54 protein-coding genes (1 of these 54 only partly in view) are annotated in these 55923 nt (G+C 70.2%); 23 read left to right on the top strand and 31 right to left on the bottom strand.

Features of this window, described 5'->3' with window-relative positions:
* The 3 genes in view from ABZU72_RS15920 to ABZU72_RS15910 are tightly spaced (at most 24 nt apart) and all read left to right on the top strand, a layout consistent with a single transcriptional unit that may run on beyond the window.
* Positions 1-300: the end of a thiolase gene (locus ABZU72_RS15920; protein WP_355019807.1), read on the top strand. Its footprint begins 843 nt before the window's first position; 300 of the gene's 1143 nt are visible here — the last part of the coding sequence; its start codon lies beyond the left edge, outside the window; the stop codon is at positions 298-300.
* 24 nt (positions 301-324) lie between these two features.
* Positions 325-1239: an SDR family oxidoreductase gene (locus tag ABZU72_RS15915; RefSeq protein ID WP_355019806.1), complete on the top strand. Its 915-nt coding sequence runs from the start codon at positions 325-327 to the stop codon at positions 1237-1239.
* Positions 1236-2096 carry a MaoC/PaaZ C-terminal domain-containing protein gene (locus tag ABZU72_RS15910; protein WP_355019805.1) on the top strand — a complete coding sequence of 287 codons (861 nt, stop codon included), beginning with the start codon at positions 1236-1238 and terminating at the stop codon, positions 2094-2096. Before ABZU72_RS15915 ends, ABZU72_RS15910 begins: the two co-directional genes overlap by 4 nt.
* Positions 2097-2117: 21 nt before the next feature.
* On the opposite strand, the gene ABZU72_RS15905 is transcribed toward ABZU72_RS15910, so the two are convergent.
* Positions 2118-2762, bottom strand: a complete 645-nt coding sequence (locus ABZU72_RS15905; RefSeq protein WP_355019804.1) for a helix-turn-helix domain-containing protein — start codon at positions 2760-2762, stop codon at positions 2118-2120.
* 141 nt (positions 2763-2903) lie between these two features.
* Between ABZU72_RS15905 and ABZU72_RS15900 the strand changes: the two genes are divergently transcribed.
* From ABZU72_RS15900 to ABZU72_RS15890, 3 genes are all read left to right on the top strand, one after another.
* Positions 2904-4076, top strand: coding sequence for an acyl-CoA dehydrogenase family protein (locus tag ABZU72_RS15900; protein ID WP_355019803.1), 1173 nt, complete (start codon positions 2904-2906; stop codon positions 4074-4076).
* On the top strand, positions 4073-6202 hold the full coding sequence (locus ABZU72_RS15895; protein ID WP_355019802.1) for an acetate--CoA ligase family protein: 2130 nt from the start codon (positions 4073-4075) through the stop codon (positions 6200-6202). The genes ABZU72_RS15900 and ABZU72_RS15895 overlap by 4 nt, the downstream gene beginning before the upstream one ends.
* A 113-nt stretch (positions 6203-6315) precedes the next feature.
* A complete protein-coding gene (locus tag ABZU72_RS15890) occupies positions 6316-6837 on the top strand; it encodes a hypothetical protein (protein ID WP_355019801.1) in 522 nt (173 codons plus the stop codon).
* Here the strand turns inward: ABZU72_RS15890 and ABZU72_RS15885 are convergent.
* The 3 genes from ABZU72_RS15885 to gabT form a co-directional block, all read right to left on the bottom strand.
* The gene (locus tag ABZU72_RS15885; protein ID WP_355019800.1) at positions 6834-10286 is read right to left on the bottom strand and encodes an indolepyruvate ferredoxin oxidoreductase family protein; all 3453 of its coding nucleotides are present in this window, start codon (positions 10284-10286) and stop codon (positions 6834-6836) included. The genes ABZU72_RS15890 and ABZU72_RS15885 overlap by 4 nt on opposite strands.
* A 151-nt stretch (positions 10287-10437) precedes the next feature.
* Positions 10438-11913 carry an NAD-dependent succinate-semialdehyde dehydrogenase gene (locus tag ABZU72_RS15880; protein WP_355019799.1) on the bottom strand — a complete coding sequence of 492 codons (1476 nt, stop codon included), beginning with the start codon at positions 11911-11913 and terminating at the stop codon, positions 10438-10440.
* Entirely contained in the window at positions 11910-13247 is a 1338-nt protein-coding gene (gene gabT / locus ABZU72_RS15875; protein WP_355019798.1) for a 4-aminobutyrate--2-oxoglutarate transaminase, read from the bottom strand. The genes ABZU72_RS15880 and gabT overlap by 4 nt, the downstream gene beginning before the upstream one ends.
* 71 nt (positions 13248-13318) lie before the next feature.
* Here gabT and ABZU72_RS15870 point away from each other — a divergent pair, with 71 nt between their 5' ends.
* Positions 13319-14209 carry a LysR family transcriptional regulator gene (locus ABZU72_RS15870; protein ID WP_355019861.1) on the top strand — a complete coding sequence of 297 codons (891 nt, stop codon included), beginning with the start codon at positions 13319-13321 and terminating at the stop codon, positions 14207-14209.
* Between the two features lie 122 nt (positions 14210-14331).
* On the opposite strand, the gene ABZU72_RS15865 is transcribed toward ABZU72_RS15870, so the two are convergent.
* The 3 genes from ABZU72_RS15865 to ABZU72_RS15855 are packed head-to-tail and all read right to left on the bottom strand — an operon-like array spanning position 14332 to position 18177.
* Positions 14332-15690, bottom strand: coding sequence for an NAD(P)/FAD-dependent oxidoreductase (locus ABZU72_RS15865; RefSeq protein WP_355019797.1), 1359 nt, complete (start codon positions 15688-15690; stop codon positions 14332-14334).
* Position 15691: 1 nt separating this feature from the next.
* Positions 15692-16744: an agmatinase gene (speB, locus tag ABZU72_RS15860; RefSeq protein WP_355019796.1), complete on the bottom strand. Its 1053-nt coding sequence runs from the start codon at positions 16742-16744 to the stop codon at positions 15692-15694.
* Positions 16745-16788: 44 nt separating this feature from the next.
* A complete protein-coding gene (locus ABZU72_RS15855) occupies positions 16789-18177 on the bottom strand; it encodes an APC family permease (RefSeq protein WP_355019795.1) in 1389 nt (462 codons plus the stop codon).
* A gap of 145 nt (positions 18178-18322) precedes the next feature.
* Here ABZU72_RS15855 and ABZU72_RS15850 point away from each other — a divergent pair, with 145 nt between their 5' ends.
* Positions 18323-18919, top strand: a complete 597-nt coding sequence (locus ABZU72_RS15850) for a TetR/AcrR family transcriptional regulator (protein WP_355019794.1) — start codon at positions 18323-18325, stop codon at positions 18917-18919.
* A 5-nt stretch (positions 18920-18924) separates the two neighbouring features.
* Positions 18925-20190, top strand: coding sequence for an alpha-L-fucosidase (locus tag ABZU72_RS15845; RefSeq protein WP_355019793.1), 1266 nt, complete (start codon positions 18925-18927; stop codon positions 20188-20190).
* A gap of 2 nt (positions 20191-20192) precedes the next feature.
* Here ABZU72_RS15845 and ABZU72_RS15840 read toward each other — a convergent pair whose 3' ends face one another.
* Positions 20193-20945, bottom strand: a complete 753-nt coding sequence (locus tag ABZU72_RS15840) for an AAA family ATPase (RefSeq protein WP_355019792.1) — start codon at positions 20943-20945, stop codon at positions 20193-20195.
* A gap of 3 nt (positions 20946-20948) precedes the next feature.
* On the bottom strand, positions 20949-21476 hold the full coding sequence (locus tag ABZU72_RS15835; protein ID WP_355019791.1) for a MarR family winged helix-turn-helix transcriptional regulator: 528 nt from the start codon (positions 21474-21476) through the stop codon (positions 20949-20951).
* 61 nt (positions 21477-21537) lie between these two features.
* Here ABZU72_RS15835 and ABZU72_RS15830 point away from each other — a divergent pair, with 61 nt between their 5' ends.
* Entirely contained in the window at positions 21538-22449 is a 912-nt protein-coding gene (locus ABZU72_RS15830) for a class III extradiol ring-cleavage dioxygenase (RefSeq protein WP_355019790.1), read from the top strand.
* Here the strand turns inward: ABZU72_RS15830 and ABZU72_RS15825 are convergent.
* From ABZU72_RS15825 to ABZU72_RS15810, 4 genes are all read right to left on the bottom strand, one after another.
* The gene (locus ABZU72_RS15825) at positions 22407-23645 is read right to left on the bottom strand and encodes an AGE family epimerase/isomerase (RefSeq protein WP_355019789.1); all 1239 of its coding nucleotides are present in this window, start codon (positions 23643-23645) and stop codon (positions 22407-22409) included. The genes ABZU72_RS15830 and ABZU72_RS15825 overlap by 43 nt on opposite strands.
* Complete coding sequence (locus ABZU72_RS15820) at positions 23642-24511, bottom strand: carbohydrate ABC transporter permease (protein WP_355019788.1); 870 nt, start codon at positions 24509-24511, stop codon at positions 23642-23644. Before ABZU72_RS15820 ends, ABZU72_RS15825 begins: the two co-directional genes overlap by 4 nt.
* The gene (locus ABZU72_RS15815) at positions 24508-25446 is read right to left on the bottom strand and encodes a sugar ABC transporter permease (protein WP_355019787.1); all 939 of its coding nucleotides are present in this window, start codon (positions 25444-25446) and stop codon (positions 24508-24510) included. The genes ABZU72_RS15820 and ABZU72_RS15815 overlap by 4 nt, the downstream gene beginning before the upstream one ends.
* Positions 25447-25545: 99 nt before the next feature.
* Positions 25546-26817 carry an ABC transporter substrate-binding protein gene (locus tag ABZU72_RS15810; protein WP_355019786.1) on the bottom strand — a complete coding sequence of 424 codons (1272 nt, stop codon included), beginning with the start codon at positions 26815-26817 and terminating at the stop codon, positions 25546-25548.
* Positions 26818-26986: 169 nt separating this feature from the next.
* Here ABZU72_RS15810 and ABZU72_RS15805 point away from each other — a divergent pair, with 169 nt between their 5' ends.
* The 3 genes from ABZU72_RS15805 (at position 26987) to ABZU72_RS15795 (ending at position 31764) form a co-directional block, all read left to right on the top strand.
* Positions 26987-28159, top strand: a complete 1173-nt coding sequence (locus ABZU72_RS15805) for an ROK family transcriptional regulator (protein ID WP_355019785.1) — start codon at positions 26987-26989, stop codon at positions 28157-28159.
* Between the two features lie 23 nt (positions 28160-28182).
* On the top strand, positions 28183-29274 hold the full coding sequence (gene nemA / locus ABZU72_RS15800; protein ID WP_355019784.1) for an N-ethylmaleimide reductase: 1092 nt from the start codon (positions 28183-28185) through the stop codon (positions 29272-29274).
* Positions 29275-29337: 63 nt separating this feature from the next.
* Positions 29338-31764 carry a GH92 family glycosyl hydrolase gene (locus ABZU72_RS15795; protein ID WP_355019783.1) on the top strand — a complete coding sequence of 809 codons (2427 nt, stop codon included), beginning with the start codon at positions 29338-29340 and terminating at the stop codon, positions 31762-31764.
* A 36-nt stretch (positions 31765-31800) separates the two neighbouring features.
* Here the strand turns inward: ABZU72_RS15795 and ABZU72_RS15790 are convergent, their stop codons facing one another.
* The 3 genes from ABZU72_RS15790 to ABZU72_RS15780 are packed head-to-tail and all read right to left on the bottom strand — an operon-like array spanning position 31801 to position 34062.
* Positions 31801-32982 carry a damage-control phosphatase ARMT1 family protein gene (locus ABZU72_RS15790; RefSeq protein ID WP_355019782.1) on the bottom strand — a complete coding sequence of 394 codons (1182 nt, stop codon included), beginning with the start codon at positions 32980-32982 and terminating at the stop codon, positions 31801-31803.
* 44 nt (positions 32983-33026) lie between these two features.
* On the bottom strand, positions 33027-33671 hold the full coding sequence (locus ABZU72_RS15785; RefSeq protein ID WP_355019781.1) for an NAD(P)H-binding protein: 645 nt from the start codon (positions 33669-33671) through the stop codon (positions 33027-33029).
* A gap of 19 nt (positions 33672-33690) precedes the next feature.
* On the bottom strand, positions 33691-34062 hold the full coding sequence (locus ABZU72_RS15780; RefSeq protein WP_355019780.1) for a DoxX family protein: 372 nt from the start codon (positions 34060-34062) through the stop codon (positions 33691-33693).
* A gap of 106 nt (positions 34063-34168) precedes the next feature.
* On the opposite strand from ABZU72_RS15780, the gene ABZU72_RS15775 reads away from it, so the two are divergent.
* The 8 genes from ABZU72_RS15775 to ABZU72_RS15740 all read left to right on the top strand — a co-directional run bounded on the left by ABZU72_RS15775 (position 34169) and on the right by ABZU72_RS15740 (position 42242).
* Positions 34169-34786 (top strand): helix-turn-helix domain-containing protein, encoded by a 618-nt coding sequence (locus ABZU72_RS15775; RefSeq protein ID WP_355019779.1) that lies wholly within the window; start codon positions 34169-34171, stop codon positions 34784-34786.
* 26 nt (positions 34787-34812) lie between these two features.
* Positions 34813-36273: an NCS2 family permease gene (locus ABZU72_RS15770; RefSeq protein WP_355019778.1), complete on the top strand. Its 1461-nt coding sequence runs from the start codon at positions 34813-34815 to the stop codon at positions 36271-36273.
* Positions 36273-36953 carry a GntR family transcriptional regulator gene (locus tag ABZU72_RS15765; protein WP_355019777.1) on the top strand — a complete coding sequence of 227 codons (681 nt, stop codon included), beginning with the start codon at positions 36273-36275 and terminating at the stop codon, positions 36951-36953. The genes ABZU72_RS15770 and ABZU72_RS15765 overlap by 1 nt, the downstream gene beginning before the upstream one ends.
* A 78-nt stretch (positions 36954-37031) precedes the next feature.
* Positions 37032-37805: an ABC transporter ATP-binding protein gene (locus ABZU72_RS15760; RefSeq protein WP_355019776.1), complete on the top strand. Its 774-nt coding sequence runs from the start codon at positions 37032-37034 to the stop codon at positions 37803-37805.
* Entirely contained in the window at positions 37802-38656 is an 855-nt protein-coding gene (locus tag ABZU72_RS15755) for an ABC transporter permease (protein ID WP_355019775.1), read from the top strand. Before ABZU72_RS15760 ends, ABZU72_RS15755 begins: the two co-directional genes overlap by 4 nt.
* A gap of 24 nt (positions 38657-38680) precedes the next feature.
* Positions 38681-39814 (top strand): hypothetical protein, encoded by a 1134-nt coding sequence (locus tag ABZU72_RS15750; protein ID WP_355019774.1) that lies wholly within the window; start codon positions 38681-38683, stop codon positions 39812-39814.
* Positions 39811-41043, top strand: coding sequence for an amidohydrolase family protein (locus ABZU72_RS15745; protein ID WP_355019773.1), 1233 nt, complete (start codon positions 39811-39813; stop codon positions 41041-41043). The genes ABZU72_RS15750 and ABZU72_RS15745 overlap by 4 nt, the downstream gene beginning before the upstream one ends.
* A complete protein-coding gene (locus ABZU72_RS15740) occupies positions 41040-42242 on the top strand; it encodes an amidohydrolase (protein WP_355019772.1) in 1203 nt (400 codons plus the stop codon). The genes ABZU72_RS15745 and ABZU72_RS15740 overlap by 4 nt, the downstream gene beginning before the upstream one ends.
* Here the strand turns inward: ABZU72_RS15740 and ABZU72_RS15735 are convergent.
* From ABZU72_RS15735 to ABZU72_RS15670, 14 genes are all read right to left on the bottom strand, one after another.
* Positions 42223-42348, bottom strand: coding sequence for a hypothetical protein (locus tag ABZU72_RS15735; RefSeq protein ID WP_355019771.1), 126 nt, complete (start codon positions 42346-42348; stop codon positions 42223-42225). The two genes, ABZU72_RS15740 and ABZU72_RS15735, sit on opposite strands and share 20 nt — an antisense overlap.
* Entirely contained in the window at positions 42321-43247 is a 927-nt protein-coding gene (locus ABZU72_RS15730) for an LLM class flavin-dependent oxidoreductase (RefSeq protein ID WP_355019770.1), read from the bottom strand. Before ABZU72_RS15730 ends, ABZU72_RS15735 begins: the two co-directional genes overlap by 28 nt.
* 13 nt (positions 43248-43260) lie before the next feature.
* On the bottom strand, positions 43261-44007 hold the full coding sequence (locus ABZU72_RS15725) for an urease accessory protein UreD (RefSeq protein ID WP_355019769.1): 747 nt from the start codon (positions 44005-44007) through the stop codon (positions 43261-43263).
* A complete protein-coding gene (gene ureG / locus ABZU72_RS15720; RefSeq protein ID WP_355019768.1) occupies positions 43988-44707 on the bottom strand; it encodes an urease accessory protein UreG in 720 nt (239 codons plus the stop codon). Before ureG ends, ABZU72_RS15725 begins: the two co-directional genes overlap by 20 nt.
* Positions 44700-45362 carry an urease accessory UreF family protein gene (locus tag ABZU72_RS15715; protein WP_355019767.1) on the bottom strand — a complete coding sequence of 221 codons (663 nt, stop codon included), beginning with the start codon at positions 45360-45362 and terminating at the stop codon, positions 44700-44702. The genes ureG and ABZU72_RS15715 overlap by 8 nt, the downstream gene beginning before the upstream one ends.
* A gap of 5 nt (positions 45363-45367) precedes the next feature.
* On the bottom strand, positions 45368-47062 hold the full coding sequence (locus ABZU72_RS15710; protein ID WP_355019766.1) for an urease subunit alpha: 1695 nt from the start codon (positions 47060-47062) through the stop codon (positions 45368-45370).
* A 2-nt stretch (positions 47063-47064) separates the two neighbouring features.
* On the bottom strand, positions 47065-47397 hold the full coding sequence (gene ureB / locus ABZU72_RS15705; protein ID WP_355019860.1) for an urease subunit beta: 333 nt from the start codon (positions 47395-47397) through the stop codon (positions 47065-47067).
* Between the two features lie 13 nt (positions 47398-47410).
* Positions 47411-47713, bottom strand: a complete 303-nt coding sequence (locus ABZU72_RS15700; RefSeq protein WP_350659205.1) for an urease subunit gamma — start codon at positions 47711-47713, stop codon at positions 47411-47413.
* Between the two features lie 25 nt (positions 47714-47738).
* A complete protein-coding gene (locus tag ABZU72_RS15695) occupies positions 47739-48416 on the bottom strand; it encodes an ATP-binding cassette domain-containing protein (protein WP_355019765.1) in 678 nt (225 codons plus the stop codon).
* A complete protein-coding gene (gene urtD / locus ABZU72_RS15690; protein ID WP_355019764.1) occupies positions 48416-49192 on the bottom strand; it encodes an urea ABC transporter ATP-binding protein UrtD in 777 nt (258 codons plus the stop codon). The genes ABZU72_RS15695 and urtD overlap by 1 nt, the downstream gene beginning before the upstream one ends.
* Positions 49189-50277 carry an urea ABC transporter permease subunit UrtC gene (gene urtC, locus ABZU72_RS15685; RefSeq protein ID WP_355019763.1) on the bottom strand — a complete coding sequence of 363 codons (1089 nt, stop codon included), beginning with the start codon at positions 50275-50277 and terminating at the stop codon, positions 49189-49191. The genes urtD and urtC overlap by 4 nt, the downstream gene beginning before the upstream one ends.
* Positions 50274-51158, bottom strand: a complete 885-nt coding sequence (gene urtB, locus ABZU72_RS15680) for an urea ABC transporter permease subunit UrtB (RefSeq protein ID WP_160022194.1) — start codon at positions 51156-51158, stop codon at positions 50274-50276. Before urtB ends, urtC begins: the two co-directional genes overlap by 4 nt.
* A 4-nt stretch (positions 51159-51162) precedes the next feature.
* Positions 51163-52404, bottom strand: coding sequence for an urea ABC transporter substrate-binding protein (urtA, locus tag ABZU72_RS15675; RefSeq protein ID WP_355019762.1), 1242 nt, complete (start codon positions 52402-52404; stop codon positions 51163-51165).
* A 127-nt stretch (positions 52405-52531) separates the two neighbouring features.
* Positions 52532-52921 carry a MarR family transcriptional regulator gene (locus tag ABZU72_RS15670; RefSeq protein WP_355019761.1) on the bottom strand — a complete coding sequence of 130 codons (390 nt, stop codon included), beginning with the start codon at positions 52919-52921 and terminating at the stop codon, positions 52532-52534.
* Positions 52922-53055: 134 nt separating this feature from the next.
* On the opposite strand from ABZU72_RS15670, the gene ABZU72_RS15665 reads away from it, so the two are divergent.
* Positions 53056-54174 carry a substrate-binding domain-containing protein gene (locus tag ABZU72_RS15665; RefSeq protein WP_355019760.1) on the top strand — a complete coding sequence of 373 codons (1119 nt, stop codon included), beginning with the start codon at positions 53056-53058 and terminating at the stop codon, positions 54172-54174.
* Positions 54175-54228: 54 nt separating this feature from the next.
* Positions 54229-54651, top strand: coding sequence for a carboxymuconolactone decarboxylase family protein (locus tag ABZU72_RS15660; RefSeq protein WP_355019759.1), 423 nt, complete (start codon positions 54229-54231; stop codon positions 54649-54651).
* 12 nt (positions 54652-54663) lie between these two features.
* Here the strand turns inward: ABZU72_RS15660 and ABZU72_RS15655 are convergent.
* On the bottom strand, positions 54664-55923 hold a 1260-nt coding region (locus tag ABZU72_RS15655; RefSeq protein WP_355019758.1), incomplete at its 5' end, for a DUF222 domain-containing protein.

Raw genomic sequence — 55923 nt, 5'->3', positions numbered from 1 at the left:
TTCGCGCACGTCCCGCTCTACGGCTTGGAGGACATGGGCTTCGTCGGCCGTGGGGAGTCGGGTGCGTTCGTCGCCGACGGGCACACCTCCCCCGGCGGACGCCTGCCGATGAACACCAACGGCGGCGGCCTGTCCTACACCCACACCGGCATGTACGGGATGTTCGCGATCCAGGAGTCCGTACGCCAACTGCGCGGCGAGGCCGCCGCGCAGGTCGACGGGGTCGGCACCAGCCTGGTGCTCGGCAACGGCGGCATGTTCATGAGCGCGGCGACCCTGATCCTCGCCAACCAGCGCTGACCCCACCACCGAAGGAGCAGACCCATGGCAAGCACCGACCGACAGGTCGTCATCATCACCGGCGCCGGCCGCGGCCTCGGCCGCGCGCACGCCCTTGAGTTCGCCCGCCGCGGAGCGGCGGTCGTGGTCAACGACCTCGGCGCCGGCCTCGACGGCACCGGCAAGGCCGACGACCCCGCGCAGCAGGTCGTCGAGGAGGTACGCGCCCTCGGCGGCGAGGCGATCGCCAACGGCAGCGACATCAGCGACCCCGAGGGCGCCCAGAAGCTGTTCCAGGACGCCCTCAACGAGTGGGGCAGGGTCGACGTACTGGTCAACAACGCCGGAATCCTGCGCGACCGGATGCTGGTCAACATGTCCATCGACGAGTGGGACGCGGTCATCAAGGTCCACCTGCGCGGCACCTTCGCGCCGATGAGCGTGGCCGCCCAGCACTGGCGCGAGCTCTCCAAGCAGGGCGAGGACGTGGATGCCCGGATCATCAACACCACCTCCTCCTCCGGGATCTACGGCAACCCGGGGCAGATCAACTACGGCGCCGCCAAGGCCGGCATCGCGGCGATGACCGTCATCGCCGCCCAGGAGCTGCGCCGCTACGGCATCACCGTCAACGCGATCGCCCCCGCGGCGCTGACCCGGATGACCGAGAACCTCAACCCCAACCGGCCCCAGGTGGCCGACGGCGAGTGGAACCCCGGCGCACCGGAGAACGTCTCCCCCGTGGTCGCCTGGCTGGCCTCGAAGTCCGCGCGCGAGGTGACCGGTCGCGTCTTCAACGTACGCGGCGGGCACGTGAGCGTGGCCGAGGGCTGGGTCGCCGGCCCCACCGAGGAGAAGGACGGCCCGTGGACCGTCGAGGAGCTCGACGTGGTGCTGCCCAGCATGATCGCGGAGGCACGGGCGAACTCGCTCACCAGCGGAAGGACCCCGGAAGCATGAGCTTGGACCAATCCGTCATCGGCGTACGCTCCGAGCCCGAGGAGCGGTCCTGGACCAGCGCCGACACCCTGCTGTACGCCGTCGGCGTCGGCGCCGGGCACGACGACCCGCTGACCGACCTGCGCTACACCAGCGAGCACGGCGACGATGCCTGCCCGGAGCAGAGGGTGCTGCCCACGTTCGGCGTGATGGTCACCTGGGGCGCCAGGCGCGGCGGGAGAAGGATGGGCGACTTCAACCCGGCCATGCTCGTCCATGCCGAACAGGAGGTCGTCCTGCACCGGCCCCTGACCGCGGAAGGGACCGTCTCGCTGACATCCCAGGTGACCGGCATGTACGACAAGGGCTCGGGAGCACTGGTCGCGAGCGAGGCCGAAGCGGTCGACCCGGCGACGGGCGAAGCCGTCGTGACCACGCGCAGCTCCGTGTTCATCCGGGGCGAGGGCGGGTTCGGCGGCGACCCCGGGCCCAGGATCGCCTCGCCGATCCCCGAGCGCGATCCCGACGAGCTGGTGACGATGCCGACCTGGCCCGGCCAGGCCCTGCTCTACAGGCTCAGCGGCGACCGCAACCCGCTGCACTCGGACCCGCGCTTCGCCGCGCGCGGCGGCTTCGAGCGCCCGATCCTGCACGGGCTGTGCACCTACGGGGTCACCGGCCGGGCCCTGATCGGCGCCGTCGCCGGAGGCGACGGGAACGCGATGGCCTCGATGGCCGGCCGGTTCTCCTCGCCGGTCCTCCCCGGCGAGACCCTGCAGGTCGCGATCTGGCGGGTAGACGAGGTGACGACCGCCTTCCAGACCAGGAAGGAGGACGGCACCGTGGTCATCGACCGCGGGCTGGCCACATGGCGCTGACCGTCGAACGCACCCTGGGAGCTACTCGGCCGCCTGAGCCGCGGGCTCGGCGACCTCCCCGACGAAGAGCCGCTGGGCCAACGCGATCGCGTGCCGAGACACCCGCCGCGCCTGGCGCTTGGTCTCGCACGCGGCCGTCATTCGGGCCGCCTCACCGATGAGCGCGGTCAGGATCGCGCCGAGCAGCTGGTTCTCGTCGCTGACCCCGAGGCCGAGCACCTGCAGGTTGCGGCGGATCCACTCGATGTTGCGGCGTCGGCGCATCATCTCGAACCCCGGCGGGCCGTCGCCGGCGTAGAAGACGGGCAGCAGCTCGCGGTCCTCCCAGACCGCGTCGAGGTAGGCCAGGGCACCTGCCTCGAACTGGTCGAGCGGCGCCTCGACGCCGCTCTTGCGCGCCTTCGCGACGCTGGCGGCCGCAGCCGCGGCCAGCCGGTCGACGTACTCCTCCCACAGGGCGAGGTAGAGCTGCTCCTTGCCACCGAAGTGGTGGTAGACGCTCCCGACGCTGGAGCCGGCACGAGCGACGACGTCGGAGACGCTGGCCACTGCGTAGCCCTTCTCCGCGAAGACCTCGCGCGAGGCGTCCAGGAGCTGACGGCGCGTCTCCTCGGTCTTCGCCCAGCGACGCCCTCCCGGGCGCTGCGATTCGACCTCTAGGGCCATCGTTCACTCCTCGTCGTGGTGCCGGGATCTTCTCACAATATGCGCAATTCCTCTTGACGACGAACCGCTACTGCGTGACGCTTCTCATAGTTCATTCTAGAAAACCATTCTAGAAACTCACTCTAACCGAAGGAGCGGGCAATGATCGACTTCGCGCTGGGAGAAGAGCATCGAGCAGTCAAGGAGGCCGTGCGCCAGTTCGTCACCAAGGAGGTGATGCCACTGGAGGACCAGGTCCTCCTCAACGAGCGCAACGGCCGTCCTGCGCTCGAGCCGGGACAGCTCAAGGACCTGCAGGCCAAGGCCCGCAAGTACGGCTACTGGGGCATCAACACCCCGGAGGAGTACGGCGGCATGGCCGCGGGAGCCGTGATGTCGGCGATCATCGCGGGCGAGGCCGGCCGCACCTTCGTGCCGTTCCGTTTCGGCGGTAGCGCGGACAACATCCTCTACGCCGGCACCGAGGCGCAGAAGCAGGAGTACCTCATCCCGACCATCGAGGGCGATCGCCGCAGCTGCTTCGCGATCACCGAGCCCGGGGCCGGCTCCGACGCCCGCAGCATCCGGTCCAGGGCGGTCCGTGACGGCGACGACTGGGTGATCAACGGTGAGAAGGTCTTCATCACCAACGGCAACGAGGCCGACTTCGTGATGGTCTTCGCCGTCACCGACCCGGAGAGGGGCGCCGACGGCGGCGTCACCTGCTTCCTGGTCGACCGGGCGATGGGCTGGGAGTCCACGCCCATCCCGACCATGGGCGAGTGGGGTCCGGCGGCGTTGAGCTTCCAGGACGTACGCGTGCCGAACGACCACATCCTCGGCGAGGAGGGCAAGGGCTTCGAGCTGGCGATGCAGTGGATCGGCAACGGTCGCTTCATGATCCCGGCCGGGGCCATCGGTGCCGCGGAGCGGATGCTCGAGATGGCGATCGAGCACGCCAACAACCGTCACTCGATGGGCCAGGCGATCGCCAACTACCAGTTCATCCAGGGCCACATCGCCGACAGCGCCGTCGAGCTGGAGGCCGCCCGCTGGCTGACCCTGCATGCCGCCTGGCAGGTCGAGAACAAGATGGACGCCCGGCACACCTCCTCCATCGCGAAGCTGTACGGCACCAACATGGCCAACCGCGTCGTCGACCGCGTCCTCCAGATCCACGGTGGGATGGGCTACACCAAGGAGCTCCCTCTGGAGCGTTGGTACCGCGAGCTGCGCCTGCTCCGCATCTTCGAGGGAACCGACGAGATCCAGCGCCGTACGATCGCCCGAAATCTCCTCAAGGGCAACGTCAAGGTGGGAGCGTCGTTGGCATGAGCACCGTCGACGCCGACCGGCTGCAGGAGTTCTTCCGCCCGAAGTCGGTCGCCCTGGTGGGGGCGACCGACAAGTCGGGCTGGTCACTGAGCACCTACAACAACCTTCTTCAGCACGGCTTCTCCGGTGACGTGCACCTGGTGAACCCCAAGACGCCTGTCGTCCACGGTGTCGAGACCCACCGCAGCCTCTCCGCCATCCCGGGGCCGGTCGACCTCGTCTATGTCATGACGCCGATCGAGGTCGTGCCGCTGGTCCTGGAGGAGGGTGCGGCCCGCGGCATCCGGAACTACGTCATCCTCACCGCCGGCTACGGCGAGGTCGGGGAGGAGGGCGCGGTCCGCGAGCAGGAGGTCGCCGACATCGCCCGCAGGCACGACCTGACCGTTCTCGGCCCCAACGGGAACGGGTTCATCAACGCGGCGGACTCGATCACGCCGTACGGCCTGCCGATCCCCCCGCCGCTCCTGGGTGGTTCCGTCGGGGTCGTGCTGCAGAGCGGTGCGCTGGCCAGCAACGTGCTGGCCTTCGCCCAGGCCCGCAACATCGGGATCTCGCTCCTGGTCTCGATGGGCAACGAGACCGTGATGTCGGTGACCGACGTGATGAACGCGCTGGTCGAGGCGCCGAACACCAAGGTGATCGCGCTCTTCCTGGAGAGCATCCGGCACCCGGAGGAGTTCGCCGAGATCGCCCGGCGGGCGCTGGCGGCGGGCAAGCCGATCGTGGCTCTCAAGATCGGCCGCAGTGTCAAGGCATCACGGACCGCACAGGCCCACACGGGTGCGTTGGTGGGCGACGACAAGACCGTCGACGCCGCTTTCCGTCAGCTCGGCGTGATCCGCGTGGGCTCGTTGGAGGACCTGATGGTCACCGCCGGCATGCTCGCCGAGACCGGCCCGCTCCCGGGCAACCGGATCGGCGTCGTCACCCCCTCGGGCGGCGCCTCCGAGATCATCTCCGACCGTGCCGAGGACGAGGGGCTCGAGCTCCCGGAGTTCGCCGAGGCGACCACGGCAGCGCTCCGGGAGGTGCTGCCGCCCTTCGCCACGCCGAACAACCCGCTCGACGTCACCGGCTACGTGCTGCTCGACCGCCAGCTCATGTCGAAGGCGCTCGACGTCGTCGCCGCCGATCCTGGTGTCGACGTCATCATGCTGCTGCAGGACATGCCCCGGACGACACCCGACTTCGACCTCGCGGTGGAGACCTACCGGCACACGGCCGGGGTGATCCGCTCCTCGCCGAAGCCGGTCGTGATCGTGGGCAACGTCCTGATCGACGTGAGCGAGACCGGGCGGGCACTTCGGGAGGCGGCCGGCTACCCGCAGATCGCGGGTGGCATCGAGCACGGGATGACGGCGCTGGGCCACGCGGTCCGCTGGTCGCAGACCTACCGGCGCCATCAGTCCGGCGCGGATGCGCCGGTCGCGGTCGAGGTCGAGGTGACGGTCGCGGAAGGGCTGCCATCGCGCACCGGGACGTGGACCGAGCGTCATGCGTCGGCGTTCCTGGCGGCCAATGGCATCCCGATGGTGCCGTCCAGGGTGGCCACCTCTCCCGACGAGGCCGCGCGCCACGCGGAGGAGGTCGGCTTCCCCGTGGTGCTGAAGGCGGCCGCCGACGATCTGGAGCACAAGAGCGACCTCGGTGGCGTGGAGCTCGGCCTGCACGACGCGGAGTCGGTACGCACCGCGGCCGCACGGATCGCCGCCTCCCTCGCGAAGGCGGGCCACGACGGCACCACGACCGTCGTCCAGCCGATGCGCTCGGGTGGCACAGAGTTGCTCGTGGGAGTCGTCCGCGACCCGTCGTGGGGGCTCACGCTGGCGGTGGCGATGGGCGGCGTCTGGGTCGAGATCCTCGGCGACTCCCAGCTCCGCCTGCTACCGGTCTCGGAGGCCGAGGCCCGGCAGGCGGTCGAGTCCCTGCGCAGCGCCGCCGTCCTCCGGGGCGCCCGCGGCCAGGCTCCGGTCGACCTGGACACGCTCGCCGGCGTGGTGGCCAGGATCGGCGCGATCGCCGTGGCTCTCGGCGACGAGCTCGAGTCGCTCGAGGTCAACCCGCTGCTGGTCTCCGGGGACCGGATCGAGGCGCTCGACGCGCTCATCACCTGGCGGAGCTGAGCCACACACGAGGCCCGGGGCGCGAACAGCGCCTCGGGCCGGGGTGGCCTCGCGACGACCGGTCCCGGCGTCGGCTAGATTGCCGGTCACCGCAAGCCCGAGAAGGAGCTCAGATGACCGCACCACTGGCACGTACGGCACAGATGATGGCGCTCGCGTTCATGACCATGGTCGTGGGGCTGGGAGTCATCGTCGCGCTCAGCATCCCCGATGCCGACCTGCAGCTGCCCTCGGCGTACGTCATCGGCGGGCAGGTAGCGGCCGGGGTGGTCATGGCCGTGCTGTGCTCGGCGATCGGCTTCCGCGCCGTGCCGGTCACGCCTGGGACCCCGCCGGAGAAGGCGACCAGCGAGGGCCTCCAGAAGCACCAGACGTCGATGATCCTGCGGCTCGTCCTCAGCGAGGTCGTCGCGCTCGTCTCTCTCGCCCTGGCCTTCGTCCTCACCGAGGGACAGCTGATGACGTACCTCATCGGTGGCGGCATCTCGCTGGCGCTGATGGCCTACTTCGCCTACCCGTCGGCTCGCAACATCCGCAAGGTGGAGGCCAGCCTCGACAGCGCTGGTGCGCCGTCGAGGCTGGCAGAGGCGTTCGGCGTGGGTGACGGTCCGTCCAGCACCCACAAGGTGCTCTAGATCGTCAGGTCGATCCCCTCGGCGGCGAGCGCCTCGCGGTAGGCCTCGACGTTGCGCATCTTCACGTTCTCGTAGCCCCGCACCATGTCCGGGAGCTCGGCGAGCCGGACGGCCTTGGCGTAGGACTCCTCGGTGAGGTCGGCGGCGAGGCCGGTGACCAGCGCGGTGTAGTGCGCGAGGAGGGCCCGCTCGGCGCGGCGTACGTGGGCCTGACCGAACGGGTCGAGGAACGTGCCGCGGAGGAACTTCATGGTCGCCAGCAGGCGGAGCATGAAGTGGGTGCGCGGCCCGAAGGTCATCTTGCGACCCTTCAGGAACGCCCCGAACACCGGCGGAGAGAGCTTGAAGCTGATCTTGCCCTGCACCTCGGCACGGACACCGTCCAGGGCGGCCGGTGCGGTGAGCAGCCGGGCGACCTCGTACTCGTCCTTGTAGGCGGTGAGCTTGAACAGGTAGCGGGCGACCGCCTCGGAGAAGCGGGTGTCCGCGGTCACCGAGCGCTCGGCGTTCCAGATCCGGTCGACGGTCTCGACGTAGTCACGGGCGATCGCCTGGTTCTGGAAGGCGACGAGCTTCGGGGCGCGGACCTCGGCGAGGCGGCGCACCTCGCCGTCGAACGTCGCGGCGTCCAGAGCCGGCACGGCGATCTCCTCGACCGAAGCGGTCGCGGTGCCGGTGACCTTGGCGAACTCCTCCGGCGCGGCGACCGAGGCGCGGCCCCAGCGGAAGGCGGCGACGTTGGCGCTGACCGCGACGCCGTTGATGCCGATGGCCTCCTCGATCGCCTCGGCGGGGATCGGCAGGGCACCGGTCTGATAGGCGGCGCCGACCAGCAGGAAGTTGGCCGCGGCGGTGTTGCCGAAGAGCGTCTCCGCCGCCGCCAGTGCGTCGAAGGCACGCAGCGAGGACGTCGCGCTGTTCACGCGGGTGAGCAGCTCGTCGTCGGCCGGGTAGGCGATGTCCTTGTCGTAGACCATCGGCCCGGTCGGCGTCTTGCTGGTCGACACGACCGCGCGGGTGCGCGCCGGGTCGCCGTAGGCGAGGTTCTTGCCCTCGGCCAGAGTGAGCAGGTCGAAGCCGAGCAGCGCGTCGGCCGACCCGGGGGTGACCCGGTTGGAGGGGTCGATCGAGCCCGGGCCGAACCGCAGGTGCGCCGTCACCGGACCCGCCTTCTGGCTCATCCCGACCTGGTCGAGCGACTCCACGCCGAAGCCGGCGCGCAGCGCGGCGGTCGCGAGCACCTGGTTGACCGTGACGATGCCGGTGCCGCCGATGCCGGCCATGAAGACGCCGTACGTCCGCTCCAGCTCGCCGTAGCCCGGGTCGGCCACCGTCGGCGGCTCGGGGGTCGACTTCTTCGCCTTCTTGACCGTCGGGTCGGTCTCGACGGCCATGAAGGAGGGGCACTCCCCCTCGACGCAGGTGTAGTCGGTGTTGCACGAGGTCTGGTCGATGCGGGTCTTGCGGCCCAGCTCGGTCTCGACCGGCTGCACGGAGAGGCAGTTGGACTTCACGCCGCAGTCGCCGCAGCCTTCGCACACGGCCTCGTTGATCACGATCTTGGTGTTGCGGGCCTCGATCGTGCCGCGCTTGCGCTGGCGGCGCGCGTCGGCGGCGCAGTGCTGGTCGTAGATCAGGACGGTCACGCCCTCGACCTCACGCAGCTCCCGCTGGGCGTCGTCGAGGCGGTCGCGGTGCCACAGACGTACGCCTGCGGGGAACTTGTTGCGGCGGTAGCGCTGCGGCTCGTCGGCGACGACGATGATCGCCTTGACACCCTCGTTCATCAGCTTGTGGGTCAGCTGCGCCATCTCGACCGCGCCCTGCCGCTTCTGGGCACCGGTCATCGCGACGACGTCGTTGTGGAGCAGCTTGTAGGTGATGTTGACCCCGGCCGCGACGCACGCCTGGATGGCCAGCTGCGCGGAGTGGAAGAAGGTCCCGTCGCCGACGTTCTGGAACGTGTGGCCGGCGTGGCTGTAGGGGGCCTGCCCGATCCACTGCGAGCCCTCGCCGCCCATCTGGGTGATGCCGACGACCGCGCTGTCCTCACGCTGGGATGCGGTCACCAGGGTGTGGCAGCCGATGCCGCCGCCGCCCAGCGAGCCGTCGGGCAGCGCGGTGGAGCGGTTGTGCGGGCAGCCGCTGCAGAAGTACGGGGTGCGCGAGGTCGAGAGCAGCGGCAGGTCGATCCGGGTGGGCCCGGCGGCCTTCAGCTGGGCGTGGCCCTTCAGCGCACGACGCAGCGGCGCGAGCAGGCGGCCGGCGGTCAGCTCGCCGTCGAGCGGGACCAGCGGGACACCGTTGCGGTCCTTCTTACCGATGATGACGGGAGCGGAGGGCGCGCCGTAGAGGATCTCGCGGATGCCCTGCTCGATGAAGGAGGTCTTGTCCTCGACGACGACGATCTCCTCGAGCCCCTCGGCGAACTCCGAGACGATGGTCGGCTCGACCGGCCACATCATCCCCAGACGCAGCACCCGGATCCCGGCGGCCATCAGGTCGTCGTGGCCGAGCCCGAGGTCCTTCAGGCCCTGGCGCATCGAGTCGTAGCACGAGCCGGAGGCGACGATGCCGACCTTGGCGTTCGGCGCCTTGACCTCGATCCGGTTGAGCCGGTTCTCGGCGGCGTACGCCTTCACGACGCCCATTCGGGGACCGTAGAGCTTCGCCTCGGCGCCGACGATCCGGTCGGGGAAGAGCTCGATCTTGGTCGGCTCGTAGGTGTAGGGGACGCCCTCCCACTGGGTCTTGGGTGTGACCGGGTCGAGGACGCCGATCTCCGGGTTGACCACCCAGGCGCCGTCGGCGACGTCGGCGACGATCTTGAGGGCTACGACGCAGCCGGAGGCGCGGGAGAGGGCGATGCCCTCCATCCCGTACTCGACGATCTCGGAGGCGTTGCGCGGGAACAGCACCGGAATGCCGAGCGAGGCCAGGGTGCGCTCGCTGACCGCGGGCACGGTGGACGACTTGGCGGCCGGGTCGTCGCCGACCAGCATCAGCATGCCGCCGGTGGGGTGGGCGCCGTACATGTTGGCGTGACGCATCGCGTCGAGCGCGCGGTCGACGCCGGGGCCCTTGCCGTACCAGACGCCGGTGACGCCGTCGTAGCGCTCGGTGTCGAGGGTGACGGCAGACTGCGAGCCCCACACAGCGGTCGCGGCGAGCTCCTCGTTGAGGCCGGGGACCACGGTGATGTCGGCGTCGGCCATCTCCTTCGGCAGACCCAGCAGCAGCTGGTCCAGACCGCCGAGCGGGCTGCCCGGGTAGCCGGAGATGAAGGTGCCGGTCCGCAGGCCGCGGCGCTGGTCAAGGGCCCGCTGCTCCACGAGCATCCGCGCGATCGCCTGGATCCCGGTGAGCAACACCGGGCCGGCTCCGACTCGATAGCGGTCTGCCAGGTCATAGGCCTCGAACGAGGTCCCGGGCTCGAACACTGCGGTCATAGGGGTGACTCCTCAATCTGCCGGGCGGCGCTGGTGGTCCGTCTGGAGCGTTGTGCCGGGACTGCCGGGTGAGGCTGTCCCGAGGAACCACCCGCAGGGTGTGCGGGTGGCCTGAGTCACATCATCGTTGATGGAACGCGCGTGATGCCAATCACCAGGCGACGCTGAGGTACTGCGTCTCCAGGTACTCCTCCAGCCCGGCCCGCGCACCCTCGCGCCCTATGCCGCTCTGCTTGACCCCGCCGAACGGCGCCGACGGGTCCGAGACGAGGCCGCGGTTGACCCCGACCATCCCGGCGTCGATCCGCTCGGCCACGTGCAGCGCCTCGCCCATCTCGCCGAAGACGTACGCCGCCAGGCCGAACTCGGTGTCGTTGACGGCGGCCAGCAGCTCCTCGGTGTCGTTCCAGACCACGATCGGGGCCACCGGCCCGAAGATCTCCTCGCGCAGCAGCGGCGAGTCTGCCGGTACGCCGGTCAGGACCGTGGGCGCGTAGAAGTAGCCCTCCGAGGCGGGGACCTCGGCGCGGTGCGCGATCACGGCGCCCGCGGCCACGGCTGCGTCGACGAGGCCGGTGACTCCTGCGTACGCCTTCGCCGAGATGAGCGGGCCGATGTCGCTGCCCTGCTCGGCGGGGCCGACGCGGAGCGCCTCCACGGCCGCACCGAGGCGGGCGGTGAACTCCTCGGCGACGTCGGCGTGGACGTAGAGCCGGTTGGCCGCGGTGCAGGCCTGTCCCCCGTTGCGGAACTTGGCGACCATCGCGCCCTCGACCGCTGCTTCGACGTCCGCCGAGGCGGTCACCACGAACGGCGCGTTGCCGCCGAGCTCCATCGAGGTGTTCACGACCCGGTCGGCGGCCTGGCGGAGCAGGATGCGGCCGACGCCGGTCGAGCCGGTGAAGGAGATCTTGCGGACCCGTACGTCGGCGAGCCAGGTGCTGACGATGGCGGGAGCGTCCAGGCCGGGCACCACGTTGACGACACCGTCCGGCACGCCGGCCTCGGCGATCAGCCGGGCGACCGCGAGGGCAGTCAGCGGCGTCTCGGCCGCGGGCTTGAGCACGACCGTGCAGCCGGCCGCGAGGGCCGGGGCGATCTTGCGGGTGGCCATCGCGGCCGGGAAGTTCCACGGGGTCACGAGGGCGGCCACGCCCACCGGCTTGTGGGTGACGATGGTGCGGGTGCCGCCGGCCGGCGAGGCACCGAAGTCGCCGTGCGGACGCACGGCCTCCTCGGCGTACCAGCGGAAGAACTCGGCGGCGTAGACGACCTCGCCGCGGGCGTCGGCGAGGGACTTGCCGTTCTCGAGCGCGATCAGGGCGGCGAGCTCGTCGGCGTCGCGCAGCATCAGGTCGCGTACGCGGCTGAGCAGGTCGCTGCGCGTCCGCGGCGGGAGCGCCGACCACGCCGGCAGCGCCTCGGCGGCCGCGTCGACGGCCGCGGTCGCGTCCTCGCTGGTGCCGTCGGCGACATCGGCGACGAGCTCACGGGTCGCGGGATTCTCCACGGCGAAGACGCCTGCGGCGCCCGGACGCCACCGGCCGCCGACGAGGACGCCGCTGCCGGGCCCGAGGGCGTCGAGGTAGCTGGGCTGGGTGTTCATAGGCTGGGTGCTCGCGGTCACTTGGTCTCCTCCAGTGCGGTCGTGAGTACGTCCAGGGCCTCGTCGAGCAGCTCGTCGGAGATGCTCAGCGGGGGCAGGAAGCGGATGACGTTGCCCCAGGTGCCACAGGTCAGGGTGATGACACCCTGGCTGTGAGCGTAGGCGGCGACGGCCTTGGCCACCGCGCCGTCCGGGTTTCCGGTGGCCGGGTCGACGAACTCGGCGGCGATCATCGCGCCCCGGCCGCGTACGTCACCGATGCGCGGGTCGCTCGCCTGGTGGTCACGGAGCCGGCCGAGGAGGCGCTCCTCGATCGCGCGGGCCCGGCTGAGCAGGTCGTCGGCCTCGATGGTCTCGATCACGGCCAGCGCCGCGGCGCAGGCGAGCGGGTTGCCGCCGTAGGTGCCGCCCAGACCACCGGGGTGGACGGCGTCCATGACGTCGGCGCGGCCGGTCACCGCGGAGAGCGGCAGGCCACCGGCGATGCCCTTGGCGCTGACCACCAGGTCCGGGACGACGTCGTCGTGCTCGACCGCGAACCAGGTGCCGGTGCGGCCGAAGCCGGACTGCACCTCGTCGGCCACGAAGATCACGTCGTTGGCGCGACACCACTCCGCCAGCACGGAGAGGAAGCCCGGCGCCGGGACGATGAAGCCGCCCTCGCCCTGCACCGGCTCGATAACGACGGCGGCGAGGTTCTCGGCACCGACCTGCGTCTCGATCAGCGAGGTCGCCCGGGCCGCCGCCAGCTTGCCGTCGATCTCGGAAGCGTCGCGGAACGGGTACGACATCGGCGCCCGGTAGACCTCGCCCGCGAACGGCCCGAAGCCGTGCTTGTAGGGCATGTTCTTCGCGGTCATCGCCATGGTGAGGTTGGTGCGCCCGTGGTAGGCGTGGTCGAAGACCACGACCGCGTCCTTGCCGGTGAACGAGCGGGCGATCTTGACCGCGTTCTCGACGGCCTCGGAGCCGGAGTTGAACAGTGCGGTGCGCTTCTCGAAGTCGCCGGGGGTGAGCCGGGCGAGCTGCTCGGCGACGGCCACGTAGCCCTCGTAGGGCGTGACCATGAAGCAGGTGTGGGTGAAGGCCGCCACCTGGTCGGCGACCGCCTCGACCACCTTGGCGGCGCTGGAGCCGACGGTGGTCACCGCGATGCCGGAGCCGAGGTCGATGAAGCGGTTGCCGTCGACGTCCTCGACGATCCCGCCGGCCGCGCGGGCGGCGAAGACGGGCATGGTCGTGGCCACGCCCTGGCTCACGGCCGCGACCTTGCGGGCCATGAGCTCCTGGGAGCGCGGGCCGGGAAGCGGCGTACGCAGGAGACGGGACTGTTCGAGGGTCGAGGGCTCGGTCATGGGTCCAGCATGGTCCTCCGCGACACATGTCGTCCAAGACCTTTTGACTACTACAATCATGTCTCGTGAGCATGGATCTGCGGCTATTGCGCTACTTCGTCGCCACCGCCGACGCGGGCTCCGCGACCCGAGCGGCCGAGGTGCTGCACGTGACCCAGCCGGTGCTGTCGCGGCAGCTGCGCCAGCTCGAGGCGAGCCTGGGTGTTCCGCTGTTCGCGCGGGAGGGACGGCGGCTGCGCCTCACCCGGACGGCTGAGGATCTCCTCCCCCGCGCCCGCGACTTGCTCGCGCACGCCGACGACCTCGAGCGCGCCGTCGGCGTCCTCGCCTCCGGCCGGCTCGACGAGCTCCACCTCGCCGTGCCCTCGACGACGCTCACCGACGTGCTCGCGCCGTTCCTGGCGACGCTCGGGCCCGACGACCCGGTCGCGATGGTCCGCGAGCTCGATCCGCGCGGCGCGGCCGCGGCCGTTCGCGCCGGCGCCGACCTGGCGATCGTCACCCGGCCGCCGGCCCGGTCCCTCACCTCACATGCCCTCGCCGTGCTGCCGGTGTGGGCCTATGTCCGGCCGGACGACCCGTGGGCGGAGCGGGGGTCCGTGGACGTACGGGATCTGGTGGCGCGGCCACTCGTGCTCCTCACCGAGGACCTGCGCCCGCGGCCGCTCTTGGACGCCGCGGTCGAGGACGCCGCCGTGGGCTACGGCGACGTCCTCGAGGTGTCCAACGCCCAGGTCGCCCAGGCGCTCGCGGCCTCGGGCCGCGGGATCGCGGTCGTCTCCGACGACCCGCGCTTCGGCCTGGTGCCCCTGCACATCGAGGCACCAGCGGGAAGGGTCCGGATCAGGCTGTACGCCGCCTGGGACCCGCAGCACCACGCCGCCGAGACCCTCGCGGCGCTGGCCGAGCGGCTCTCGGCGTTCTGCGTCGAGCGCTACGGCGCCGAGGTCGCCGTCCGCTGAGCCGACATCGCCGTCAGGGCGGCCAGGATCCGCTCGGTGACCTCGCCGGCTACCTTGAGGGTGGCGCGCTCACCCCCACGATGAGCGCGCCAGGTCGGAGGCTAGGCGTCGCTTCGCTGCAATCACGTTGCATCCGTGACGATCCGGCGAGCGATCTCTTCGCCCACTCGTACGGCGCCGTCGACGTGCTGGAAGCCGTGGCCGGCGACGTCGCTGCTGCCGAACTCGATCGGCCCGAGCGGTTCGCGCAGCACCGCACCCCAGCGGGTCAGCCCGCCCAGGTCGAAGCTCGTCCCGTACGCACCGCCGGTGAGCTCCTGGTGCTGCCAGTCGCTCTCGACGAAGGTGAGCGGCTCGAGCGCCGCCTCGCCGAAGTACGCCGCCAGCGACTCGAGCACCTGACGGCGGCGCTCGGCGTCGGAGAGCCTGCCGGCCGCGTCCGCGCGCTCGTCGGAGACGAAGCCGACCAGCGTCCCGCGCGGCTCGCCCTCGGGGGTGTTGTCGTAGACCTCGTGGACGAGCTGCCAGGGCGCGAAGCCGGTGCCGCTGAGCCCGTCGGCGCGCCAGAACGGCGTCTCGTACTGCGCCTGCACCTTGATGACCAGCCCGAACGACTGGTGCTCACGGGCGATCCTGTGCTCGGCCGGGAGCTCGGGGCTGAAGCGGATCCGCTTGACCAGGGTCGGCGGCACGGCGAGGACCAGCCGGTGCGCGGCATGGATCTCGGCGCCGACGTGGACGACGGCGCCGTCCTCGTCCCACTCCACCAGCGTGACGTCCTGCTCGAGGCGGACCCGGTCCCCCAGCCGCTCGGCCAGCGTCAACGGCACCCGCTGCAGGCCTCCGACGACCCGGCGGTCGAGGATCACATCGGCGTCGACGAGGTTGCTGAACGACCCCGCGCTGGCGGCCATCTGAACGGCCTGGAGCGCGGAGAACGAGTGGGCGGGCTTCGTCAGCATCGCCGGCCCGATGTAGAGGGCGACGTTGTCGACGGCGACCGGGTCGTCGCACTGCTGCTCGAGCCAGGCACGGAAGGAGACGCTGTCGAGGTGGTCGGCGTCGTCGAGCTCCCACGGCCGGGCCGGGTCCATGGCCGCGGCGAGGCCGTCGAGCGTCTTGGTCAGCTGCGCGATGGCGGCCGAGGTGGCCTCGCCGACCGGCAGGTCGTCACCGAAGCGGTGCGCCACCTCGGCCTTGTCGACGTAGAGCGACTCGCCCTCGCGGAAGCGCGGGTAGGTCGGCAGGCCGAGCTCGTCGAGGATCCCGATCAATGCGTCCTGGTCCGGCGAGACCCACTGGCCGCCGATCTCGAAGTCGGCCTCTTCCCCGGGCGCGCCGTGGGCCTCGGTGCGCAGCCGGCCGCCGACGCGGTCGCGCGCCTCCAGGACGAGTACGTCCTGGCCCGCCTGGGCCAGTCGCCAGGCCGCGGTCAGGCCGGTCACGCCGGCGCCGACCACGATCACGTCATGGGTGGTCATGTCAGTTCTCCTGTTTGTCGGTGTCGGTGGGCCGCTGGTCAGGGCGCTGGGCGAGCAGCGGGAGGCTCGGGTCCCAGCGGGTGCCGTCGGCCTCGTCGCGCTTGCGGCGGGCGATGCCGGAGAGCGCCTCGAGGACGACCCGGTTGGCGAGGAACGAGGTGATGTCGGCGTGGTCGTAGGGCGGGGAGACCTCGACGATGTCGATGCCGACGACCGGCAGCTCGTAGGCGATCCGGCGGACCGAGTCGAGCAACTGGCGGGCGGTCAGGCCGCCCGGCTCCGGGGTGCCGGTGCCGGGGGCGTGGCCGGGGTCGCAGACGTCGATGTCGACCGAGAGGAAGACCCCGTCGCACTCGTCGGTGGCGATGGTGAAGGCCTCGGTGAGGCACTCCTCCAGGCCGCGGTGCACGATCTCGGTCATCTCGTACGAGCGCATGCCCTGTTCGGCCATCCAGTCCAGCGTCTCGGGCTCGGGCCAGTAGCCGCGCAGCCCCATCTGCAGGAACCGGTCGCCGCGCAGCGCGCCGGACTCGATGAGCCGGCGCATCGGCTGGCCGTGCCCGATCAGCGAGCCGAACTCGATGTCGCCGGTGTCGGCATGGGCGTCGAAGTGGATCATCGAGACGCGTCCCTGGCCGAGGTGCTGGGCGACGCCGGCGGCATCGGGCCAGGCGATCGTGTGGTCTCCGCCCAGCACCAGCGGGATGGCGCCGTTGCTCGTCACGGCGTGCACGGCCTCCTGCAGGTCACGCACCGACCGCTCGGCGTCGCCGGAGTACATCTCCACATCACCCGCGTCCAGCACACGTAGGTCCCGCAGCGCGTCGACGCGCATCGCGAGCGAGGGACGCGACCCGTCGTGGGGCAGGTAGCAGGTCTGCCGGATGAACTGCGGACCGAACCGGGTGCCCGACCGGTGCGACGTACCTCCGTCGAAGGGGGCACCGAGGATGACCACATCGGCACCCTCGTACGTCGCGGGGTCGGCCCAGTCACACCGGTCGACACCCAGGAAGGTGATGTCGGGGCCGAACTGGGTTCCGTAGCGAGCCATGGCGTTCTTCTCTCTCGTTCGATTCTCGTGATGGGTGGATGTCTCTAATCCTCGGTCGGATCGACGACCAGGAACCGCTCGCCGGGACGACGGGCGAGGTAGACGTAGTAGTAGGCGAGGGCGGCGACCACGACACCGGCCGTGATCAGGATGTCCGTCCGCGCGGAGCCGGCCAGCGCGTAGCCGATCGCGCCGATGACGACCAGCGGCGGCAGCGGCCACAGCGGCATCCGCCAGCCCTGGGCAGCGGGCCCCTGGCGACGGGCGCGGAGCGCGGCGATCGCCACGACGACATACATCGTGGAGATGACGACCGAGGTCACGCCGAGCAGCGCCTCGATCTCGACGGCGCCGGCGAGGATCGCGCCGGGGATGCCAATGACGAGGGTGGCCAGCCACGGGGTGGCGTAGCGCGGGTGCAGCTTGGTGAGGACGCCGTTGACCGGTGCCGGCCAGGAGCGGTCGCGGGCGGAGGCGTACACGACTCGGGCGTTCTGCAGCACCATCACGATGACGGCGTTGAGGATCGCGATGGCGATCGCGACGTTCACGGCGACCGCGACGCGCTCGCCGCCCCAGGCGGCGACCCACTGGGAGAAGTTGCCGGAGGCGAGGTCGCTGAGGTCGTCGACCGCGAGGACCGTGGTGACGGTCGGGACGAGGATGACCAGGCCACCCAGGCCGAGGGTCCAGAAGATGACGCGGGCGACGTTGCGTCGCGGGTCGACGATCTCCTCGGAGAGGTAGACGGTGGTGCCGAAGCCGCTGACCAGGAACGTGCTCACGGCGAGACCGGAGATGAGGATCGCCAGGGTGAAGGGCTCCAGGCCGTTCTCACCGATGACGTGCGGCGAGACCAGCTCGCCGGGGCCGCGCTGGACGTGGCCGAGCCCGAGAACGACCACGACGGCCGCGGCGATCATCTCGAGGGCGAGGAAGGTGCCGGTGACGACGGCATTGGCCTTGATGTTGAGGATCGCCGTGGCGGTCGAGAGGAGCATCACGATCGCACCGGTCGCGGCCCGCGGCAGCTCCACGAGGTCGGCCAGGTAGTCGGCGGTGCCAAGGGCGAAGATCGGCGGGATCAGCCAGAGCAGGACACCCGCCAGGGAGAACGTCAGCCAGCCCATCGACTTGCCGAGGGTCTGGGTGACCATCGCGTACTCACCGCCGGAGCTGGCGGTGCGGGTGCCGAGCTCGGCGTAGCACGCGGCGATCGCGATCGAGACGGCGAAGCCGGCGATGACGGCCAGCACCGCGCCGCTCCCCTGCGTGGCGAACAGCTCCGGGACGATGATGAACAGGCTCGAGGCGGGCGTGATGCACGACAGCACCAGCAGGACCGCGGCGCCGGGTCCGAGCACCCGGGCGAGCCGCCGCCGTTCCTGCGCCGGCTTCACCCCGTCCGGGCTCACCTGCATGGATTCGATCATCGCGGGTCTCCTTGTGATGAGGGTACAGCGTGTTTTGAACGCTGTACAAAACTTTGAACGGCATTCAAAGTGACCCAGATCACCGCTAGAGTCAAGGGGTGGGACCGAAGATTTCACCCCGCGAGCACAAGGAGACACTGTCGAGGTGACGCGCACACGCTCCAACAGACGCCTGGAACGACCGCGCGAGCAGGTGCTCGCGACCACCCTGGAGATGGTGGCCGAGCAGGGGCTCGCCAAGGTGACGATGGCCTCCCTCGCCGCCCGGCTCGGCACCAGCGGCGGCCACCTCCTCTACTACTTCGGCACCCGCAACGGCCTGCTCCTCGAGACCCTGCGATGGAGCGAGAACGAGTACGCAGCCCAGCGCGCGCCCATCTTGGAGAAGGCCGAGAAGGACGGCTCCGGAGGAGTCGACGCGCTGGTGTCCTTCACCGACGTCTACCTCGCCCTCGACGAGCGTGACCCGCGCTGGCTCCTCTGGCTCGAGCTGTGGGCACGGGCGCCGTACGACTCCGAGCTAGCCGCCGCGCAGCGCGCGATGGACGACGAGTGGCACGCCGACCTGGTCCGCCTGTTCGCCGCGGCGCTCCCCGAGGTGTCGGACCGTGAAGCCGTCTCCGAGCGGCTGCGGGCGATGTGGGACGGCTTCAGCATCGGCATCGTCACCGGCGGTGGCACCACCCTGCGCGAGCACGCCCTCGCGCACACCCGCGCCGCCATCACCGGACACGAGGGGTAGCGGGCATGCCGATCGCGTCCTGGTTCCCCGAGGCCCAGCTGGGCATCTTCGTCCACTGGGGCATCTACAGCGTCGACGGCGTCGCCGAGTCCTGGTCGTTCTACGACGGCCGGATCGCCTACGCCGACTACATGGCCCAGCTCGACGGCTTCACCGCCTCGAAGTTCGATGCCGACGCCTGGGCCGAGCTCTTCGAGCGGGCGGGGGCGACGTACGCCGTGCTCACGGCCAAGCACCACGACGGGGTCGCGCTCTACGACACCGCCGCCAACGACCTCTCGGTGGTGAGCAGGACGCCGGCGGGCCGCGACCTCGTCGCCGAGTTCGTCGAGGCCGTACGCCGCCGGGGGCTGAAGGTCGGCCTCTACTTCTCCCACCTCGACTGGTCCCACCCGGACTACGCGACGGTGCGGCCGGACGTCCAGCACCCCGTGGTCCAGGACAACCCGTACGCCGTGCCGCGGCCGGGCGACGAGGAGCCCGAGCGCTGGGAGCGCTACCTGGAGTTCCACCGCGCCCAGATCCGGGAGGTGGTGACCCGCTACCGGCCGGATCTGCTCTGGTTCGACGGCGAGTGGGAGCGGGACGAGCGGCAGTGGCGGATGCGCGAGCTGCGTGCGGAGCTGCGCGAGCTCGCACCCGAGATGGTCGTCAACGGCCGGATGCTCGGCCACGGCGACTACGTGACCCCGGAACAGGGCGTTCCGATCGTGCCGCCGGACGGTCCGTGGGAGCTCTGCCTGACCATCAACGACTCCTGGGGCTGGCAGCCGCAGGACCACAACCACAAGTCACCGCGCCAGCTCGTGCGCACGTTCGTGGAGACCATCGGCGGAGGCGGCAACCTGCTGCTCGACGTCGGGCCGCGCGAGGACGGCACCATCACGCCCGAGCAGACCGAGCGGCTCGAGGCGCTCGGCGACTGGGTCGCGCGCCACTCCCCCGCCGTCCGCGACATCCGCCGCGGTCTTCCCCACGGCCACTTCTACGGCCCGACCGCCCTCTCCGCCGACGGCCGAACCCTGTTCCTCTACGTCCTCGACCGGCCCAACGACTACGTCGTGGTCCGCGGCCTGCGCAACCAGGTCCTCAAGGCGTACGTCCTCGGGAGCGGCACCGAGCTCGACCATCAGCGCATCGGCGGGCTCCACGAGGTCCCCGGCTGGGAGTACGTCTTCACCACCGACGACGACCTCGACCCGCTGTGCACCGTGATAGCCCTCGAGCTCGACGGCGAGGTCTCTGTTCACCGGGAGCACGAGGCCCACTAGGCCTAGTCCTCCAGGACGTACCGCAGATACCGAGCCGGGTCCGCCAGGAACCGCCTGGTCAGGTTGACCGGTTCGGCGTCGTCATAGGAGACCTGCCCGATCCGCCCGTCCTCGTCGAACTGAAGGATCCTGGCTCCAGGCACCGACAGCAGGACCGGGGAATGGGTGGCGATGATGAACTGGGATCTCTCGTCGGCGAGCTCGATGATGCGCGCGACCAGCGCCAAGCAGCCCTTGACCGAGAGCGCGGCCTCGGGTTCGTCGAGGATGTAGAGCCCGCCCGGCCTGAACCGGTGCATCACCAGGTCGAGGAAAGACTCACCGTGGGAGCGCTCGTGCAGCGAGGTTCCGCCGTACGCGGGCAGAAGGGGTTCCGGCTCGGCCAGATCGAGGCGCTCGATCTCGGTGGCGACGTTGTAGAACGACTCCGCGCGCAGGAAGTAGCCGGTGCGCGGCCGCTTGAGCCCGCGCTGGATCATGATGTAGTCGGCGAGGGACGACTCGCTCGCGCGCGTGGCGAACCGGAATGAGGTGGAGCCGCCCTCGGCGTTGAACCCGGACGCGACCGCGATCGCCTCGATGATCGTGGACTTTCCGGTGCCGTTGTCGCCGACGAGGAACGTGACCCGTTCGTCGAAGTCGATCCCGTCCCCGCCGGCCAGCTCGCGGACCACTGGCAGGGTGAACGGGTATCGACCGGTGTCATGGCGGGGATCGAGGGTGACCCGGGCGATATAGCGTTCGTCGAAGCGCACGCCTCAACCCGCCTCGGGGTCGATGGGCGGTCTCCTCGCGCCGGTCGGATCCAGCCGATCGAGGATGGTCCCGGCGATCTCGGCCAGCTGGCCCACCTGCTCAGGACTCAGCGAGTCGAAGACGTACTCGCGCACCGCATCCACGTGACCGGGAGCGGAGGCGACCATCTTCTCGTGGCCGGCCTCGGTGAGACGTACGTTGGTCGCGCGGCGGTCGCCCGGGCAGGTGTGGCGCTCGATGAGGCCGCGGTCGACCAGGCGCTTGACGACGTTGGAGAGCCGCGGCAGGGTCGAGTTGGTGTAGCCGGCCAGCTCGGTCATCCGCAGCGTCCGGTCGGGCACTTCGGAGAGCATGGCCAGCACGCCGTAGTCGAAATGGGTCAGGCCGGCATCGCGGCGCAGCTGGGAGTCGAGAGCCCCCGGGAGCAGCTCGAGCACGGCGATGAGGCGTACCCATGCCACCCGCTCCGCCGGCGACAGCCAGTTGCCCTCCACGCCAGGGAGTGTGCCGTAGAAAGTTGCGCGGAACAAACAACGCTCCTCTAGAGTTAGTTCAAGCAACAACTATTGGGCCGAACCGCAGGAGACCGCCATGACCACCGCACCCGAGAGCACGACCGCCGCCGCGGACGCCCGCCTTCCGCAGGCGCATCCGTTCGCCCAGCACCTGCGGGCGGTCCAGGCACGCGACGCGTCCGACCCGCATCGCGTCTGGACGCCGGCGGACGGTCCGCTGCCGAGCCTCTACCTGTCCCACGGCGGTGGCCCGCTGCCGCTGCAGAGCCCGGAGTGGCTGGACCCGCTGCACGCCTGGGCGCGGTCGCTGCCCCGGCCGAAGGCCATCCTGGTCATCTCCGCCCACTGGGAGTCGGCGCCGCTCTCGATCAGCGCGACCCGCCCCGACGAGCTGGTCTACGACTTCGGCGGCTTCGACCCGATCTACCACTCGGTGCGCTACGACACTCCCGACGCGAGCGAGCTCGCCCGCACCACCGCGGCGCTGATGCCCGACGCCGAGACCGCCCACCAGCACACCCGCCGCGGCCTCGACCACGGCGCCTGGGTGCCGCTGAAGATCATGTACCCGGCCGCCGACATCCCGGTCGTCCAGCTCTCGCTACCCACCGAGGACCCCGACAAGCTGCTCGCCCTCGGCGAGCGCCTCCGGCCGCTGCGCGAGGAGGGTGTGCTCGTGGTCGGCTCGGGCCACATGACCCACGGGCTGCCCTTCATCACCCGCGAGATGATGACCGAGAACAAGCCCGCCGGCTGGTCTGCCGACTTCGATGCCTGGGCCGCCGACGCGCTGGACCGCGGCGATGTCGCCGAGCTGGCCAGGTTCCGCACCGCCGCCCCGGGCATGCCGTACGCCCACCCGACCGTCGAGCACTTCACCCCGCTCTTCGTCACCCTGGGCGCGGCCACGGACCCGGCGGCTCCGGTCACCACGACCCTGGACGGCTACGGGCTCGGGCTCTCCCGGCGATCGTTCCAGGCGGCCTGACCCTCACCTGGCCGAGCCAGCTGCACCGACAGCACCGGCGCCAGCGGCATCCGGGCGAGCAGCAGGGCCTGATAGGCGTGGTAGACGTCGGGCTTGCCGTGCCAGATCACGTGCGAGGGACGGTTGTGCTCATCCAGCTCGTGGTGCCAGCTGCCGAGCTCGCGGTCGATCAGGTGGGTCTCGATGTACGCCTCGAACCGCTGGCGCCACTCGTCATAGCCGGTCTCGCCGGTGCGGGTGTGCAGGGCGCCGGCGGCGGCGAGCGCCTCCGCGGCCACCCAGTGCAGCCGAAGCCGGGTGACCGGCGTTCCGTCCCACGAGGTCGTGTAGACGAAGCCGGGGCCGTCGCCGGAGTCGACCCAGCCGACCTCGACCGCGCGCGCGAAGAGCGCCCGCGCGTCCTCGACCAGCCACGACGGGGCGTCCGGCAGGCTGGCGTCCAGGTGCAGGAGCAGCCGGGACCACTCCAGCAGGTGCCCGGGCGTGCAGCCGTAGGGGCGGAACGGGTCGCCGGGACGGTCGGCGTTGTAGTCCGGCAGTGGCGACCAGGAGAGGTCGAAGTGCTCGGGCAGGTCGTAGCCGTGGGAGCGGGCGACCCCGTGGATCAGGTGCTCAGCGATCGCGAGCGCCCGCTGGTGCCAGGTCGCGTCGCCGGTGACGTCACCCGCGGCCAGGAACGCCTCCACGGTGTGCATGCTGGAGTTGGCTCCCCGGTAGGCCTCCCCCGAGCAGAGGTCGCGCTCGAGGCTGTCGACCACCCGGCCGGAGTCGTCGAGGAAGTGCTGCTGCATGACCCCGAGCGCCTCATCGAGCAGCGCGTCCGCACCGGGCACGCCAGCCGCGACGCCGCTGCTCGCCGCGAGGATCACGAAGGCGTGGGCGTACGCCTCCTTGAGGGTGCCGACCGGCTCGCCCTCGGCCGAGACCGAGGCGTACCAGCCACCGAGCTCGTCGTCGCGCAGCGCACCCGACAGCGCCCGGATCCCGTGGGCGGCGAGGTCGGCGGCGTCGTCGACGTCCCCGCGCAGGTGGGCAAGGGCGAAGACGTGGGTCATCCGGGCGGTGATCCAGGTGTGCACCGGCTCGGCCGGGTCCGGGCGACCCGACTCGTCCAGCCACCAGAACCCGGCCGGCGAGGCCGCCGACGGCCGGGCGAACCCGGCCAGCCGGCGACACTCGGCGTCCGTATCGATCATCCCTTGACCGAGCCTGCCATCAGCCCGCCCACGAAGTAGCGGCCGAGCAGGATGTAGATGATCAGGGTCGGGACCGACGCGATCAGCGCGCCCGCCATGCTGGCCGAGTAGTCCTGGAGCTGACCGCTCGCCAGGAAGTTGAGCGCGATCGTGACCGGCCCGTTCTGCGAGGTGGAGAAGAAGAGCGCGAACAGGTAGTCGTTCCACGCCGAGGTGAACTGCCACATCAGCACCACCACGAACGCCGGGGCGGAGATCGGCAGGATGATCGAGCCGTACGTCCGGAGCATGCCGGCGCCGTCGACCCGAGCGGCCTCGACGAGCTCGACCGGGACCCCCGCGTAGTAGTTGCGGAAGATCAGCGTGGTGATCGGGAGCCCGTAGACCACGTGCAGCACGATCAGGCTCGGGACGCCCGAGGGGACGCCGAGGTTGCTCATCAGCTGGACCAAGGGCACCATCACGGCCTGGTAGGGGATGAACATCCCGAACAGGATCAGCGTGAACACCACGTCGGCACCCGGGAAGCGCCACTTCGAGAGCACGAACCCGTTCATCGAGCCGAGCACCGAGGAGATGATCGAGGCCGGGATGACCATGGCGAAGGTACGTCCCAGGGCCGGCCCGAGCTGCTCCCAGGCGCGCGCCCAGCCGGCCGTCTCCCAGGACTCGGGAAGCTTCCAGGCGTTGGCGGGGGTCGCGTCGCCGAGCCCCTTGAAGCTGGTGACGAGCAGCACGTACGCCGGGAGCAGGACGATCAGCGCGAAGGTGATCAGCAGGACGTACTTGACGGCGCGCCAGATCCCGCGCGAACGCTCGCCCGGGATCTTGGTCACGACGGCTGCCGGGATGGCATCAGTAGTCATCGGCGGCGCTCCTGACGGTAGGTCGAGACGAGGTAGGGAACGATCAGGATCGCCACGATCACCAGCAGGACGGTGCCGATGGCGGCCGACTTCGCGTAGTCGCCGCGGGTGAACTCGATCCACATCTGGGTGGCCGGCACCTGAGTCGTGTAGTTGGTCTGGCCGGCGATGGCCATGATCAGGTCGAAGACCTTCAGCGACATGTGGCCGATGATGATGATCGCCGAGAGCGCAACCGGGCTCAGCTGCGGGAAGATGACGTGGCGGTAGAGCTGCCACTCCGAGGCGCCATCCATCCGGGCCGCCTCGCGCAGCTCCTCGGGAATGCCGCGGAAGCCGGCCAGGAAGAGCGCCATCACGTAGCCGCTGAGCTGCCAGATCGCGGGGACCGCGATCGCGAGGATGCCCCACCGCTCGTGGGTCCACCACGGGTTCTGCAGGAAGTCGAGGTGGAGGGTTTCGAAGAGCCGGTTCAGGCCGGAGGCACGGTCACCCTCGGCGTTGTTGAGCAGCCAGCGCCAGACCACACCGGAGGCGACGAACGAGACCGCCATCGGGAACAGGTAGATGGCCCGGAACAGCGACTCGCCGCGGGCCTTGCGCTCGAGCAGCCACGCCCACAGGAACCCCAGGCACAGCGTGCCGACGAGGAACGTCGCGGTGTAGAGCAGCAGGTTGCGCAGCGAGTAGATGAAGTCGTCGTCGGAGAACAGGTCGCGATAGTTGTCCAGACCGGCGAAACCCTGGGACGGCCCGATGTTGTGGCGGTCCTGCAGGGACGTGTTGATGTTGGACCCGATCAGGCCGTAGACGAAGACACCGATGACGATGACCGTCGGCAGGATCAGGAGTACGGGTGCGACCCACCCGTGGCCGCCGATGCGGCCCTTGGGCCGTCGTGGCCGCTTGACGGCGCTGGGCACCGTGGAGGACATGTGTCCGTCCTTTCACAAAGGGCGGCCGAGGGGCCACGGCAGATGGTGCGGCCGCAGCCCCTCGGACCAGATGATCTCGTCAGGCTCGGGAGAGCCCGGTCACTCGGGCTTGTTGTCCTCGGCGGCCTCGACGAGGCCCTCCTGGAGCTCGGCGACATCCTTGTTGCTGCCGAACTTCGCGACGGCGGCGGTGACGTCGGTCAGCCAGTTGACCGAGGTCGCGGCGCCGTGGGCGAGCGAGGACACGATCTCGTCCTCACCCCACGACTTGATCGCGGTCTGCTGGTACTCACCGAAGTCCGCGGTGTCGGCCGTGGTGCTGGCCGGGATGGAGCCCTTCGCCTTGTTGAAGGCCACCTGGCCCTCGTCGCTGGCGATGGTGTCGAGCCAGGCCTCGGTGCCCGCGGGGTTGGGGCCGTCCACCGGCATGGTGAACGAGTCGGCCAGGAAGTCGAAGACGCCCTCGGTGCCCGGGACGGGGACCGCGGTGTAGTCGGTGCCGAGCGTCTTCTTCTGCTCCTGGAAGGCCGCCTCGGCCCAGTCACCCATGACGTTGAACGCGGCCTCGCCGTCGATGACCAGCTGGGTCGCGTCCGGCCAGTCGAGACCCTGACGGTCGGTGTTGGTCAGCGAGAGGAGCGTGTTGTAGTCCGCCAGCGCGGCCTCGACCTCGCTGCCGCCCCAGTCGGTGGTGCCGTCCCACAGACCGTTGTACGCCTCGACGCCCAGATCGGCGAGGAGCACGGTCTCGAGCAGGTGGACCTGGGTCCAGTCGGTCGCGATCGAGAGCGGGATGATGCCCTTGGCCTTGATCTTCTTCAGATCGGCGATCCACGCGTCGAGCGAGTCGTAGGTCTTGTTGGCCTCGATGCCGGCCTTCTCCAGGACGGCCGGGTTGGCCCAGAGCACGTTGGCGCGGTGGATGTTCGAGGGGACGGAGTAGATGCCGCCGTCCTGGGTCAGGCGCTCGAGCAGGCCCTCGGGGAACTGCTCGTTCCAGCCCTTCTCCTCGTAGAGATCGGTGAGGTCCTCGATCTGGCCGGCGTTGATGTAGTCGGTCAGCTCGGCACCCGCGTGCGCCTGGAACGTGGCCGGCGGCTCACCGTTCTGCAGGCGGGACTGGAGCACGTTCTTGGCGTCGCTGCCGGCGCCACCGGCGACGGCGCCGTTGACGAACTTCTGGTCGGGGTTCTGCTCGTCGAACACCTTGACCAAGGCGTCGAGCCCGGCCTTCTCACTGCCCTCGGCCCACCAGGTGAAGACCTCCACCTCATCGGTGCTGCCGCTCTCGTTGTCGCTGCCGCAGGCGGAGACCGCCAGCAGGCTCAGGGCGGCCAGGCCGGCGGCCAGGGCCTTACGCGTTGCGTTCATCTTTGATCCTCCGGTTGCGCGACCGCCACGTCGGTGTGTGATCTGGGTTACTCGCGGTCGCGTGCCGGGCAAACGTACGCCTCTCCGTTCTGTCCAGTCAACGCATAACGCAGGACGTTTTCAACCTGAGATCTGTCGCAAATCGACAGAATCACCTACAGTCACGCCCATGACCACTCCGGAATCGCGGCTGCGCGTCGCCAACCGTTCCCAGGTTCTGGACCTGCTGGGACGGTCGGCGCCGGTCAGCCGCGCCGAGCTCGCCCAGCGCACCGGACTCTCCCGCAGCACCGTGTCGAGCATCGTCCAGGAGCTGCTCGCCTCCGAGCAGATCGTCGAGACCACCGGCGCCGCACTGGCCCGCGGGGGCGGGCGACCACCGTCGCTCCTCACCATCAACGGCTCCCCCGGCACGCTCATCGGTGTCGACATCGGCCATCGCCACGTCCGGGTCGCGGTCGCCGACCTCACCGCGAAGCCGCTCATCGACCACGAGATCCGGCTCGACGTCGACAACTCCGCGGTCGAGACCATCGACCGTGCCGCAGCCCTCGTGCGCGAGTGCCTGGCCGAGGTGGGCATCGACCCGAGGAAGGACCGCGTCCTCGGCGTCGGCATGGGGATCCCCGGCCCCGTCGACCCACACAGCGGCATCGTCGTCTCCCCCATCCTCGGGAACTGGATGGACCTTGCCCCGGGCGAGGAGCTCGCCCGCCGCATCGGCCTGCCCGTCCAGATCGAGAACGACGCCAACCTCGGCGCGCTCGCCGAGCTCGAGTACGGCGCCGCGCGCGACGTCGACGACGTCATCTACGTCAAGGCGTCCAGCGGCATCGGCGCCGGCCTGGTCCTCGCCGGCAAGCTCTACCGCGGGATCACCGGGATCGCCGGCGAGATCGGCCATGTCCGCTTCGAGGACAACGGCCCGATCTGCCGGTGCGGCAACCGCGGCTGCCTGGAGAAGGCCTTCGGCGGATCCCGGCTGGTCGAGCTGCTGCAGCCCGCCTACGACGAGACGCTCACCGTCGAGCGCCTGCTCGAGCTCGCCCAGGAGGGCGACATCCGGGTCAACCGGATCCTCGACGACGCCGGCCGCGCGGTCGGCCGGGTGCTGGCCGACCTCTGCAACCACCTCAACCCGGCGCTGATCGTGGTGGGCGACACGATGCGCCAGTCGGAGTCCTTCGTCCTCGGCATCAAGGACTCGATCGACCGCTTCACCCAACCCGACACCGCTGCGGCGCTCGACGTCGTCCCCAGCGAGCTCGGCGACAACGCGGGCGTCATGGGGGCACTGGTGATCGCCGGCTCGGCCGCTCCGGCGGCGTCGGGAACAATATGAGCAACCGCTCAGTTAGGCGCGATGTGACTTCACTCTTCTCGCAGCTGAGCCTGGGTTCGACAACCCTCCCCAACCGCGTCCTGATGGCGCCACTGACCCGGATGCGCGCCAGCCGGCCCGGCGACGTACCCAACCCGCTGATGGCCGACTACTACCGGCAGCGCGCCTCCGCCGGGCTGATCATCTCCGAGGGCACCCAGATCTCGCCGCAGGGCAAGGGCTACATGGACACCCCGGGCATCTACTCGGCCGAGCAGGTCGAGGGCTGGCGGCACGTCAACGACATCGTCCACGAGGCCGGCGGCCGGATCGCGGCGCAGCTGTGGCACGTGGGCCGGGTCTCCCACGAGTCCTTCCACGACGGCGACCTCCCGGTCAGCGCCTCCGCGCTCCCCTACCGCAACCGCACGACCGTACGCGGTGAGGACGGCACCCCGATCCGGGTCAACTGCCCCACGCCCCGCGCCCTGGAGACCTCCGAGATCGCGGATCTGATCGACGACTACCGCCGCGCCACCCGCAACGCCCGCGAGGCCGGCTTCGACCTCGTCGAGATCCACGCCGCCCACGGCTATCTGCTGCACCAGTTCTCCAGCTCGAGCAGCAACGAGCGCACCGACTCCTACGGCGGCTCACTGGCCAACCGCGCCCGCCTCACCCTCGAGGTGCTGGACGCGGTCATCGCCGAGTGGGACGCCGAGCACGTCGCCATCCGGATCTCCCCGATCGGCTCGTTCAACGGACTCGAGGACCCCGAGGGCGCCGAGATGGGCCTATACCTGGCCGCCGAGATCGGCAAGCGCGGCATCGCCTTCCTGCACCTGTCCGAGCCCGACTGGGCCGGCGGTCCGGAGCTGACCGACGACTACCGCAAGCAGCTGCGCGCCGCCCACACCGGCCCGATCGTGGCCGCCGGCTCCTACACCTCGGAGAAGGCCTCCCGTCTGCTCGAGGCGGACCTGATCGACGCGGCCGCATTCGGGCGTACGTTCATCGCCAACCCGGACCTGCCCCGGCGCCTGGCGGAGAGGCTTCCGCTCAACGAGCCCGACCTGTCGACCTTCTACGGCGGCGGCGAGGCGGGCTACACCGACTACCCCGAGTGGACCGCCTGAGTTCAACTCGCTCTCACTTGAACCCGCACGGCGGAGGACGTTCCTCTGGAATGGTTCTCCGCCATGCGGGTTCTCGCGACGTGTGCCTTGTCCCTCGCGCTGCTCGGCGGCGCCTTCACTCCGTTCTCGGCGGCCCGGGCCGCTGCGCCGCCCGCCGGTGATCCGGTGGCGCTCGTCGACCCCCTGATCGGGTCGTCGAACGGCGGCAACACCTACCCCGGAGCCGTACGCCCCTTCGGGATGCTCTCCTTCAGCCCGACCTCCACGGCGGGCGACCAGACCAACACCGCCGCGTCGAACGGCTACTCCTACGACACCACGCGCCTGCGCGGCTTCTCGCTGACCCATGTCAACGGCGCGGGCTGCCACCCCGGCGCCGCCGGGGACGTACCGATCTTCCCGCACACCGGCGAGATGACCGGCTCGCCCACCGCGGACGTGACCGATGCGACGTACGCCTCGAACTTCAGCCACGCCGACGAGCTGGCCGAGCCGGGGCGCTACCGGCTGGGCCTGGCCAACGGCGCCGAGGTCGACACCGCGGTGACCACGCGGGCCTCGGTCAGCGACCTGACCTTCCCGGCCGACAAGCCGGCCAACCTGCTCTTCCGCACCTCCAACTCGCTCAACGGCAGCGAGACCGCGGTGACCCGGATCGACGAGGCGAAGCGGACCGTCAGCGGCTCGGTGCTCACCGGCGCCTTCTGCGGCCGGCGCGGCAACGGCGGCGGGAGCAACAAGCGCTCCTACTACCGGCTCTACTTCACCGCGCAGTTCGACCGCGGCTTCTCCCGCCACGGCACCTGGGTCAACGGCGAGCTCCAGCCGGGCAGCATCGAGGCGCGCGGCGGCGAGGGCTACGAGACCGGCGCGGCCCGCCAGGGGCAGGGTTCCGGCGGCTACGTCTCCTTCGACCCCAGCCGCGACCAGAGCGTGCGGATGCGGATCGGGATCTCCTACACCAGCCAGTCGGCGGCCGAGGCCAACCTGGCGGCCGAGATCGGACGGCGCGACACCGTCTCGGCCGTCGCCTCTGATGCGAGGTCGGAGTGGCGCAAGGCGCTCTCCTCGATCGAGGTCGCCGGCGGCACCGACGACGAGCAGACCGCGTTCTACACCGCCCTCTACCACTCCTACCTGCAGCCCAACGTCATCTCCGACGTGGCCGGCACCTACTGGGGAAGCGACCAGGAGGTCCACCGGATCGAGCGCGGCCAGCAGGCGCAGTACGGCAACTTCTCCGGCTGGGACCAGTACCGGGCCCACACCCAGCTGCTCGCGCTCCTGGAACCGCGCGTCGCCGGTGACTTCGCTCGGTCCCTGCACGCCTACTCCCGCCAGCACGGTGGCGTCTGGGACCGCTGGGTCCACCTCAGCGGCTGGACCCACGTGATGACCGGCGACCCGAGCGCGCCCACGCTGGCCGGCTTCTACTCGCTCGGCGTACGCAACTTCGATGCTCAGGGCGCCTACGACTCCCTGGTCCGCCAGGCCACGGTGCCACACCCAGACGGGCTGTCCAGCTACGGCTGCCCCGGGCAGTGCATCGGCCAGCGGCCGAACCTGGCCGAATACCTCGCCAAGGGCTACGCACCCCAGGACACCTGCCGCTGCTGGGGCGGCGCCGCGGAGACCCTCGAGGACGCCGTCGCCGACTACTCCCTCGCCGACTGGGGCCGCCGCCTCGATGCCGACCGGGCCGAAACCGACTCGCTGATGGAGCGGGCCGGCTGGTGGCAGCACACCTTCAACCCGGCCGCGACGGCCACGGACGGCTACCAGCATGCCCGCAACGCCGACGGGAGCTGGGTCTCCGGCTTCACCCCGTCGACCCAGACCGGCTTCGCGCAAGGGAGCAGCGCGACGTACACCTGGATGGTGCCGCACGACGTCGCCCGGCTGGCCGAGGCCGTCGGGGGCCGGGAGCGGGCGATCCAGCGGCTGGACGCGTTCTTCCACAAGGCCGACGGCTCCTGGCAGTACACCGGCGGCGACGCGCTGCGCTACGACCCGACCAACGAGCCCGGCATCCACGTCCCGTGGATGTACAACGCGCTCGGCGCCCCCTGGAAGACCCAGGAGACGGTGCGGGCGATGGCCTCGCTCGCCTATGGCACCGGCCCTCGGGGCCTGCCCGGCAACGACGACCTCGGCACCATGTCGGCGTGGTACGTCTTCTCCGCGATGGGCATCTACCCGCAGGACCCCGCCCGCGCCGAGATGCTGCTCTCCAGCCCGGTCTTCGAGCGGGTGGTCATCCACCGCGGCAACGGCGTCGACATCACCATCGAGTCCCCCGGCGCCGGCGCCGAGAACATCTACGTCCAGTCGGTCACCCTCGACGGCACCCCGCGCACCCGGTCGTGGCTCCCCGAGTCGGTGATGAACCGCGGCGGCACCGTCCGGATCGACGTCGGCCCCGACCCGAACCGGGACTGGGGCACGGCGGACGCGGGCCTGCCGATCTACCACACCACAGCGGGAGGGTAGGCCGCTCGCCTCATCTGGTCCTGGCCGCAGCCGCCGTCACGACAAGCGTGCCTGGATCACCGCGTGGGTCCCGTCGGTGCGCCAGCCAGGCTCGTTCGCCTCCAGGAGCGAGAGTCGATCGACTGGAATGCCAACTGCGAGCTCAGATTTCAGTGTCCGCATCGCCACCAGCGGCGCTGGGAAATACTGGACGAGGTCGGTGAAGCTCGAGGTGGGCGCCCAGTGCCGGTCGCCGACGAGGCGTCGATAGTTGAGGTCTCCCTTGATGATCACGAGCTTGGACTCCTTGATCTCATCGGCGAGGTCGCCGGGGATGTCGTGGAAGGTCAACGGACTGCACCAGAAGGCATGGGTCCGGACCTCGATCCGTCCGTCGGTGATCGCTGCCCCGAGCCGGGCTGCCATGTCGGCCGTTGCCCCGGTGTGGCTGCTGAGGTGAGCAAGGATCGTGAAGAGGTCATGGACGGTGGCGTCGGATACGAAGTAGGGCCGGGGCTTCAGGTGCATGACCACGCGTCCTGCCCGGCCTGTGCTCAGAAGGCGGTCGATGAGAAGGAGGTCAGAGACGAGTTCGCGGCCGGCGTTGTCGGCGATCAGGTCCACCCTTACCGGCTCATGCTCACCCAGATGAGCCCAGACCTGGTCCGAGTCATCGGCGATGAGGTCATCGACCTGATCGGCATCGGCAGCATGCGGCTTCGAGAGGCGGAACCCGAGGTCGGCTCGGTTGCCCCACAACGACGCGAGCAGAGCACTGTGCAGCCCTTCATCCTCTGGAGCGGAGAGGACGCTCGCAAGCTGATCCAGGTCACGAACGAGGTCGGCCGAGCCGAGCTCGGCGTCCTTCTGTGGTTTGAACGGGTCGACCCCAGCCCAAGGAACATCACGGAAGTAGTCGGTGGCCTGCAACAGAAGCCGATAGAAGTACGACTCCGCCCACAGGAACGGAACCTCGAGCCAGGTGCGCCCCACGTACGGAGCCGCCCATGACTCCCACTCGGCTCGGTCCGCCGAGGGCTCGGTGAAGGGTGGTACGACGCCCTGGATCACCTCATCAAGCCGGTCGAGGTTGCGCTGGACTGATGGTGGATACGGGATGCCCGACCTCACCTTCGCGATCAACTCCGGGTGTCGACGGGTCAGCACCCCATGGGCGAAGGATCCGGGATCCTCGGAGTCGATCTCCTCAGCGGTCGCACTCTGGCCGATCCCCGCCATCAGGCTTCTTCCATTCGTGACTTCTTCCGTTCGGTCTGGCGGGTTCAGTTGCTGATCGCTGGGGCACGCCCAACGTACCTGTCGTCCTCGACTTGAGCTGCCGTGACGGCGGCGATATCTGCGCGGGAGACAGGGAATCCGAGCCGGTCCGTGCCGAAGAAGCCGATGCGTACGCGGGGCTGCTTGGGCTTGTCCGTCGGCCGGATGAACCGGATGATCGTCCAGTCCAGGCCGGAGGCCTTGATCTGGCCAGACATCCCGGTCATCTCCTCGTAGGCACGAGGAACGAAGGTCCGGGCCAAGAAGCTGGTCAGCCGAGTGACCGCGGTCGGTGACTCCTGCGCGTCGAGAATCGACGGAGTGGCGTGACCGACGAAGCGGCGTACGCCATGGTCCTTCATCGAGGCGAGGATGTTGCCGATGCCGGGGACCAGAGGCGTACCGACGACCTTGCGGTCCATGCTCGGGCCGAGCGTGGAGACGACGGCGTCGGCGCCGACGACCGCTGAGTCGATGGCCTCGGCATCGGACATCTCGCCGATGACGACGCGCACGTTGTCGTCGGCCCAGGATTCGGGGACCTTCTGCGGGTTGCGGGCATAGGCGGTCACCCTGTGACCGCGGTTGAGCAGCTCGGCCACGGTGAGCTGGCCGATGGCGCCGGTGGCGCCGAAGACGGTGACGTTCATGGGTATCTCCTCAGCCAGATCAGAAGGCGTACGGCCCGAAGCGGCCCCACGCGACGACAACCGCGACGACGAGAATCGCGGCATTGAAGGCGATCGCGCCCGCCTCGTTGCGGCGGCGGTGGACGTTCATCGCGAGCACCATCACCACGGCCAGACCGGTCGCGGCGAGCGGGGTCAGGAAGGGCAGGATGCCGAATGCCGCGGGGAGGATCAGGCCGACCGCGGCCAGCAGCTCCACGATGCCGATGAAGCGCACGGTGCCGGCGGAGTAGTCCTCGGCCCACGGCAGCTTCTCGGCAACCTTCTCCCTCGGCTGGGTCGACTTCGTCACGCCGGCCATCAGGAACATCGCGGCCAGCAGGCCCTGCAGGATCCACAGGAACACGTTCATGGTTCGTCTCTCTCAGAGGTCGTATTAGTGGAGTGGGTACTCCGCTTCGTGGACCCTAACAGGACAAGTGGAACATCTATTCCACATCAATGGATAGGATGCCGACATGCGTGCAGATGCCGAGAGGAACCGCGAGCGGGTGCTCGACGCCGCGCGCGAGCTCTTCGCCGAGGAGGGCCTGGATGCCTCGACCAACGAGATCGCCCGCCGCGCCGGCGTCGGCGTGGCGACCCTCTTCCGCCGCTTCCCCACCCGCGACGACCTGGTCGGGGCAGTGTTCGCCGACAGGATGGCCGCGTACGTCGCCGCGACCGACGAGGCGCTGGCCAACCCGGATCCGTGGCAGGGGTTCTGCGGCTACATCGAGCGGGTGTGCCGGATGCAGGCCGACGACCGGGGGTTCGCCGACGTGCTCACCCTCACCTTCCCCACCGCGAAGGCACTCGAGGACGACCGCAACCGCGCGGCCGAGGCGCTCGGCGTACTGCTGGATCGCGCCAAGGCGAGCGGAAGGCTCCGGCAGGACTTCGCCCACCAGGACGTGCCACTCATCCTGATAGCCAACGCGGGAGTGGTCACCGCGACGCGCAACGCCGCTCCGGACGCCTGGAAGCGGTTGGTCGGCTATCTCATCCAGGCATTCGCCGCCGAGGCCGCGCATCCGCTTCCGGAACCACCTACTCCTCGACAGATGTACCGCGCGCTGATGCGCCCGACCAACTGACCGACGCAATCTGCGAAGATGCGGCGGTGAGCATCTCGACCCCGGCACGTACCAACGCTCTTGACCGGTTCTTCCAGATCAGCGCCCGCGGCTCCACGGTCGGGCGCGAGGTCCGCGGCGGTGTGGTCACGTTCTTCACGATGGCCTACATCGTCGCGCTGAACCCGCTGATCCTCGGGTTCGCGGAGGACGTGAACGGCGACCTCCTCGGCGGCACCAGCGGCGACAACCTGGCCGCGATCGCGGCCGGAACCGCGCTGGTCGCGGGCGTGATGACGATCCTGATGGGCCTCGTCGCCAACTACCCCCTCGCCCTGGCGACCGGGCTCGGGCTCAACGCGTTCGTGGCGTTCTCGATCGCCGGCCAGATGACCTGGGCCGACGCGATGGGCCTGGTGGTGATCGAGGGTCTGGTGATCCTCGTGCTGGTGCTGACCGGGTTCCGGGAGGCGGTATTCCACGCCGTCCCGCGCGAGCTCAAGACCGCGATCTCGGTCGGAATCGGCCTGTTCATCGCACTGATCGCCTTCGTCGACGCCGGGTTCGTACGCCGCATCCCCGACGTCGCGAACACCACCGTCCCGGTGCAGCTCGGCCCGACCGGGCAGCTCGCGGGCTGGCCGGTGCTGGTCTTCGTCATCGGCCTGGCCCTGGTCATCACCCTGTGGGTGCGCAAGGTACGGGGCGCGATCCTGATCTCGATCGCGGTGACCACGGTGCTGGCGATCATCGTCGAGGCGATCACCGGGATCGGCAGGAGCAGCGCCGAGAACCCGACCGGGTGGTCGCTGAACGTTCCGGCCCTGCCGGACAAGATCGTCGACTGGCCGTCATTCGCCACGCTCGGCGAGTTCAACCTGCTCGGCTCCTTCGAGAGCGTCGGCATCGTGACCGCGGTGCTGCTGGTCTTCACGCTCATGCTCGCCGACTTCTTCGACACGATGGGCACGATGACCGCGATCGGCTCCGAGGCCGGGCTGCTGCGGAAGGACGGCACCCCGCCGCGTACGCGCTCGATCCTGGTCGTCGACTCGCTGGCCGCCGCCGCAGGTGGCGCGGGCGGCGTCTCCTCCAACACCTCCTACGTCGAGTCGGCCTCCGGCGTCGGCGAGGGCGCCCGCACCGGTCTGGCCGCGGTCGTCACCGGCGTGCTCTTCCTGCTCACCACATTCCTGGCGCCGCTGGTCACGGTGATCCCGTCGGAGGCGGCGGTGCCCGCCCTCGTGCTGGTCGGCTTCCTGATGATGCAGCAGGTCAAGGACATCAACTGGGCCGACCCGGACATCGCCATCCCGGCGTTCCTGACGATCGCGCTGATGCCGTTCACCTACTCGATCTCGGTGGGCATCGGCGCCGGCTTCCTGGCCTACGTGCTCATCCAGGTCGTCCGCGGCAACGCCAAGAAGGTGCACCCGCTGATGTGGCTGGTCGCGGCCATGTTCGCCGTCTACTTCGCGATCCACCCGATCTCGAGCTGGATCGGCTGATGGACAGTGTGGCGCCGGATCCGGCCACCCGGCAGCCGTTGCGCGAGGTGGTCGCGCGCGAAATCCGTCGCAAGATCATGGCCGGCGAGCTGGCTCCCGGTGACCGGCTGCGTGAGCAGGCGCTCGCCACGGAGTACGGCGTCTCCCGCGTCCCTGCGCGGGAGGCCCTGCACGTGCTGGCCCAGGAGGGGTTCGTCGACACCGTCCCGCGACGCGGCGCGACGGTGGCGTTCCCCTCGGCACAGCGGACCCGGCAGCTCATGGTCATCCGGGAGAACCTCGAGGTCCTCGCGGCCGGGCTCGCGGCCCGGCGGCGTGGCGGCGACCAGGGCGAGGAGCTCACCGAGGTGCTCGAGCTCGGCACCCGGGCGACCGCCACCGGCGACTACGCCGCGCTGCCGGAGCTGATCGCGCGGTTCCACGACGCTGTCGGAATCGCCTCCGGCAACGACGAGCTCGCCAAGATGACCCGGTCGCTGCGGATGCAGGTGCGCTGGGTCTTCGAGATGCAGCTCGAAGAGCGCTCGGGCCAGTCATGGAAGCACCACCAGGAGATCGCCGAGGCGATCCTGGCCGGCGACCAGGAGCGGGCCGAGTCCTCGATGCGCGCCGATGTCACCCGTGACGCCGACCTGCTCGTCGACCTGCTGGTGGCCCGCGCGGAGCGCCAGCGCCCCTGACCTCGCCTTGAACCTGGCGTAACCAGACCGGCCGTCGTCTGAAACGGGGACGAAACCACGCGCTGTTTGTATACAAGAATGATCGAACGGTATACGGAGCCGCCCGTGCTGGTGGCCGGCAACAGCGTCACCAGGTCGTTCCCCAACGGCACCACCGCGCTCGCCGAGGCGAGCTTCGAGATCCGCGCCGGTGAGTTCGTCTCCTTCGTCGGGCCCTCGGGCTGCGGCAAGTCGACGATGCTCCGCATGGTCGCCGGCCTCGACCTGCCCACCAGCGGCAGCGTCGAGCGTGGCGACGGCGAGGTCGGCTACGTCTTCCAGGACGCGACGCTGCTGCCGTGGCGTACCGCACTGGGCAACGTGGTCCTCCCGCTGCGGCTCGCCGGGACGAAGAAGGCGGAGGCCGAGGAGCGGGCACGCGCGGCGCTCGAGGTCGTCGGGCTGACTACGTACGCGGACCATCGGCCGGCCCAGCTCTCGGGCGGGATGCGGATGCGGGTCTCGATCGCTCGCTCGCTCGTCCAGCGACCGGAGCTGTTCCTCTTCGACGAGCCGTTCGGGGCCCTCGACGAGATCACCCGCCAGGACCTCAACAGCCAGCTCGACACCCTGATGGCGACCGACCCGTTCACCGGGATCTTCGTGACCCACTCTGTCCCCGAGGCGGTCTTCCTCTCCGACCGGGTGCTGGTCTTCTCCTCCCAGCCGGGACGCATCGTCGCCGACCTGCGCATCGACCTGCCCCGGCCGCGTCCCGAGGGGCTGCGCTTCACCAGCGAGTACGCCGAGCTGTGCCGTCAGGTCTCCGACGCGCTCGCCGGCGCCCACCGCAGCACCGAGGAGGCGGCATGACCACGCTGGTCGAGACCCAGCCGGAGACCCGCACGCTGACGACGGTCCCGTTCCTCCGCTTCGACCCGGGCCACGGCAGCCGGACCGTACGCTGGGTCGCCCCCATCCTCACTCTGGTGGTCGTCCTCGGGGTGTGGACGCTGGTCAGCACCCAGCTCCTCTCCCCCACCCGCCAGTTCCTGCTGCCCTCTCCCTGGGAGGTGCTCGAGGCGGGCTTCCTGGAGCAGGCCGGCCGCACCGAGATCTTCACTGCGCTGTGGTCGACCACGAAGGTCGCCCTGGTCGGTCTGCTGCTGGCGATGGCGATCGGTGTCTTCTTCGCGATCGTGATGAGCCAGGCCCGCTGGGCGGAGGCGTCGTTCTACCCCTACGCCGTGATCCTGCAGACGATCCCGATCCTGGCGATGGTGCCGCTGCTCGGGTTCTGGTTCGGCTACGAGTTCACCTCCCGGCTGATCGTGTGCGTGCTGCACTCGCTGTTCCCGATCATCACCAACACGATGTTCGGCATCGCCTCGGTCGACGACAACCTGCACGACCAGTTCTCGCTCTTCCGCGCCTCGCGGTGGCAGCGGCTCATCCACCTGCAGCTGCCGGCCGCGCTCCCGGCCGCGCTCGCCGGCTTCCGGATCTCGGCCGGGATGGCGGTGGTCGGCTCGATCATCGCCGACTTCTTCTTCCGGCAGGGACAGCCCGGCATCGGCCGGCTGATCGACACCTACCGGCAGAGCCTCGACACCGACCTGATGATGGCCGCCCTGGCCGCCTCCTCGCTGGTCGGGATCGCCCTCTTCCTGCTCTTCGGCGCCGTCCTGCGCGCCGTCGAGGCCCACCGTTCACCTCGCCGCTGACCCCCACCCCCTGGAGAGAACCCCATGACGTACGCCCGTTGGACCCGGATCACCGCAACCACCGCCCTCGCCGCGCTCGCGCTCACCGGTTGCGGTGGCAGCGAGGAGGCGATCGGCGACCCCGACGCCCCGAAGGGATCGCTCGCCGCCGTCTGCCCGGCGACCGTGGTCATCCAGACCGACTGGTACGCCACCCCCGAGCGCTCCCCCGCCTACAACCTGATCGGGCCCGACGGTGAGATCGACGTCGACAAGGGCGCCTACGTCGGCGAGATCGGTGACACCGGCGTCACCGCCGAGATCCGGCTCGGCGGGCCCTTCATCGGCGGCCAGCCGGTGACCGCGCAGATGTACACCGACGACACCATCGACCTCGGCGTGGTCGCCACCGACATCGCGATCCGCGACTACGAGAAGTTCCCCACCCGTGGCGTGTTCACGATGATGCAGAAGTCGCCGTTCATGGTCATGTTCGACCCCGCGAAGTTCCCCGAGGTGAAGACCTGGGACGACGTCAAGGCCACCGGCGCCCCGGTCCTGCACGCCCAGGGCGTCAGCTGGGTCGACTACCTGACGCATGAGGGCATCGTCGACACTCAGCAGCTCGACGGCTCCTTCGACGGCAGCCCGAGCCGGTTCGTCGCCGACGACGGCGCGCTGTTCCAGCAGGGCTACGTCAGCAACGAGCCCTACCGCTGGGAGCACGACGTCGCCGAGTGGGCGAAGCCGACCGCCCACCTGATGCTCGACGACGCCGGCTACCAGGTCTACCAGCAGGCGTACGCGGTCCGGGCGGACGACGAGGAGGCGCTGAGCCCGTGCCTGGAGGAGCTGGTGCCGCTGCTGCAGCAGTCGGAGATCGACTACCTGAAGGACCCGAAGCCGGTCAACGACACCCTGATCGAGATCGCCGACGCCATCAAGGACGGTCCTCCGATCACCCCGGGCGGCAACGAGAACTCGGTGAAGGTCCAGGTCGAGGCGGGGCTCGTCGCCAACGGCCCGGACGGCGCCTACGGCAGCTTCGACGTCGCGCGCGTCGACAGCGTGATCGAGACGATGACCGCGGTGCTGAAGGACGGCGGCAAGGACGTCCCGGAGATCACCGGCGACGAGCTGGTCACCAACGACTACATCGACCCCGAGATCAAGCGTTGACGACTCCGATCGCACGAATTCTCGGGGCCCGTACGTCCACCGGCCTGGTCGATCTAGGGATCGACGCCGGAGTGATCTCCACGGTCTCCGACCCGTCCCCCATCGGGCCGGAGACCGTGGTGGACGCCGCCGGGGCGGTCGTGATGCCCGCCTTCGTCGACGCCCATGTCCACCTCGACAAGGCCCATCTGCTCGGCGCCGGTGGGCTCGAGCCCACCGGCCCGGGCGTGGGCCCGGCGATCGCGCTGATGCAGGAGGTGCGGCGTACGCAGCCCGCGGGGATCGTCGAGGTCGGTGCCCGGCGTGGCGTGGAGTCGCTGGTGCGCCACGGGGTCGTGGCCGCGCGGGCGCACGTCGAGGTCGACGCCGACATCCGGCTCGACATGCTCGACCTGCACATCGCGCTGCGCGAGGAGAACGCCGCGCGGATCGACCTGCAGCTCTCGGTCTTCCCGCAGAACGGGCTCAGCCGCGAGGTGACCGCGCTGATGAGCGCCGCGCTGCGGCACGGCGGCGGCGTCGTCGGCGGCTGTCCCTACGTCGACGACGACCAGGAGGCCCACCTCGACACCGTCTTCGGCCTGGCCGAGTGGTCCGGGCTCCCGGTCGACCTGCACCTCGACTTCGACGACGACCCGTCTGGATCGATGGTCGCGGCCGTCGCCGAGCGCACGCGCGCCCTCGGCATGCAGGGCCAGGTCACCATCGGGCACGTCACCAAGCTGGCGGCGATGCCGGTGGACGAGCAGGAGGTGGCGTACGCGCTGATGGCGGAGGCCGGGATCTCGCTGGTCGTCATGCCGGCGACCGACCTCTATCTCGGCGGGGCCGGTGAGCCCGGCAGCCGCAGCCTGGCTCCGCTGGAGCGTGCCCACGCCGCCGGGGTGCGGGTCGCGGTCTCGAACAACAACCTGCACAACGCCTTCTCGCCCTACGGCAACGGCAACCTGCTCCAGGCTGCGTGGACCGCCGGGCTGACCCGGCAGCTGGTCGGCCCTGAGATGCTGGACCTGCTCGTCGCCTCGATCACCGACCACCCGGCCGGGATCCTCGGACGGGCCCCGCACGGCACGACCGTGGGCGACGTCGCCGACCTGGTGGTCCTGGACACCGACGAGCCGCACCTCGTGGCGCTGCAGGTGCCCTCGGTCCTGGCCTCGATCCGGTCGGGGGCGCTCGTGCACGAACAACGAAGCATTCGTACGCAGACCATGGAGGTCACCTCATGACCGGCAGCAGGACACTTCGCAACGCCACCCTGGCCGACGGCTCCCGGGTCGATGTCTCGGTGGCCGACGGGAGGATCTCGGGGATCTCGCCTGCATCGTCGGCGGCGGCCGGCGCGGACCTGGACCTGGGCGGCGCGCTCCTCCTGCCCGCCCTGGTCAACGGTCACGCCCATCTGGACAAGACACTGGTCGGCTCCGGTTGGCAGCCGCACCGCCCCGGTACGACCGTCCGTGAACGGGTGGCGGCCGAGCACACCCTGCGCGGCGAGGTCGGCGTACCCGTGGTGGAGCGTGCTCGCGCGCTGGCAGAGCAGATGATCTCGTTCGGCACCGGGACGGTGCGTACGCATGTGGACATCGACCCCGAGGTCGGCCTGGCCGGGCTGGAGGCGGTTCTGGAGGTGCGCGAGGCTCTTCGTGACCGGCTGCGCATCGAGATCGTCGCCTTCCCGCAGAGCGGGATCACCACCTCGCCCGGAACCGAGAAGCTCCTCGACGAGGCGCTGGCCGCGGGCGCGGACCTCGTCGGCGGGCTCGACCCGGACGGCTTCGACGGCGACGCCGAGGCCCACCTCGACGTCGTCTTCGGGCTCGCCGCCCGGCACGGCGCCGGCGTGGACATCCACCTCCATGACCTGGGCGCGAGCGCCGTACGCCAGTACGAGCTGATCGCCGCCCGCACCCGCGCCGAGGGACTGGGTGGAAAGGTGAACGTCAGCCACGCGTACGGCCTCGGCTCGATCCCCCTCGAGGAGGCCCGCCGGGTCGGTGGGCTCTTCGCAGAGGCGGGCGTCTCGGTGCTGACCAACGGGCCGGCCGGGCCGATGCCGCCGGTGCTGGCGCTGCGCGAGGTGGGCGCCACTGTCTGGTCCGGCTCGGACAACATCCGTGACGCCTGGTGGCCCTACGGCGACGGCGACATGCTCGCGATCGCGCGCCAGGTCGCCTACCAGTCCGGGTTCCGCACCGACGAGACCCTGACGGTGGCGCTCGACCTGGTCACCGACGCGGCCGCCCGGGCGCTCGGGCTGGAGGCGTACGGCATCGTCGTCGGGGCTCCGGCGGACCTGCTGGTCCTCGACGTGCCGACTCCTGCCGCCGCCATCTCCGCCAACCCCACCTCGCGGACCGTTCTGCATGCCGGCGAGGTGGTGGCGACGCGCGTGGAGACCGTCGAGGTCAGCCCAGCATCTCCTTGACGAGCGGCACGACCTGGGTGCCGTAGAGCTCGATCGAGCCCATCAGGTCCTCGTGGCGCACCTGACCCTGGTCGTACTTCAGGTCGAACCGGTCGACCCCGAGCACCTTGATGGTGCCGGCCAGCTTCCGGGCGACCGTCTCCGGCGAGCCGACGTAGAGCGACCCGCCCTCGATCTCGCGCTCGAAGTCGCCGGGCGAGGGCGGCGGCCAGCCGCGCTCGCGACCGATCTGGGTACGCATCGCCAGCCAGCCCTCGTAGACCGTCTCGCGGGCCTGCTCGTCGGTCGCCGCGACGAATCCGGGCGAGTGGACGGCGACGCGCTGCCGCGACACCCGAACTCGTCCTGGGCGCGCTCGAAGAGGTCGATGTAGGGCGCGAACCGATCGGCCGGACCACCGATGATCGCCAGGAAGAGGCCGAAGCCGTGGCGGGCGGTGCGTACGACAGACTCCGGGCTCCCGCCGACGCCGACCCATGCGGTCAGGCCGTTCTCGGTGCGCGGGAAGACCTCCTGGTCGGTGAGCGCCGCGCGGGTGCGGCCCTCCCAGGTGACCTTCTCCTCCTTCAGCAGGGCGGCGAGCAGCTCGAGGCGCTCCTCGAAGAGCTCCTCGTAGTCGGCGAGGTCGAAGCCGAACAGCGGGAACGACTCGGTGAACGACCCGCGCCCGGCGACGATCTCGGCGCGGCCCTGGGAGACCGCGTCAAGGGTGGCGAACCGCTCGAAGACCCGCACCGGGTCGTCGGAGCTGAGCACGGTCACCGCGGAGCCGAGCCGCAGCCGCTCGGTGCGGGAGGCGACCGCGGCGAGCACCATCTCCGGGCTGGAGACGGCGAAGTCGCGGCGGTGGTGCTCGCCCACGCCGAAGAAGTCGAGCCCGACCTGGTCGGCGAGCACGCCCTCATCGACGATGTTCCGGATCACCTGCGCGTGGTGCTGCGGCTTGCCCTCGGCGTCGCGGGTGACCCCGCCGAAGGTGTCCAGGCCGAACTCGATGTCAGTCACGCCTGTTGAAACCTCAACCAGTCGTGGCGCATTCCCAAGGCCCCGCCGGGACCTCGTGGGTCTCGCCGGCCAGGTGGCGCCACAGGGTGCCGCCGCGCTCCAGGTCGAGTCTGCCGTCCGGGCACACGTCAGGCGGTACGTCTCGGCCGAGCGCCGTGACCGACGCGAGCACGCGGTGTCTGCCGAGAATGCCAGGCGCCAGCGAGCTCGCGTCCAGGTCGAGGGACTCGATCAGGAGCGGCCGCCCGTCGGCCTGATGGGCCGACCAGGTGGTGGCCACCCGGCCGGGGCGCTCGCGGTGGCGGCCGAGGACGAGGGTCTCGCGCAGGGCGAGCCTCGCACTGGGAGCGAGGGTGACCCGGGTGTCGCGGGTGACGTCGGCGCCGGCGGAGACCACGAAGGGCTCCCCGGCCCAGACCAGGCTGGCATCCGCGGCGAGGGTGATCGCGACCGTCCACGACGCGTGGCCGCCATCCATGTCGTACGCGACCGTCCCGGCCGGCTCGACCAGGGTCAGGCTCGCGCCCTCCCCCACCTCGACCTCGATCGTGACCTGGTCGCCGGCCAGGAGCATCGCGCCGTCGGGGACCAGCGAGATCCGCGCCGAGCGCGCGTCGCTGGAGAGCAGCATCGGCCGCAGCGCCGGCGCCGTCGAGGGTCCGGTGACGTCGGTCTCGACGCGCACCCGGCCGCCGTCGACCGCCCCGACCCGCACCCGGGTCAGGGAGCCGCTGGCCAGCTCAGGCGTGCTGGTGGTCATGGGTGTGGCTGGTGCCGTCCGCGTGGAAGTGCGGCGCCATCGGACCTGGGTCGGCGGGGACCAGGGCACCGCCGCGGTGCCGAGCCAGCTCGGACCTCACCCAGTCCACCAGCGCCTCGACCGAGGCCGGATCGGTGCGGGAGAGCGCGATGACCGGGCGGCCCTCGCGGACCGACCCCGCGTCGGAGACCATAGCGACCGGGTCGACACCGACGTACGGAGCGAGGTCGGTCTTGTTGACCACGAGCAGGTCGGCGCGCTCGATGCCCGGGCCTCCCTTGCGGGCGACGTCGCCACCGCCGGCGACGTCGATCAGGAAGATCTGGGTGTCGACCAGCGCCGGGGAGAAGGTCGCGGTGAGGTTGTCGCCGCCGGACTCGACCAGGACCACGTCCAGCGGCGCGAACTCCTCCTCGAGCTCCTCGACGGCGATCAGGTTGGCGGTGACGTCGTCGCGGATCGCGGTGTGGGGGCAGGCGCCGGTCTCGACGGCCCGGATTCGGGCCGGGTCGAGCACACCGGCGGAGCGGAGGAAGCGGGCGTCCTCGTCGGTGTAGATGTCGTTGGTGACCACGCCGATCTCCAGATCGGCGGACAGCTCACGGCACAACAGAGCGATGAGCGAGCTCTTACCGGTACCGACCGGACCGCACACCCCGATGCGCAGCCCCCTGTCGTTCTTCGTCGCGTTCTCAGGCACTGAACAACCTCCTGGTCGTGTGGGCGTGGGTCTGGGCCCACAGGTCTAGCTGGGGCGCGCTGGGCGCCGGGATGTGATGGGGCTCGGTGAGCGGGGCGACGTCGGTGGCGAGCCGCTCGGCCTCCGGGAGCAGCTCGTGCACCCACGAGGTGGCGTCGAGCGGATCGAGGGGCAGCAGCTTGAGGGATGCCGAGGCGACCGTCTGCAGATCGTCGTACGCCACCAGCCGGCCCAGAGAGGCCGGCGCGATGCCACTGGTGGCAGCCGCCGCTGCCAGGACGATCGGGCGGCACGGCCGCTCGAGGCCGGCCACCTCCGCGAGGTGCGGCGAGTCCGGGAACAGCCGCCTGACCAGCCGCAACAGCGCACGGCCGAGGGTGCGCGAGGTGTCCCGCATCGGGGCCGCCGGGGTACGGACCGCCCAGGCGTCGTAGACCGGCTCCAGCGGCAGACCGGCGCGCAGCCGATGCAGCGCGACCACCGCCGTGCCCGCCTCGACCCTCACGACGCTGGCCAGCCGCGACCGCATGAAGAGCGGCACCTGCTCGGCGGTGAGCCCGGAGCGTACGGCCGCCTCCAGCTGGCCCGACTGGGTGTGGCCGGCGACCGGGAGGCGCGCGTCGGCCAGCAGCATCATGAGCAGGTCGTCTGACATCGCGCTCAGAACATCGAGTAGAGCTGCGTCAGCGGCAGCTCGGTCGCGGGGGCGGGCTCGATCAGCTCTCCGTCGACGTGGATGCGGAACGTCTCGGGCTCGACCCGGATCTCGGGGGTCGCGGAGTTGTTGACCATGTCGGCCTTGCCGATCTCGCGGGTGGGCGAGATCCCGACGAGACGGCGGCGCAGACCGAGGCGATCGGCCAGCCCGGCCTCCAGCGCGGACGGCGCTACGAAGGAGACCGCGTGGTCCGCACCCGGCCCCACCAGCGTCGGTCGCATGAGCACCGGCTGCGGGGTCGGGATGGAGGCGTTCGGGTCGCCGAGGGCACCCCAGATCAGGGCGCCGGACTTCATGACGACCTCGGGCCGGATGCCGAAGAACCGCGGGTCCCACAGGACCAGATCGGCCATCTTGCCGGGCTCCACGGAGCCGACCTCGGCGGCGATCCCATGCGCGATGGCGGGGTTGATCGTGTATTTCGCGACGTACCTCTTGGCTCTGATGTTGTCCGCCTTCCCACCCAGGGATCCGAGCCGGGCCTTCATCGCGTGGGCGACCTGCCAGGTGCGGCAGACGACCTCGCCGATGCGGCCCATCGCCTGCGCGTCGGAGGAGGTGATCGACAGCGCGCCGAGGTCGTGCAGTACGTCCTCGGCGGCGATCGTGGTGGCCCGGATCCGGGACTCGGCGAAGGCCAGGTCCTCGGGTACACGCGGGTTGAGGTGGTGGCAGACCATCAGCATGTCGAGGTGCTCGGCGACGGTGTTGACGGTGTGCGGCAGGGTCGGGTTGGTGGAGCCGGGGATGATGTGGGGCAGCGAGGCGACCGAGAGGATGTCGGGCGCGTGCCCTCCCCCGGCGCCCTCGGCGTGGAAGGCGTGGATGGAACGGCCGGCGATCGCTGCGACCGTCGACTCCAGGTAGCCCGCCTCGTTGAGCGAGTCCGAGTGCAGCGCGACCTGCAGGCCGTGCTCGTCGGCGGCCTTGAGAGCGGCATCGATCGCTGCCGGGGTCGAGCCCCAGTCCTCGTGGACCTTGTAGGCGGCGGCTCCGGCGAGCGCCTGCTCGGCCAGCCCGGCCGCGGAGACGGTGTTGCCCTTGCCCATCAGCAGCAGGTTGACCGGCATGTCGTCGAGCGCGCGGTGGATGGTCTCCAGGTGCCACGGTCCGGGGGTGACCGTGGTGGCCTTGGAGCCCTCCGAGGGTCCCGTGCCGCCGCCGCCCACGGTGGTGATCCCGGTCGAGATCGCCTCGACGATCTGGGACCTGGACAGCAGGTGCACATGGACGTCGATCGCCCCGGCGGTGAGGATCTTCCCCTCGCCGCTGACCACGTCGGTGCCCGGTCCGATGACCAGGTCGGGGTGGACGCCGTCGGCGATGTCGGGATTGCCGGAGCGACCCAGGGCGACGATCCGTCCGCCGCGGATGCCGACGTCGGCACGGACGATGCCCCAGTGGTCGAGGACGAGGGCGTTGGTGATCACCGTGTCGAGAGCACCCTCGGACCGCGGCACCGTCGACTGGTTCATCGACTCGCGGATCGACTTGCCGCCGCCGAAGACCGACTCCTCGCCACCTGCGGTCAGATCGTCCTCGACCTCGATCCACAGGTCGGTGTCACCGAGTCGCACCTGGTCGCCGGTCGTGGGGCCGTAGAGCGCGGCGTACTCGCTCCTGCTGATCTCCACCATGTTCACTCACCTGCCTTGATCTGGCTGTGCTTGATCTGCAGGCCTGGGACCCGACGAGCACCCTTGAGCGCGACGATCGCGACCTCGCGCGACGCGCCCGGCTCGAACCTGCGCGAGGTGCCGGCCGGGATGTCGAGCCGGAACCCCTCGGCCGCCTCGCGGTCGAAGTCGAGAGCGGAGTTCACCTCGGCGAGGTGGATGTGGGAGCCGATCTGGACCGGTCTGTCGCCGGTGTTGAGGACCACCAACGTACGCCGCTCCGACTCGCTCCGGTCGGTGTTGAGCCGGATGGTGCCGTCGGCGACGCGTACGGCTCCGGGACCGCTGGACTGCATGGACATCTCCGCTTCAGGCGATCGGCTGGTGGATGGTGACGAGCTTGCGACCGTCGGGGAAGGTCGCCTCGACCTGCACCTCGACGAGCATGTCGACCACGTCGGGCATGACCTGCTCGCGGGTCAGCACGGTGCGCCCTCGCGTCATCAGGTCGGAGACGGAGGCACCCTCGCGCGCCCGCTCGATCACCCAGGTGGAGATCAGGGCGACGGACTCGGGGTAGTTGAGGAGCACCCCGCGGGCGAGCCGGTCGCGAGCGACCATCCCGGCCACGGACAGCAGCAGCTTCTCGGTGTCGGACGGGGTCAGATGCATCTCGCCAACTCTCTGGACGACCGGCCTAGACGGCCAGCTGGGATCGGACGTGAGCGTGCGCCTCGGAGCCGCCGTCACCGCGCGCGGTGATCCGGCCGGACTCGAGGATGTAGTAGGCAGAGGCCGTACGCAGCGCGAACCCGACGTGCTGCTCGACGAGCAGCACGGTGAGGTCGCCACGACCGGTGAGCTCGGCGATCACCCGCTCGATCTCGGCGACGACGTTGGGCTGGATCCCCTCGGTCGGCTCGTCGAGGATGAGCAGCCGCGGCCTGGTCAGCAGCGTACGCGCGATCGAGAGCTGCTGGCGCTGGCCGCCGGAGAGCAGCCCGGCCCGCCTGCCGAGCAGGTCCTTCAGCGCGGGGAACAGGTCGAGCATCTCGCTGATCCCGGCCCGGTCTCCGACCAACTGGAGGTTCTCCAGCGCGGTCATGTCGCCGAAGCTCTGCTGGCCCTGCGGGACGTAGCCCAGGCCTCGCTTGACGCGTGCGCTCGGCCTCAGCGCGGTGACGTCCTCCCCGTCGAGCAGCACCCGGCCGCTCTTGGCCCGGACCAGTCCGACCGCCGCCTTGAGCAGGGTCGTCTTGCCTGCGCCGTTGTGTCCCATCAGCGCCACCGCGGCGCCGGTCGGGACCTCGAGGCTGACCTCGTGGAGCACCGTGGTGCGGCCGTAGCCGCCGGTGACCGACTCGATCCTCAGCATCAGGCGTCCTCCCCTGTTCCCGTGCTCGTCTCGGTCACCCCGGCGACGGTGTCGCCCAGGTAGACCCGTTGTACCTCGGCGTCGGCCCGGATCTCGGCAGCCGTGCCCTCCGCGATCACCTTTCCGGCGTGCAGGACGGTGACGACGTCGGCGAACCGGCGGACGAAGTCCATGTCGTGCTCGATGACCACGACCGTCCGCTCCGGGCTGATCCGGCGCAGCAGCTCCCCGGTCGCCTCCCGCTCCTCGGCCGACATCCCGGCGACGGGCTCGTCGAGCAGCATCACCGAGGAGTCCTGCACCAGCAGCATGCCGATCTCCAGCCACTGCTTCTGTCCGTGCGAGAGCACGCCCGCGGGCCGGTCCGCCAGCTCCGCGAGCCCCACGGTCTCCAGCACCTCGGCGACCCCATCGGGTGTCCCCCGCCTCGGCAGCATCAGCCGCCAACGCGCCCGGTGCACCCCGGCGGCGATGTCGAGGTTCTGCAGCACGCTGAGCTCCTCGAAGACCGTGGCGGTCTGGAACGTGCGTCCCACCCCGAGGCGGGTGATCCGGTGCGATGCCAGCGAAAGCAGATCGCGTGTGCGATAACGCGCTTCACCGCTTCCGCTCGCCAGACCGGTCAGGGCGTCCACAAGGGTCGTCTTTCCTGCGCCGTTGGGACCGATCAGGAAGTGCAGCCGGCCCGGCTCCAGCGTCAGGGACACCCCGTCGATCGCCACGAACCCGTCGAACTCGACCCGCAGGTCATCGACCTCCAGCGTCTCCGCACTCATGCCGTGACCTCCTCAGCCACTCGCGTCTCGGGTTCCTCGGACCTCTCGGGCTCCGAACGCCGCGAGAACAGGCCTTTCACCAGCCCCAGCAGCTGTGCCAGCCCGCCCGGCAGCAGCAGGATGACCAGCACGAACAGCGCACCCTGGAAGTACGACCACGACCCCGGGAAGGCCTCGGAGAGCGAGGTCTCGGCGTAGCCGATCAGGAGCGCGCCGACGGCAGGGCCGAGCAGCGAGGCGCGCCCGCCCAGCGCGACCCCGGCGAGCAGCCCGATGGAGGCGACCACGCCGACGTCGTCGGGCGAGACGATCCCGGCGATCGGCACGAAGAGAGCACCGCCGATCGAGGCCAGGACGGCCGCGATGACGTACGCCGCCAGCTTGACGTTGGCCGGGTCGGTGCCGAGGAACCGCACCCGCTCCTCGCCGTCGCGGACGGCGACCAGCAGCTCGCCGAAGCGGGTGTTGTAGAGCCAGGCCATCACCAGGATCGAGACCAGCAGGATCCCGGCGGCGATGAAGTAGAGCATCCGCTTGTTGGCCGGGTCGAACAGGGCGTACCCGAAGAAGCCCTGGAAGTTGTTGAGGCCGTTGGCACCGCCGGTGGTCTTGACCTGGCCGACGAGCAGGATCGCGAAGGCGGCGGCGAGCGCTTGGCTCAGGATGGCGAAGTACGCCCCCTTGATCCGCCGCTTGAAGACCGCGAGCCCCAGCAGGCCCGCCACCAGTGCCGGCAGGACGAGGATGACGACCAGCGCCAGCCCGCCGTTGCGCAGCGGCTCCCACCAGCCCGGCACCGTGGCGTCGCCGTAGAGCGCCATGAAGTCCGGCACCCCGCCCGGGCCGGCGTCGGCGAGCTTGAGGTGCATCGCCATCGCGTAGGCGCCGATGCCGAAGTAGAGCCCCTGGCCGAGCACCAGCATCCCGCCACGGCCCCAGGCCAGACCGATGCCGACCGCCGCGATGGCGTAGCAGCAGTACTTCGCCAGCAGGCCGAGGCGGAAGTCGGACAGGACGGCCGGGGCGAGGACGAGCAGGGCGACCGCGAGCAGCAGCCAGCCAGCGTAGGGGTAGACCTTTTTCATGCCAGGCTCCTGGTCCGGACCGAGAGGATGCCCTGCGGGCGCAGCTGCAGGAACGCGACGATCGCCAGGAAGACGATCACCTGGGCGACCGAGCCGGTCAGGGCGTGGGCGAGGAACGCCTGCAGCAGGCCGATCCCGAGAGCCGCGACGATCGTGCCCTTGAGGTGCCCGATGCCGCCGACCACGACCACCAGGAACGCCTGCACGATGTAGGACGTGCCGAGGTTGGGGCCGGTCGAGCCGAGCAGCGTGAGCGCCACCCCGGCCACACCGGCCAGGCCGGAACCGATGAAGAAGGTGGCCCGGTCGGTGCGGCGGGTCGAGATGCCGATGGTCTCGGCGAGGTCGCGGTTGCCGACGGTCGCCCGGATCTGCCGCCCGAGGGCGGTGAACCGGAGCACGGCCAGCAGCGCGGCCACGCACGCCGCGGCCAGGACGATGATGAAGAGCCTGGTCAGCGGGAAGTCGTAGCCCAGGATCGGGATCGACCCGTCCAGCCAGCTCGGCGCGGGCACCTCCTTGGCCGGAGCCCCGAAGATGTCGCGCGCGACCTGCTGCAGGACGAGACCGACGCCGTAGGTGACCAGCAGCGTGTCCAGCGGACGGGCGTACATCCACCGCAGCACGCTCGCCTCGAGCGCCAGCCCGAGCAGCCCGCCGATCACGAACCCCACAGGGAGCGCGATCAGCAGACTCAGCTCGGTGCTGGCGACGATGGTCGAGACGACGTAGGCGGTGTACGCGCCGGCCATGATGAACTCGCCGTGGGCCATGTTGATCACGCCCATCTGACCGAAGGTCAGGGTGAGCCCGAGGGCGATGAGGAGCAGGACCGCACCGGCGGAGATGCCGGTGAAGACCTGGGCGAGGAGCGCGTCCAACGGGCTAGTTCTTCCACCAGTCGTAGGACTTCAGGTAGGGGTCCGGCTCGATCGGCTTGTCGCTCGACCAGACCGTGTCGATCAGGCCCTCGGAGTTCACCTGGCCGATGAGCGCGGTCTTGGCGATGTGGTGGTTCTCGCCGTCGACCGCGACGGTGCCCTCCGGCGCGTCGTAGGTGACGCCGTCGGAGGCGTCGATGACGTCCTCGACCGCGAACGAGTCCGCCTTCTCGACCATGCCCTTCCACAGGTGCAGCGAGGTGTAGGCCGCCTCCATCGGGTCGGAGGTGACCGCCTTGGCGCCGTTGGCCGCCTTGAAGTCGGTGACGAACTTCTGGTTCGCCGGGCTGTCGATGGTCTGGTAGTAGTTCCAGGCGGTGTACTGCCCCTCGAGGTTGCCCACGCCGACGCCGGGGACCTCCTCCTCGGCGATCGAGACCGAGAGCACCGGCATAGCCGAGGCGGTCAGGCCCTTGCCCTTGTACTCCTTGAAGAAGGCCACGTTGGAGTCGCCGTTGAGGGTGTTGAAGACCGCGTCCGCGCCGGCGGCCTTGACCTTGTCGACGACCGTGCCGAAGTCGGTCGAGCCCAGGGGCTGGTACTCCTCGCCGAGGACCTCGATGCCGTTGGCTGCCGCGTACTGCTTGATGATCTTGTTGGCCGTGCGCGGGAAGACGTAGTCGGAGCCGACCAGGAAGATCGACTCGATCTTCTTCTCCTGCTTGAGGAAGTCGAGGGCGGGGATGATCTGCTGGTTGGTGGTCGCGCCGGTGTAGAAGATGTTGTGCGAGGACTCCAAGCCCTCGTACTGCACCGGGTAGAAGAGCAGCGCGTCGTTGCCCTCGAAGACCGGCAGCATCGCCTTGCGCGAGCTGGAGGTCCAGCCGCCGAAGACGGCCGCGACACAGTCGTCCTGGATCAGCTTGGTCGCCTTCTCGGCGAAGACGGTCGGCTCGGACTGGCCGTCCTCGCTGACGATCTCGAGCTTCTTGCCGAGCACGCCGCCGTCGGCGTTGATCTCTTCGGCCGCCATGGACAGGGACTTGAACACGGTCGTCTCGCTGATCGCCATCGTCCCCGACAGGGAGTTGAGGAAGCCGATCTTGATGGTGTCGCCGCTGGTGTCGACGCAGCTCTCGCTGGTCGCGGTGTCACCGGTCTTGGCGCCGCCGCAGGCGGTCGCGGTCATGCCCAGGGCGAGCACCGAGCTGGCCACGAGGAGGCGGCTCGAGAATTTCGTACGCACGGGATGGGGGTCCTTCCATCGGACAATTGCTCTCGAATGGAAGGAATCTAGGGACGGGTTGTTTCGCGGATGTGTCGGACTCTGCGAGGATTTGTTTCCAGGTGGAAACGCCCTCAGTCGGCCGAGCTCAAGCGATCGTGTCGAGGACAGCCCGAAGGTCGCGGGCGACCCTGGCGACGGCCTCGGTCTGCTGGCGGGCGCGGATCTCCCGGGCTGCCGAGGCGCCCACCGGCGAGAGCGCGACCACGGCGCGGCGCTTGTCCTCGGCATGGATCTTGCGCAGCACCAGCCCGCGCTCGACCAGCCGGTCGACGTGTCGGGTCAGGGTGCCGGCGGGGAGCGCGGCGCCGTCGGCGAGACGCGTCATCGTCTGGCCCGGATCATCGAGCAGCACGCTGAGAATGCGCCACTGCTCCGCAGTGAGGTCGAACTCGGCGTACGCCTCCGCGAGCGCTCGCTCGATCCGGCGCTGCGCCCGGGCGAGCAGCACGGCGAGATCCGCTACGGCCGTCTCCATGGCGTCCTCCCACGAATGTCTGCTGGATGCCCGCTGCGCCGAGGGCCCGACTCCCGTACCCTAACCATCCATCGGCTCAATGGTGAGTCATCCCGTCTGGTTCGTCTCGTCGCTTCGCCTGGGAGCAGGTGCCGATGTCTCCGCCGTCGTTCACCCCGGCGACCCATGCCCTGCTGGGCCTCGCACCGCGTCCGCAGGGTGCCCTCTCGATCGCGTTCGTGGTGCCGATGCAGGGTCCGACCGGCATCTACGGTCCCGGCTGCCTGGCCTGCGGCGAGCTGGCCGCCGAGGAGCTCAACGCCGGCGGCGGGATCGCCGGGAAGCCGGTCGAGCTGGTCGCGATCGATGCCGGGCGCGCACCCCACGAGGTCGCCGCCGAGGTCGCTCGGCTCGTCGAGCTCGGCCGGGTCGACGCGATCGCCGGCTGGCACATCTCCGCCGTACGCCAGGCGATCACCGCCCGCGTCGGCGGCCGGGCGCTGTACGCCTTCGCCGCCATGCACGAGGGCGGCGACGACACTCCTGGCGTCTTCATGATCGGCGAGCGCCCGGTCAACCAGCTGCTCCCCGCCACCGCCTGGATGCGCGCCAACCACGGCGTCTCCCGCTGGGCGGTGGTCGGCAACGACTACGTCTTCCCGCGCGTCACCGGGTCCACGGCCCGGGCCGCGCTGCGCGGGTCGCCCTCGGAGGTGGTGAGCGAGACGTACGTCCCGCTGGGGACCCGCGACTTCGCCGGCGTGCTGCGTGGCCTCGAGGGCGGCCAGCAGGACGGCGTGATCATGCTGCTGATGGGGCAGGACGCGGTGCACTTCAACCGCCAGTTCGCCGCCGCCGGGCTGAGCTCGTCGCTGACCCGCCTGAGCCCTGCGGTAGAGGAGAACACCCTGCTCGCCGGTGGCGCCGGCGCCAATGCCAACGTCTTCGCGGCCGCCGCCTACTTCGACGGCCTCACCACCCCCGAGTCGGCCGACCTGGCCGAGCGCTACTACCGCCGCTTCGGTGAATACGCGCCCTCCCTCAACGCAGTGGGCGAGTCCTGCTACGAGTCGCTGATGTTCCTGCGCCAGATCGGCGATGCCTGCGGCGGGCTCGACGTCGAGCCCGCGCTGCGCCTCACCGACCACCACAGCTACTCCAGTCCCCGCGGCCTGATGCGCATGCACGGCAACCTCGTGGACCAGGACGTCTACATCGCCGCCGCCGACGGCCTCCGCTTCGAGATCCAGGAGCAGATCGCGTACGCCTCCTGAGGCCCGCGCCGATCCGTTGACTTCGAGTGCGCTCCAACTCCTAGCGTGCGGGGCATGACCTTCGAGAACCCTGCCCAGGACCCCATCTCCCGCGCCATTCGCCACGACCACGGCCGCGAGATCCTCGACGCGATCGATGGCGAGGTCGGTGCCCGAGTCATCGACTCGCTCGCCGACATCGCCCCCGAGCTCGGCCACCAGGTCGTCGCCTGGGGCTTCGGCGAGATCTACGCCCGCCCCGGCCTCGAGCCCCGGGACCGACAGCTCGTCACCCTCGGCATGCTGACCGCCCTGGGTGGCTGCGAGCCCCAGCTCGAGGTCCACATCAACGCCGCCCTCAACGTAGGCCTGACCCCCGAACAGATCATCGAGGCATTCCTCCACTCCGCCGTCTACTGCGGCTTCCCCCGCGCCCTGAACGCCACCTTCACCGCCAAGAAGGTGTTCGCAGAACGCGACCTCCTCCCCCTCGCCTGAGCGCGACATGGGTCAGGCGGCGAGCGTGTGGTCGAGTAGTACGTCGCGCAGCATGAACTCTGCCGGCGACAGTGGCGGTGGATCCGGTTTCCAGGCGTCTGGTGGCGGGCTGATGTAGGTGTGGCCCGTGGGTGTGATCGTGATGATGGTGCCGTCGGGTCCCGGTCTGGCTTGCCAGCCGAGGGCTTCCTTGGCCTGGTTGCACCTTTCGCACAGCCCTTGGAGGTTCTCGGCGCTGGTTTCGCCGCCGTCTGCGTGGCGTTCGACGTGGTCGATGTTGCGGATCGGAGCATCGCAGCCGTTGGTACGACAGATCCCGCCATCACGTGTCGCGATGAACTCGGCCAGTCCCTCGGGTGCCTTGCGTGAGCGGGATTCCATCGCGACCAACTGACCGGTCGGGTCGGTGAACAGCCGCCGGACGAAGACCTCGGCATCGTTGAGTGCTTCACGAGCCCAGGCTGCCGGGACGGGCCCGTAGCCCTCGACCATGGCCGGCTGATCGCCGGTGTTGGCGAGGGAGTCGGCGGTCATCACGATCTTGACCTCGATCCGAGGCTTGGCTCCCTCAGTGCGGCCGGTGATCCGGTCGGCCAGGGTGTCGGCCATGACCTGGCCCCGGGTCCGTTCATCGCCGGCGGCCGCAGCGGCCTTGGCCGCTTGGTCCAGTGCGGCGAAGACGGCGACGCCGTCCTTGACCGGCAGCAGGGCACCGAGCCAGGTCATCGTGTCCGGTGCCGGGCGGAGACTGACGCGGCGGTCTTTCTCTGCGTTCGCGGCCCTGGCCACGACGGATGCCTGGTCCAGGGTGATGGCGAGTTTCTTGGCGGCGTTCTCGAGCTGGCGTAGCCCCATCGACACTGCCTTGGCGGGCTCCCCGCCAGGTCCGGTGGCGCAGAGGTCGTAGTCGATGACCCGGCGATCGTCCACCGAGAGGCACGCGGTCTCGCGAGCGAGGATGGTGGCCTGCCATTGGGAGAACAGCCCGGCCTTCATCAGAGCGAAGGTGTGGGGCATCTCGGTGGTCAGGATCTTCGCCAGGCCGAGCAGCTTGGCGCCCTTCTCGGGGGAGACCCGCCGCGCGAGAGCGATCTGTGAGGCCACGCCCTCGCCAAGCCTCCGGGCAGGCACCCCAGCCTCGGCCTGGCGTGCCCGGACGGCTTCGTCGAGATGTACTGCCGCTTCTGCTTGGACCGCCTCAGCGGTGCACTTGATCTCTTCGAGACGCGAGATCCAGTCGACCAACTCGGCCTCGGACGCACCCGGAGGCGG

Origin of the sequence: Nocardioides sp. NPDC004968, from assembly GCF_040608935.1 — a bacterium.
Taxonomy (GTDB): Bacteria; Actinomycetota; Actinomycetes; order Propionibacteriales; family Nocardioidaceae; genus Nocardioides.
This window is presented reverse-complemented; position numbering and strand designations above follow the sequence as displayed.

Bases quoted from the DNA above. Each gene is read 5' to 3' on its own strand.
- ABZU72_RS15695 (WP_355019765.1), bottom strand. From the start codon at position 48,416: ATGCTGAGGATCGAGTCGGTCACCGGCGGCTACGGCCGCACCACGGTG.
- ABZU72_RS15905 (WP_355019804.1), bottom strand. From the start codon at position 2,762: ATGGCCCTAGAGGTCGAATCGCAGCGCCCGGGAGGGCGTCGCTGGGCG.
- ABZU72_RS15885 (WP_355019800.1), bottom strand. From the start codon at position 10,286: ATGACCGCAGTGTTCGAGCCCGGGACCTCGTTCGAGGCCTATGACCTG.
- ABZU72_RS15810 (WP_355019786.1), bottom strand. From the start codon at position 26,817: ATGAACGCAACGCGTAAGGCCCTGGCCGCCGGCCTGGCCGCCCTGAGC.
- ABZU72_RS15760 (WP_355019776.1), top strand. From the start codon at position 37,032: ATGATCGAACGGTATACGGAGCCGCCCGTGCTGGTGGCCGGCAACAGC.
- ABZU72_RS15795 (WP_355019783.1), top strand. From the start codon at position 29,338: ATGCGGGTTCTCGCGACGTGTGCCTTGTCCCTCGCGCTGCTCGGCGGC.
- ABZU72_RS15660 (WP_355019759.1), top strand. From the start codon at position 54,229: ATGACCTTCGAGAACCCTGCCCAGGACCCCATCTCCCGCGCCATTCGC.
- gabT (WP_355019798.1), bottom strand. From the start codon at position 13,247: ATGACCGAGCCCTCGACCCTCGAACAGTCCCGTCTCCTGCGTACGCCG.
- ABZU72_RS15765 (WP_355019777.1), top strand. From the start codon at position 36,273: ATGGACAGTGTGGCGCCGGATCCGGCCACCCGGCAGCCGTTGCGCGAG.
- ABZU72_RS15830 (WP_355019790.1), top strand. From the start codon at position 21,538: ATGACCACCGCACCCGAGAGCACGACCGCCGCCGCGGACGCCCGCCTT.
- ABZU72_RS15715 (WP_355019767.1), bottom strand. From the start codon at position 45,362: ATGTCAGACGACCTGCTCATGATGCTGCTGGCCGACGCGCGCCTCCCG.
- ABZU72_RS15750 (WP_355019774.1), top strand. From the start codon at position 38,681: ATGACGTACGCCCGTTGGACCCGGATCACCGCAACCACCGCCCTCGCC.
- ABZU72_RS15820 (WP_355019788.1), bottom strand. From the start codon at position 24,511: ATGACTACTGATGCCATCCCGGCAGCCGTCGTGACCAAGATCCCGGGC.
- ABZU72_RS15775 (WP_355019779.1), top strand. From the start codon at position 34,169: ATGCGTGCAGATGCCGAGAGGAACCGCGAGCGGGTGCTCGACGCCGCG.
- ABZU72_RS15665 (WP_355019760.1), top strand. From the start codon at position 53,056: ATGTCTCCGCCGTCGTTCACCCCGGCGACCCATGCCCTGCTGGGCCTC.
- ABZU72_RS15710 (WP_355019766.1), bottom strand. From the start codon at position 47,062: ATGGTGGAGATCAGCAGGAGCGAGTACGCCGCGCTCTACGGCCCCACG.
- ABZU72_RS15805 (WP_355019785.1), top strand. From the start codon at position 26,987: ATGACCACTCCGGAATCGCGGCTGCGCGTCGCCAACCGTTCCCAGGTT.
- urtD (WP_355019764.1), bottom strand. From the start codon at position 49,192: ATGAGTGCGGAGACGCTGGAGGTCGATGACCTGCGGGTCGAGTTCGAC.
- ABZU72_RS15915 (WP_355019806.1), top strand. From the start codon at position 325: ATGGCAAGCACCGACCGACAGGTCGTCATCATCACCGGCGCCGGCCGC.
- ABZU72_RS15790 (WP_355019782.1), bottom strand. From the start codon at position 32,982: ATGGCGGGGATCGGCCAGAGTGCGACCGCTGAGGAGATCGACTCCGAG.
- ABZU72_RS15870 (WP_355019861.1), top strand. From the start codon at position 13,319: ATGGATCTGCGGCTATTGCGCTACTTCGTCGCCACCGCCGACGCGGGC.
- speB (WP_355019796.1), bottom strand. From the start codon at position 16,744: ATGGCTCGCTACGGAACCCAGTTCGGCCCCGACATCACCTTCCTGGGT.
- ABZU72_RS15755 (WP_355019775.1), top strand. From the start codon at position 37,802: ATGACCACGCTGGTCGAGACCCAGCCGGAGACCCGCACGCTGACGACG.
- ABZU72_RS15900 (WP_355019803.1), top strand. From the start codon at position 2,904: ATGATCGACTTCGCGCTGGGAGAAGAGCATCGAGCAGTCAAGGAGGCC.
- ABZU72_RS15895 (WP_355019802.1), top strand. From the start codon at position 4,073: ATGAGCACCGTCGACGCCGACCGGCTGCAGGAGTTCTTCCGCCCGAAG.
- ABZU72_RS15725 (WP_355019769.1), bottom strand. From the start codon at position 44,007: ATGACCACCAGCACGCCTGAGCTGGCCAGCGGCTCCCTGACCCGGGTG.
- ureB (WP_355019860.1), bottom strand. From the start codon at position 47,397: ATGCAGTCCAGCGGTCCCGGAGCCGTACGCGTCGCCGACGGCACCATC.
- ABZU72_RS15865 (WP_355019797.1), bottom strand. From the start codon at position 15,690: ATGACCACCCATGACGTGATCGTGGTCGGCGCCGGCGTGACCGGCCTG.
- ABZU72_RS15855 (WP_355019795.1), bottom strand. From the start codon at position 18,177: ATGATCGAATCCATGCAGGTGAGCCCGGACGGGGTGAAGCCGGCGCAG.
- ABZU72_RS15815 (WP_355019787.1), bottom strand. From the start codon at position 25,446: ATGTCCTCCACGGTGCCCAGCGCCGTCAAGCGGCCACGACGGCCCAAG.
- ABZU72_RS15825 (WP_355019789.1), bottom strand. From the start codon at position 23,645: ATGATCGATACGGACGCCGAGTGTCGCCGGCTGGCCGGGTTCGCCCGG.
- ABZU72_RS15670 (WP_355019761.1), bottom strand. From the start codon at position 52,921: ATGGAGACGGCCGTAGCGGATCTCGCCGTGCTGCTCGCCCGGGCGCAG.
- urtC (WP_355019763.1), bottom strand. From the start codon at position 50,277: ATGAAAAAGGTCTACCCCTACGCTGGCTGGCTGCTGCTCGCGGTCGCC.
- ABZU72_RS15845 (WP_355019793.1), top strand. From the start codon at position 18,925: ATGCCGATCGCGTCCTGGTTCCCCGAGGCCCAGCTGGGCATCTTCGTC.
- ABZU72_RS15740 (WP_355019772.1), top strand. From the start codon at position 41,040: ATGACCGGCAGCAGGACACTTCGCAACGCCACCCTGGCCGACGGCTCC.
- ABZU72_RS15785 (WP_355019781.1), bottom strand. From the start codon at position 33,671: ATGAACGTCACCGTCTTCGGCGCCACCGGCGCCATCGGCCAGCTCACC.
- ABZU72_RS15890 (WP_355019801.1), top strand. From the start codon at position 6,316: ATGACCGCACCACTGGCACGTACGGCACAGATGATGGCGCTCGCGTTC.
- ABZU72_RS15780 (WP_355019780.1), bottom strand. From the start codon at position 34,062: ATGAACGTGTTCCTGTGGATCCTGCAGGGCCTGCTGGCCGCGATGTTC.
- ABZU72_RS15700 (WP_350659205.1), bottom strand. From the start codon at position 47,713: ATGCATCTGACCCCGTCCGACACCGAGAAGCTGCTGCTGTCCGTGGCC.
- ABZU72_RS15910 (WP_355019805.1), top strand. From the start codon at position 1,236: ATGAGCTTGGACCAATCCGTCATCGGCGTACGCTCCGAGCCCGAGGAG.